Source organism: Streptomyces californicus, assembly GCF_000717645.1.
In the GTDB taxonomy this organism is placed as follows: Bacteria; Actinomycetota; Actinomycetes; order Streptomycetales; family Streptomycetaceae; genus Streptomyces; species Streptomyces californicus.
The window spans coordinates 56,270-112,040 of record NZ_JNZZ01000018.1 but is presented as its reverse complement, the minus strand read 5'-3'; the positions used below and the strand labels follow the sequence as shown (position 1 = coordinate 112,040).

Annotated in this window: 55 protein-coding genes and 1 riboswitch (2 of these 56 cut by a window edge); of the genes, 33 read left to right on the top strand and 22 right to left on the bottom strand. The window is 73.6% G+C overall.

From position 1 onward, the window contains the following. The 3 genes from moaA to IF19_RS0123805 all read right to left on the bottom strand — a co-directional run. On the bottom strand, positions 1-483 hold the start of the coding sequence (gene moaA / locus IF19_RS0123815; protein ID WP_030196405.1) for a GTP 3',8-cyclase MoaA. It extends 507 nt beyond the left edge of the window; only the first 483 of its 990 coding nucleotides appear in the window; the start codon lies at positions 481-483; the stop codon falls past the left edge of the window. A gap of 226 nt (positions 484-709) precedes the next feature. Beyond that, complete coding sequence (locus IF19_RS0123810; RefSeq protein ID WP_030117427.1) at positions 710-2,353, bottom strand: solute symporter family protein; 1,644 nt, start codon at positions 2,351-2,353, stop codon at positions 710-712. Beyond that, on the bottom strand, positions 2,350-2,715 hold the full coding sequence (locus tag IF19_RS0123805) for a DUF485 domain-containing protein (protein ID WP_030117426.1): 366 nt from the start codon (positions 2,713-2,715) through the stop codon (positions 2,350-2,352). The genes IF19_RS0123810 and IF19_RS0123805 overlap by 4 nt, the downstream gene beginning before the upstream one ends. Positions 2,716-3,068: 353 nt before the next feature. Between IF19_RS0123805 and IF19_RS0123800 the strand changes: the two genes are divergently transcribed. After that, a complete protein-coding gene (locus tag IF19_RS0123800; RefSeq protein WP_030196402.1) occupies positions 3,069-4,607 on the top strand; it encodes a S8 family peptidase in 1,539 nt (512 codons plus the stop codon). 86 nt (positions 4,608-4,693) lie between these two features. Here IF19_RS0123800 and IF19_RS0123795 read toward each other — a convergent pair whose 3' ends face one another. Both IF19_RS0123795 and IF19_RS0123790 read right to left on the bottom strand, forming a co-directional pair. Next, positions 4,694-5,407, bottom strand: a complete 714-nt coding sequence (locus tag IF19_RS0123795; protein WP_030117423.1) for a lysoplasmalogenase — start codon at positions 5,405-5,407, stop codon at positions 4,694-4,696. Continuing rightward, positions 5,404-6,453, bottom strand: coding sequence for a sterol desaturase family protein (locus tag IF19_RS0123790; RefSeq protein WP_030277482.1), 1,050 nt, complete (start codon positions 6,451-6,453; stop codon positions 5,404-5,406). Before IF19_RS0123790 ends, IF19_RS0123795 begins: the two co-directional genes overlap by 4 nt. 310 nt (positions 6,454-6,763) lie before the next feature. On the opposite strand from IF19_RS0123790, the gene IF19_RS0123785 reads away from it, so the two are divergent. From IF19_RS0123785 to IF19_RS0123765, 5 genes are all read left to right on the top strand, one after another. Then, on the top strand, positions 6,764-7,777 hold the full coding sequence (locus IF19_RS0123785) for a DEDDh family exonuclease (RefSeq protein WP_030196390.1): 1,014 nt from the start codon (positions 6,764-6,766) through the stop codon (positions 7,775-7,777). A gap of 63 nt (positions 7,778-7,840) precedes the next feature. Beyond that, positions 7,841-8,074 (top strand): hypothetical protein, encoded by a 234-nt coding sequence (locus IF19_RS0123780; RefSeq protein WP_032748269.1) that lies wholly within the window; start codon positions 7,841-7,843, stop codon positions 8,072-8,074. 78 nt (positions 8,075-8,152) lie between these two features. Continuing rightward, a complete protein-coding gene (locus IF19_RS0123775; RefSeq protein WP_030117418.1) occupies positions 8,153-8,965 on the top strand; it encodes an SURF1 family cytochrome oxidase biogenesis protein in 813 nt (270 codons plus the stop codon). Positions 8,966-9,023: 58 nt separating this feature from the next. After that, positions 9,024-10,832: a glycoside hydrolase family 15 protein gene (locus IF19_RS0123770; protein WP_030117417.1), complete on the top strand. Its 1,809-nt coding sequence runs from the start codon at positions 9,024-9,026 to the stop codon at positions 10,830-10,832. A 4-nt stretch (positions 10,833-10,836) separates the two neighbouring features. Further along, positions 10,837-11,592 (top strand): SDR family oxidoreductase, encoded by a 756-nt coding sequence (locus IF19_RS0123765; protein WP_030117416.1) that lies wholly within the window; start codon positions 10,837-10,839, stop codon positions 11,590-11,592. A gap of 144 nt (positions 11,593-11,736) precedes the next feature. Here IF19_RS0123765 and amaP read toward each other — a convergent pair whose 3' ends face one another. The 5 genes from amaP to IF19_RS0123740 are packed head-to-tail and all read right to left on the bottom strand — an operon-like array spanning position 11,737 to position 14,064. Further along, complete coding sequence (amaP, locus tag IF19_RS0123760) at positions 11,737-12,315, bottom strand: alkaline shock response membrane anchor protein AmaP (protein WP_030729704.1); 579 nt, start codon at positions 12,313-12,315, stop codon at positions 11,737-11,739. A 5-nt stretch (positions 12,316-12,320) separates the two neighbouring features. Continuing rightward, positions 12,321-12,998, bottom strand: a complete 678-nt coding sequence (locus tag IF19_RS0123755) for a DUF6286 domain-containing protein (RefSeq protein ID WP_030117414.1) — start codon at positions 12,996-12,998, stop codon at positions 12,321-12,323. Then, positions 12,995-13,345 (bottom strand): Asp23/Gls24 family envelope stress response protein, encoded by a 351-nt coding sequence (locus IF19_RS0123750; RefSeq protein WP_030117413.1) that lies wholly within the window; start codon positions 13,343-13,345, stop codon positions 12,995-12,997. Before IF19_RS0123750 ends, IF19_RS0123755 begins: the two co-directional genes overlap by 4 nt. Next, entirely contained in the window at positions 13,342-13,533 is a 192-nt protein-coding gene (locus IF19_RS0123745; RefSeq protein WP_030117412.1) for a hypothetical protein, read from the bottom strand. Before IF19_RS0123745 ends, IF19_RS0123750 begins: the two co-directional genes overlap by 4 nt. A 60-nt stretch (positions 13,534-13,593) precedes the next feature. Next, a complete protein-coding gene (locus IF19_RS0123740; protein WP_030117411.1) occupies positions 13,594-14,064 on the bottom strand; it encodes an Asp23/Gls24 family envelope stress response protein in 471 nt (156 codons plus the stop codon). Between the two features lie 108 nt (positions 14,065-14,172). Here IF19_RS0123740 and IF19_RS0123735 point away from each other — a divergent pair, with 108 nt between their 5' ends. Beyond that, the gene (locus tag IF19_RS0123735) at positions 14,173-14,946 is read left to right on the top strand and encodes a hypothetical protein (protein ID WP_030277480.1); all 774 of its coding nucleotides are present in this window, start codon (positions 14,173-14,175) and stop codon (positions 14,944-14,946) included. A gap of 239 nt (positions 14,947-15,185) precedes the next feature. On the opposite strand, the gene IF19_RS0123730 is transcribed toward IF19_RS0123735, so the two are convergent. From IF19_RS0123730 to IF19_RS0123720, 3 genes are all read right to left on the bottom strand, one after another. Next, positions 15,186-15,977, bottom strand: a complete 792-nt coding sequence (locus tag IF19_RS0123730) for an enoyl-CoA hydratase/isomerase family protein (protein ID WP_030117408.1) — start codon at positions 15,975-15,977, stop codon at positions 15,186-15,188. A 135-nt stretch (positions 15,978-16,112) separates the two neighbouring features. Next, positions 16,113-16,334: a helix-turn-helix domain-containing protein gene (locus IF19_RS0123725; protein ID WP_006123601.1), complete on the bottom strand. Its 222-nt coding sequence runs from the start codon at positions 16,332-16,334 to the stop codon at positions 16,113-16,115. A 387-nt stretch (positions 16,335-16,721) separates the two neighbouring features. Continuing rightward, complete coding sequence (locus IF19_RS0123720; protein ID WP_030117407.1) at positions 16,722-18,320, bottom strand: ABC-F family ATP-binding cassette domain-containing protein; 1,599 nt, start codon at positions 18,318-18,320, stop codon at positions 16,722-16,724. Between the two features lie 202 nt (positions 18,321-18,522). Between IF19_RS0123720 and ypfJ the strand changes: the two genes are divergently transcribed. Together ypfJ and IF19_RS0123710 are read left to right on the top strand one after the other, a co-directional pair. Beyond that, complete coding sequence (gene ypfJ, locus IF19_RS0123715) at positions 18,523-19,413, top strand: KPN_02809 family neutral zinc metallopeptidase (RefSeq protein WP_030117406.1); 891 nt, start codon at positions 18,523-18,525, stop codon at positions 19,411-19,413. Between the two features lie 117 nt (positions 19,414-19,530). After that, positions 19,531-19,944: a VOC family protein gene (locus tag IF19_RS0123710; protein ID WP_030117405.1), complete on the top strand. Its 414-nt coding sequence runs from the start codon at positions 19,531-19,533 to the stop codon at positions 19,942-19,944. A gap of 24 nt (positions 19,945-19,968) precedes the next feature. On the opposite strand, the gene IF19_RS0123705 is transcribed toward IF19_RS0123710, so the two are convergent. The 3 genes from IF19_RS0123705 to IF19_RS0123695 form a co-directional block, all read right to left on the bottom strand. Further along, positions 19,969-21,318 carry a hypothetical protein gene (locus IF19_RS0123705; RefSeq protein WP_030117404.1) on the bottom strand — a complete coding sequence of 450 codons (1,350 nt, stop codon included), beginning with the start codon at positions 21,316-21,318 and terminating at the stop codon, positions 19,969-19,971. A gap of 184 nt (positions 21,319-21,502) precedes the next feature. After that, positions 21,503-22,630, bottom strand: a complete 1,128-nt coding sequence (locus IF19_RS0123700) for an alpha/beta hydrolase family protein (RefSeq protein ID WP_030277478.1) — start codon at positions 22,628-22,630, stop codon at positions 21,503-21,505. Positions 22,631-22,808: 178 nt separating this feature from the next. Then, positions 22,809-23,474 carry a class II aldolase/adducin family protein gene (locus IF19_RS0123695; RefSeq protein ID WP_030117402.1) on the bottom strand — a complete coding sequence of 222 codons (666 nt, stop codon included), beginning with the start codon at positions 23,472-23,474 and terminating at the stop codon, positions 22,809-22,811. Positions 23,475-23,751: 277 nt separating this feature from the next. Between IF19_RS0123695 and IF19_RS0123690 the strand changes: the two genes are divergently transcribed. From IF19_RS0123690 to IF19_RS0123660, 7 genes are all read left to right on the top strand, one after another. After that, positions 23,752-25,017 (top strand): inorganic phosphate transporter, encoded by a 1,266-nt coding sequence (locus IF19_RS0123690; protein WP_030117401.1) that lies wholly within the window; start codon positions 23,752-23,754, stop codon positions 25,015-25,017. Between the two features lie 12 nt (positions 25,018-25,029). Continuing rightward, a complete protein-coding gene (locus tag IF19_RS0123685; RefSeq protein ID WP_030117400.1) occupies positions 25,030-25,260 on the top strand; it encodes a hypothetical protein in 231 nt (76 codons plus the stop codon). 210 nt (positions 25,261-25,470) lie between these two features. Next, positions 25,471-25,600: riboswitch (cobalamin riboswitch) on the top strand. 125 nt (positions 25,601-25,725) lie between these two features. After that, a complete protein-coding gene (locus tag IF19_RS0123680) occupies positions 25,726-26,691 on the top strand; it encodes a cobalamin biosynthesis protein (protein ID WP_030277476.1) in 966 nt (321 codons plus the stop codon). Further along, complete coding sequence (locus IF19_RS0123675) at positions 26,688-28,310, top strand: cobyric acid synthase (protein ID WP_050493884.1); 1,623 nt, start codon at positions 26,688-26,690, stop codon at positions 28,308-28,310. Before IF19_RS0123680 ends, IF19_RS0123675 begins: the two co-directional genes overlap by 4 nt. Further along, on the top strand, positions 28,307-30,349 hold the full coding sequence (locus IF19_RS0123670; protein WP_030277474.1) for a putative cobaltochelatase: 2,043 nt from the start codon (positions 28,307-28,309) through the stop codon (positions 30,347-30,349). The genes IF19_RS0123675 and IF19_RS0123670 overlap by 4 nt, the downstream gene beginning before the upstream one ends. Beyond that, positions 30,349-30,948: a cob(I)yrinic acid a,c-diamide adenosyltransferase gene (cobO, locus tag IF19_RS0123665; RefSeq protein WP_030117393.1), complete on the top strand. Its 600-nt coding sequence runs from the start codon at positions 30,349-30,351 to the stop codon at positions 30,946-30,948. The genes IF19_RS0123670 and cobO overlap by 1 nt, the downstream gene beginning before the upstream one ends. Beyond that, positions 30,942-32,315, top strand: coding sequence for a cobyrinic acid a,c-diamide synthase CobB (locus IF19_RS0123660; protein ID WP_030277472.1), 1,374 nt, complete (start codon positions 30,942-30,944; stop codon positions 32,313-32,315). The genes cobO and IF19_RS0123660 overlap by 7 nt, the downstream gene beginning before the upstream one ends. Positions 32,316-32,387: 72 nt before the next feature. On the opposite strand, the gene IF19_RS0123655 is transcribed toward IF19_RS0123660, so the two are convergent. Then, entirely contained in the window at positions 32,388-33,119 is a 732-nt protein-coding gene (locus IF19_RS0123655) for a ZIP family metal transporter (RefSeq protein ID WP_030117390.1), read from the bottom strand. Between the two features lie 311 nt (positions 33,120-33,430). Between IF19_RS0123655 and cobC the strand changes: the two genes are divergently transcribed. Next, on the top strand, positions 33,431-35,044 hold the full coding sequence (cobC, locus tag IF19_RS0123650; protein WP_078580608.1) for an Rv2231c family histidinol phosphate aminotransferase CobC: 1,614 nt from the start codon (positions 33,431-33,433) through the stop codon (positions 35,042-35,044). 212 nt (positions 35,045-35,256) lie between these two features. Here cobC and IF19_RS1000000137790 read toward each other — a convergent pair whose 3' ends face one another. Continuing rightward, entirely contained in the window at positions 35,257-36,297 is a 1,041-nt protein-coding gene (locus IF19_RS1000000137790) for an SCO1860 family LAETG-anchored protein (protein ID WP_030117387.1), read from the bottom strand. Positions 36,298-36,654: 357 nt separating this feature from the next. After that, positions 36,655-37,755 carry an amidohydrolase family protein gene (locus IF19_RS0123640; RefSeq protein WP_030117386.1) on the bottom strand — a complete coding sequence of 367 codons (1,101 nt, stop codon included), beginning with the start codon at positions 37,753-37,755 and terminating at the stop codon, positions 36,655-36,657. 104 nt (positions 37,756-37,859) lie between these two features. Between IF19_RS0123640 and IF19_RS0123635 the strand changes: the two genes are divergently transcribed. The 6 genes from IF19_RS0123635 to IF19_RS0123610 all read left to right on the top strand — a co-directional run bounded on the left by IF19_RS0123635 (position 37,860) and on the right by IF19_RS0123610 (position 43,855). Beyond that, on the top strand, positions 37,860-38,966 hold the full coding sequence (locus IF19_RS0123635; protein WP_030117385.1) for a pyridoxal-phosphate-dependent aminotransferase family protein: 1,107 nt from the start codon (positions 37,860-37,862) through the stop codon (positions 38,964-38,966). Positions 38,967-39,275: 309 nt separating this feature from the next. After that, positions 39,276-39,806 (top strand): diaminobutyrate acetyltransferase, encoded by a 531-nt coding sequence (gene ectA / locus IF19_RS0123630; protein ID WP_078580606.1) that lies wholly within the window; start codon positions 39,276-39,278, stop codon positions 39,804-39,806. A 216-nt stretch (positions 39,807-40,022) separates the two neighbouring features. Continuing rightward, the gene (gene ectB, locus IF19_RS0123625) at positions 40,023-41,285 is read left to right on the top strand and encodes a diaminobutyrate--2-oxoglutarate transaminase (protein ID WP_030120055.1); all 1,263 of its coding nucleotides are present in this window, start codon (positions 40,023-40,025) and stop codon (positions 41,283-41,285) included. A gap of 89 nt (positions 41,286-41,374) precedes the next feature. Next, positions 41,375-41,773 (top strand): ectoine synthase, encoded by a 399-nt coding sequence (locus IF19_RS0123620; RefSeq protein ID WP_007450483.1) that lies wholly within the window; start codon positions 41,375-41,377, stop codon positions 41,771-41,773. Positions 41,774-41,779: 6 nt separating this feature from the next. Beyond that, the gene (gene thpD, locus IF19_RS0123615; RefSeq protein WP_030117381.1) at positions 41,780-42,673 is read left to right on the top strand and encodes an ectoine hydroxylase; all 894 of its coding nucleotides are present in this window, start codon (positions 41,780-41,782) and stop codon (positions 42,671-42,673) included. Between the two features lie 147 nt (positions 42,674-42,820). After that, a complete protein-coding gene (locus IF19_RS0123610) occupies positions 42,821-43,855 on the top strand; it encodes a VOC family protein (RefSeq protein ID WP_030117380.1) in 1,035 nt (344 codons plus the stop codon). Here IF19_RS0123610 and IF19_RS0123605 read toward each other — a convergent pair. Further along, entirely contained in the window at positions 43,831-44,901 is a 1,071-nt protein-coding gene (locus IF19_RS0123605; protein WP_030117379.1) for an alkene reductase, read from the bottom strand. The genes IF19_RS0123610 and IF19_RS0123605 overlap by 25 nt on opposite strands. Before the next feature lie 164 nt (positions 44,902-45,065). On the opposite strand from IF19_RS0123605, the gene IF19_RS01000000134930 reads away from it, so the two are divergent. Further along, positions 45,066-45,641 (top strand): MarR family winged helix-turn-helix transcriptional regulator, encoded by a 576-nt coding sequence (locus IF19_RS01000000134930; RefSeq protein ID WP_030117378.1) that lies wholly within the window; start codon positions 45,066-45,068, stop codon positions 45,639-45,641. A gap of 38 nt (positions 45,642-45,679) precedes the next feature. Here IF19_RS01000000134930 and IF19_RS0123595 read toward each other — a convergent pair whose 3' ends face one another. After that, positions 45,680-46,738, bottom strand: coding sequence for an aminotransferase class V-fold PLP-dependent enzyme (locus IF19_RS0123595; RefSeq protein WP_030117377.1), 1,059 nt, complete (start codon positions 46,736-46,738; stop codon positions 45,680-45,682). Positions 46,739-47,165: 427 nt separating this feature from the next. Then, the gene (locus IF19_RS0123590) at positions 47,166-47,882 is read right to left on the bottom strand and encodes a DsbA family oxidoreductase (RefSeq protein ID WP_030117376.1); all 717 of its coding nucleotides are present in this window, start codon (positions 47,880-47,882) and stop codon (positions 47,166-47,168) included. 147 nt (positions 47,883-48,029) lie between these two features. Between IF19_RS0123590 and IF19_RS0123585 the strand changes: the two genes are divergently transcribed. The 9 genes from IF19_RS0123585 to IF19_RS0123545 all read left to right on the top strand — a co-directional run. Further along, on the top strand, positions 48,030-48,413 hold the full coding sequence (locus IF19_RS0123585; RefSeq protein WP_030117375.1) for a VOC family protein: 384 nt from the start codon (positions 48,030-48,032) through the stop codon (positions 48,411-48,413). Positions 48,414-48,504: 91 nt separating this feature from the next. Beyond that, on the top strand, positions 48,505-48,981 hold the full coding sequence (locus tag IF19_RS0123580) for a GNAT family N-acetyltransferase (protein ID WP_030117374.1): 477 nt from the start codon (positions 48,505-48,507) through the stop codon (positions 48,979-48,981). 126 nt (positions 48,982-49,107) lie between these two features. Continuing rightward, positions 49,108-50,106 carry an ArsR/SmtB family transcription factor gene (locus IF19_RS0123575; RefSeq protein WP_030729741.1) on the top strand — a complete coding sequence of 333 codons (999 nt, stop codon included), beginning with the start codon at positions 49,108-49,110 and terminating at the stop codon, positions 50,104-50,106. A 204-nt stretch (positions 50,107-50,310) separates the two neighbouring features. Next, entirely contained in the window at positions 50,311-50,643 is a 333-nt protein-coding gene (locus IF19_RS1000000137460; RefSeq protein ID WP_030117372.1) for a hypothetical protein, read from the top strand. 13 nt (positions 50,644-50,656) lie between these two features. Further along, positions 50,657-51,040 (top strand): peptidase inhibitor family I36 protein, encoded by a 384-nt coding sequence (locus tag IF19_RS1000000135485; RefSeq protein WP_050490932.1) that lies wholly within the window; start codon positions 50,657-50,659, stop codon positions 51,038-51,040. A gap of 163 nt (positions 51,041-51,203) precedes the next feature. Then, positions 51,204-52,403: a hypothetical protein gene (locus IF19_RS0123560; protein ID WP_234313216.1), complete on the top strand. Its 1,200-nt coding sequence runs from the start codon at positions 51,204-51,206 to the stop codon at positions 52,401-52,403. Next, positions 52,400-53,752 (top strand): sensor histidine kinase, encoded by a 1,353-nt coding sequence (locus tag IF19_RS0123555; protein ID WP_050493882.1) that lies wholly within the window; start codon positions 52,400-52,402, stop codon positions 53,750-53,752. Before IF19_RS0123560 ends, IF19_RS0123555 begins: the two co-directional genes overlap by 4 nt. Beyond that, positions 53,749-54,411, top strand: coding sequence for a response regulator transcription factor (locus IF19_RS0123550; protein WP_030117366.1), 663 nt, complete (start codon positions 53,749-53,751; stop codon positions 54,409-54,411). The genes IF19_RS0123555 and IF19_RS0123550 overlap by 4 nt, the downstream gene beginning before the upstream one ends. Before the next feature lie 174 nt (positions 54,412-54,585). Next, a protein-coding gene (locus tag IF19_RS0123545) for a peptidoglycan D,D-transpeptidase FtsI family protein (RefSeq protein ID WP_030277468.1) crosses the window boundary here: on the top strand, positions 54,586-55,771 show its 5' portion. 266 nt of this gene lie beyond the right edge of the window; only the first 1,186 of its 1,452 coding nucleotides appear in the window; its start codon is at positions 54,586-54,588; its stop codon lies off the right edge, out of view.

Below are 55,771 nucleotides of genomic sequence, written 5' to 3'. Positions count from 1 at the left end.
GACGGAGTTGACCTTCACCGGGGTGAGTCCGGCCTCGTGGGCGGCCCGGAGACCGTCCAGTACGTCCTGGTGGCGGTCCCGGCGGGTAAGGGTCTTGAAGACGTCGGGGCGCAGGGTGTCCAGCGAGACGTTGACCCGGTCGAGTCCGGCCGCCTTGAGGGCGGTGGCGGTCCGCTTGAGGCCGATGCCGTTGGTCGTGAGCGACATGCGGGGGCGCGGGGTGAGCGCGGCGCACTGCTCGACGATGGAGACGAGGCCGGGGCGGAGCAGAGGCTCGCCGCCGGTGAAGCGGACCTCGGTGATGCCGAGCGAGGTGACGGCGATGCGGATGAGGCGCACGATCTCGTCGTCGGAGAGCAGCTCGCTCTTGCCGAGCCACTGCAGGCCCTCTTCCGGCATGCAGTAGGTGCAGCGCAGATTGCACTTGTCGGTGAGTGACACGCGCAGGTCGGTGGCGACCCGGTCGTAGGTGTCGATGAGCACGGTGGGTCCCTCCCCCGGTGGTGCTGTCGCTTTTCCGGTTTCTTCCCTCACCCCCGAGCCTACGTGAGACGTGTGACATCGGCGTGGCCCGTTTGCCACGAGGTGCGGCCGGGCCGCGTCGTAGGGTCCTACGACGCGGCCCGGCCGCGGGTGGTGGGCGATGCGCCGAGACGTCGCCGGCGTCGCCCCAAAAAGCGCCCCGGTGCCGGGGTCGCCGTCGGGTCCGTCAGTGGGCCCCGATGCCGGTGAGGGACTTGACCTCCAGCTCGGCGTACTTGTCGGCGTCGGGCTTCTCCTTGGAGAGCAGCGATCCGATCCAGCCGAGCAGGAAGCCGAGCGGGATCGAGATCAGGCCGGGGTTCTCCAGCGGGAACCAGGCGAAGTCGACGTCGGGGAACATCGAGGTCGGCTTGGAGGAGACGACCGGCGAGAACAGCACCAGCAGGACGGAGGAGGCGAGACCTCCGTAGATGGACCAGAGGGCCCCGGTGGTGGTGAACCGCTTCCAGAAGAGGCTGTAGAGGATCGTCGGCAGGTTGGCGGAGGCGGCGACCGCGAAGGCCAGGGCGACGAGTCCGGCGACATTGAGGTCGCGGGCGAGGGCGCCCAGCGCGATGGAGACGATGCCGATGGCGACGGTGGCCCAGCGCGCGGCGCGGACCTCCTCCTTCTCGGTGGCCTGTCCCTTGCGGATGACGTTGGCGTAGATGTCGTGGGCGAAGGACGAGGAGGAGGCGAGGGTGAGTCCGGCGACGACGGCCAGGATGGTGGCGAAGGCGACGGCGGAGATCACCGCGAGGAGGATGGCGCCGCCGGTGGATCCGGAGCCGCCGCCGATCTCCAGTGCGGCGAGCGGCGCCGCGGTGTTGCCCGCCTTGTTGGAGGCGATGATGTCGCCGGGCTTGAGGATCGCGGCGGCGCCGAAGCCGAGCACGATCGTCATCAGGTAGAAGGCGCCGATGATGCCGATCGCCCAGTTCACGGACTTACGGGCGGCCTTGGCGGTGGGCACCGTGTAGAAGCGGATCAGGATGTGCGGCAGTCCGGCGGTGCCGAGGACCAGGGCGATGCCGAGCGAGATGAAGTCCAGCTTGGAGACGCCGGTGGCGCCGTACTTCAGACCGGGCTCCAGGAAGGCCGCGCCCTTGCCGCTGTTGCTGGCGGCGGTGCCGAGCAGGTCGGAGATGTTGAAGTTGAACTTCAGCAGGATCAGGAAGGTGATGAGCAGGGTGCCCGCGATGAGCAGGACGGCCTTGACCATCTGCACCCAGGTGGTGCCCTTCATGCCGCCGATGGTGACGTAGAGGATCATGAGCACGCCGACCAGGGCGACGATCAGGATCTTCCCGGCGTCGCTGGTGATGCCGAGCAGCAGCGAGACGAGGACGCCCGCGCCGGCCATCTGAGCCAGCAGGTAGAAGATCGAGACGACGATCGTGGAGGTGCCGGCGGCGGTGCGGACGGGGCGCTGGCGCATCCGGTAGGCGAGGACGTCGCCCATGGTGTAGCGGCCGGAGTTGCGCAGCGGTTCGGCGACCAGGAGCAGGGCGACGAGCCAGGCGACCAGGAAGCCGATGGAGTAGAGGAAGCCGTCGTAGCCGAAGAGGGCGATGGCTCCGGCGATGCCGAGGAAGGACGCGGCGGACATGTAGTCGCCGGAGACCGCGAGTCCGTTCTGGAATCCGGTGAACTGGCGGCCTCCCGCGTAGAAGTCGGAGGCGCTCTTGGTCTGGCGGCCGGCCCAGACGGTGATGAAGAGGGTCGCCACGACGAAGGCGGCGAACAGGGTGATGATCAGCGGCCGGTGCTCGCTCGCCCCCTCGGTGGCGGCGAGCTGGACGGCGGGGTGGAGGGTGTGGGCGGCGCTCATACGTCGGCCTCCATACGGGACTTGATCGCTTCGGCCTTCGGGTCGAGCTTGGTGGCGGCGTGCCGCGAGTAGAGCCAGGCGATGAGGAAGGTGGTGGCGAACTGGGCGAGGCCGAGGACGAGCGCCATGTTGATGTTGCCGACGACCTTGGTGGCCATGAACCCGCCCGCGTAGTTGCAGAGCAGGACGTACAGCAGGTACCAGGTCACGAACGCGATGGTCAGCGGGAAGGCGAAGGACCGGTGGGAGCGGCGGAGGTCGGCGAATTCCGGGCTCGCCTGCATCGCGACGAACGCCTCGGTGGTGGGCTGGGCGGGTCCGCCGGGCGATGTGCCCTCGGGCGGCGGTGCATCGGTAGCCACGGATTCTCCTCGCGACGCGGGTGCGGTGGGCTGGGGTGCGGTGGGTGTCAAGGAAGCCTCGTTACCGGGGGACGGTGATGTGCCTCCTGGACAACGGCACGGAGGGCGTGACGAAGCGGTTCACCGCGTCTTTCGCCTTCTCGCCGCGGGGTGTTTCGCCTTCTCGGGGGCGTCGCGGCCCGTCCGGTCGCCTCGGCGTCACCCGTTCGCGTTCGGCCGCATCAGTCACTCTTCGAACTCACTTGCCCGGAAACGTTGATGCGCCGGGATGATCGGCGATAGCTTCACTCGTCATGTACGCGACCGAACACGCCAGGTGTCCGGTCGTTCGGCACGGATGATGTGGAGAACCCATGGCTCATCTGTCATCGAGACGGACCCGCGCACTCGCGGTTCCCGTCGGACTCGCGCTGACGGCCTCGCTCGGCTTCCTGCCGACGGCGACGGCCACGGCGGCGCCCACCGGCGAGCCGGCTTCCGCGAGCGTGCGGACCGACGGTCCGAAGCTGTCCTACGTGGTCAACACGCGGGGCGGCCACAGCACCGTCAAGGACGTCGAGAAGGCGATCGCCAAGGCCGGTGGCACAGTCGTCATCGCCTACGAGCAGATCGGCGTCATCGTCGTCCACTCGCAGAACCCGGCGTTCGGCGAAACGATCCGCCGCGTCCGCGGCGTGGAGTCGGCGGGCGCGACCCGGACGAACCCGATCGTGCCGCAGGCCACCAAGGACGTCGGCTCGATAGCGGAGCCGCTCACCGCCGAGCAGGCGGCGGCCGCCGCCGCGGACGCGAAGGCCGACGAGGACCCGCTGGAGCCGCTCCAGTGGTCGCTGCCCGCGATCAAGGCGGACCAGGCGCACAAGAAGTCGCTGGGGTCGAAGAAGGTGACGGTCGCCGTCATCGACACGGGCGTCGACGACACCCACCCGGACCTGGCCCCCAACTTCGACAGCCGCGCCTCGGCCAACTGCGTGTCGGGCGCTCCGGACACCACCGCCGGCTCCTGGCGCCCGGCGGCGGGCGAGAGCGACCACGGCACCCATGTGGCGGGCACCATCGCCGCCGCGAAGAACGGCGTCGGCGTCACCGGCGTCGCCCCGGGCGTCAAGGTGTCGGGCATCAAGGTGTCCAACCCGGACGGGTTCTTCTACACCGAGGCCGTCGTCTGCGGGTTCCTCTGGGCCGCCGAGCACGGCGTCGAGGTGACCAACAACAGCTACTACACCGACCCGTGGCTGTTCAACTGCAAGAACGACCCGGACCAGGGCGCGCTGGTCGACGCCCTCACCCGCGCCGTGAAGTACGCGGAGCGCAAGGGCACGGTCAACGTCGCGGCGGCGGGGAACTCCCGCCAGGACCTGGCGTCCGACGCGATCGAGGACACCACCAGCCCGAACGACTCCGAGACGGTCACGCGGACGGTCGACCCGAGCGCGTGCCCGGACATCCCGACCATGCTGCCGGGCGTCGTGACGGTCTCCGCCACGGGCGCGAAGGGCCTCAAGTCCTCGTACTCGAACTACGGCAGGGGCGTCATCGACGTGGCGGCCCCGGGCGGTGACTCGACGATCTACCAGACGCCCGAGCCGCCCGCCGTCAACGGCCTGATCCTCTCCACGCTGCCCGGCGGCAGGTACGGCTACAAGGCCGGTACGTCGATGGCGTCCCCGCACGTCGCGGGCGTCGTCGCGCTGATCAAGTCGAAGCACCCCTACGCCCCGCCGGCCGCGGTGAAGGCGCTGCTGACGGTGGAGGCGGACGCCAAGGCGTGCGGTGAGCCGTACGACATCAACGGGGACGGCGTCATCGACGCGGTCTGCGAGGGCGGCAAGAGCTACAACGGCTTCTACGGGGCCGGAGTGGTCGACGCGCTGGACGCGGTGCGCTGGTAACGGCACGTCACGGTACGGCCGAGGGGCCCGGGGAGATCACTCTCCCCGGGCCCCTCGGGCGTTCCCCGTACGGTCGCGGGGCGAGGTCAGACGGTCTCGGGGCCGGGACGCGGCGGAGGCGTCCGTCCGGCGCCGGTGAGCACCCCGTGGGCCAGCAGGGCCTGGGCGGCGATGTAGGTGAGCATCACCCAGAAGTCGGGGGCGGGCGCCTGCGGCCACTCGGCGATGCCGGTGGCGATGAGGGCGTCGGAGAGCAGGAAGAGCGCCCCGCCCGCCGCCGCGTACGCCCCGAACACGCCGGCCCGCCAGGCCACCGCGGTGAGCAGCAGGCTGTAGCCGGTGAGCGGGGCACGCAGGTCCGCCGGGAGGTCCGGCCAGATCAGCACCAGGAAGACGGCGAGGACGACGGCGTACCCGGCCCTCGTGGCGAGGGCCGCCGGGGCCCGGCCGCGGCCCTCGCCCCGCGCGAACAGCGTCAGGTAGCAGACGTGGCCGACGGCGAAGGAGCCCATGCCGACGAGGAAGGCCAGGTCGTCGTCGACGAGCAGGAACACATCGCCGCCCCACCCGAACAGCAGCGCCGCCACGAGCAGGCGCGGACCGCCGCGCAGAGCCGCGTACAGGGCGAGCAGCGGCATCAGCAGCGGCTTGGCGACCAGGTGGACGGTCCCGGCCCCGGCGAGCAGCCCGGCCAGGTCGGCGGCCGCGGCGAGCAGGAAGGCGAGGAGCGCGGGACGGGCGAAGCGTTCGGCGCGCCCGCCGGCCCGGGTGGGGCCGGGGCGCGCGGAGGTGGCGGTCACGGGGCGGGCTCCGGCGCGGGAGCCTTGGCCTGTACGGGTGCCGGTGCGGCTGGTACGGACGCCGGCGCGGGAGCCTTGGCCTGTACGGGTGCCGGTGCGGCTGGTACGGACGCCGGGGCGGGTGCCGCCGCGCCGGGCGTGACGGGCACCGCCGGGGCATGCGTCGCGGGCGCCGCCACGACCGGCGCGGCCGCCACCTTCGCGGCCGCCTTCGCCGCCGGCTGCCAGCCCGGCCCCCGGAAGACGCGTCCGGCCCGCTCGCTCCAGGTGTCGGCGGCGCGGATGTCCCGGGCGATGGCGGCGTACTCGTGGGTGGCGACGCGCAGCGGGTTGTAGGTGGAGATGTTCTTCGTGAGCCCGTAGACGGGCCGCTCGACCTCCGCCGCGAAGGACCCGAACATCCGGTCCCAGACGATCAGGATGCCGCCGTAGTTGCGGTCCAGGTAGCCGCCCTGCGAGGCGTGGTGGACGCGGTGGTGGGAAGGCGTGTTGAGGACGTACTCGAAGGGGCGCGGCAGCTTGCCGACCCGCTCGGTGTGCACCCAGAACTGGTAGACGAGGTTGGCCGACTGGCAGAACGCGAGCGCCGCCGGGTGCACGCCGCAGGCGATCAGCGGCAGGTAGAACGGCCAGACGGTCGCGGAGGTCCAGGGCTGGCGCAGCGCGGTGGTGAGGTTGAACTTCTCGCTGGAGTGGTGGACCACGTGGCAGGCCCACAGGATCCGGATCACGTGGTGGCCGCGGTGCGACCAGTAGTAGAAGAAGTCCTGGGCGAGGAGCATCAGCGGCACGGTCCACCACAGCACGGGCACCCGCAGGGGCGTCAGTTCGTAGACCGCCATGTAGATGGCCAGGATGGGGATCTTCCACAGCAGGTCGAACCCGAGGCTGCCGAGCCCCATGGTGACGCTGGTGGCGGCGTCCTTCGTCTCGTACCCGGCGGCGTCCTCGTCCGGATGGAGGCGGTAGCTGACCATCTCGATCACGGTGAGCAGCACGAAGGCCGGTATTGACCACAGCACGACATCGGGCAGGTTCGGCTCCATGCGAGCACCGTAGGGCCGTGGGTCGGTGAGGGCTAGGGGTTGTTACCGACAAGTATGCGAGACCTGCTGTCAGCAGTCTTTGGCACCTTCTGCCAACCGGTCGGACGGCGGGAGCTGCCGGACGGGCTCGCGGAAGGAGAGCAACGCGCCTTTCCCGTACGGGCGTTCTTCCTCCCGCCCCCTCCCCGGGCCGGACGCGGGCGTGGCCACGGCCCCGGTCCGTCCGCCTCCCCCGGCCCGTGGAGCCGGGCCGCGCGGCCCGGGCGCCGACCACCGAATAGGGCCCTGTCAGTCGCGGCCCGTATTCTCTGTGACCATGCTCGACGACCGCCAGACAGCCGCGCCGTGGCCGACCGCCTACCCCCAGGGGTACGCGGTCGTCGACGTGGAGACCACCGGGCTCGCCCGGGACGACCGGATCGTGTCCGCCGCCGTCTACCGGCTGGACGCCCTGGGTGACGTCGAGGACCACTGGTACACGCTGGTCAACCCGGAGCGCGATCCCGGGCCCGTCTGGATACACGGGCTGACGAGCGAGGTGCTGGAGGGCGCCCCGCTCTTCCCGGAGGTGGCCGCCGAGTTGTCGGAGCGGCTCGCCGACCGGGTGCTCGTCGCGCACAACGCGGCGTTCGACTGGTCGATGATCGCCCGGGAGTACGCGCGGGCCTCGGTCGTCGCCCCGGTCCAGCAGCGGCTGTGCACCATCGCGCTGGCCAAGGAGTTGCGGCTGCCGCTGCCCAACCACAAGCTGGCCTCCCTCGCCGCGCACTTCGGCGTCGTCCAGCAGCAGGCCCACCACGCACTCGACGACGCCCGGGTGCTGGCCGAGGCGTTCCGGCCGAGTCTGCACGCGGCGGCCCGGGGCGGCGTGCGGCTGCCGCTGCTGGAGTGCCGGCCGCTGACCGAGTGGTCCGACTCCCCCGTCACCCCGCGCGTGGGGTATCAGCCCTCGCGGCGGCCGAACACCTGGCGGCCCTCGCGCAAGCGGCCGGCCTGCCCGTATCCCAACCCGGGGCGGTACGAGAAGGAGAAGCCGCTGCGGCAGGGGATGCGCGTGGCGTTCTCCGGGGACACCTCCGTGGACCGGGAGCTGCTGGAGGACCGGGCCGTGGAGGCCGGCCTGCACGTGGCGACCAGCGTGTCCCGGCTGACCAGTCTGCTGGTGACCAACGACCCGGACGCGGCCACCTCCAAGACGCAGAAGGCGAAGGCGTTCGGGACGCCGATCCTGGAGGAGAGCGCCTTCACCCACCTGTTGCGCGACGTGGCCCCCGCCGAGGGCGCCGTGCTCCCCCGCCAGACGCCCCCGCCGTCATCGGAGTGAACCGGGCACGACTCGCCCCTCAGCCGCTCGCCCGCCGCCGCCGGGCGTCCCACCCTGTGGCGCATGGCACGTTGTGAGGTTTGCGGAAACGACTACGGCATGTCCTTCGAGGTCCACGCGCAGGGCGGGGTGCACGTCTTCGACTGCTTCGCCTGCGCCATCCACCGCATGGCGCCGATCTGCGAACACTGCCGGGTCCAGGTGATCGGGCAGGGCGTCGAGGCCGACGGGCAGTGGTACTGCGGCGCCCACTGCGCCCGCGCCGAGGGAAAGGCGGGCATCGTGGACAAAGTCTGACGCACCGCCGCATTGCCGGATGGCTCCGGCAGGCCCCCTGAGTGCCGCACCCCATGGCCCCGGCTGTACGGTCATGGGGTGTACCGCTTCCTGTTGACCCGGCAGTGGGTGATTCTCACCCTGCTCGGACTCGTGCTGATCCCGACGATGATCGAGCTGGGTTTCTGGCAGTTCCACCGGCACGAGCACCGGGTCGAGCAGAACGAGCTGATCTCGCGGAACCTCGACGCGCCGCCGGTCCCGGTCGCCGAGCTGACCTCTCCCGGGCACACCGTCCCCCGCTCGGACTACTGGCGGACGGTCACCGCGACGGGCACGTTCGACACCGAGCACGAGGTCGTCGTGCGCCGCCGGACCTCGGACGACGACCGCATCGGCGTGCACGTCCTGACCCCGCTGGACCTCAAGGACGGCGGCACGGTCCTGGTCAACCGGGGCTGGGTCCCGGCCGCGCCCAACCAGACCGCCTACCCCGACGTGCCGCCCGCGCCCCGGGGCGAGGTGACCGTCACCGGCCGGCTCAAGGCGGACGAGACGACGGGCAGCAGCGGCATCAAGGACCTGGCGGGGCTGCCGGACCGGCAGGTGATGCTGATCAACAGCGAGCAGCAGTCCCAGCTGCTGTCCCGGACGGTCCTCGGCGGATACGTCGAGCAGACCGAGCCCGCTCCCTCGGGCGACCTGCCCGAGCAGATCGCCCGCCCCGACGACAGCTCGATCGGCCCGCACATGGCCTACGCCGTGCAGTGGTGGCTGTTCGTCGCCGCCGTCCCGGCCGGCTGGATCATCCTCGTACGCCGCGAGAAGCGCGACCGCGAGCAGGCCGCCGCCGAGGCCACGGCGGCCGGGACCGCCGAGACCGCCGAGGAGCCCGCGCCGGCGAGCGCGTGAGGTCAGCGGCACACCATCGGGCTGGTTGACATCGGCCCGGTTCGGGAAAGCGCCTGGCGTGACCCCACGTATCGAGGACTACGCCCTGATCGGCGATCTCCAGACCGCCGCGCTCGTCGGCAGGAACGGTTCCGTCGACTGGCTCTGCCTGCCGCGCTTCGACTCCGGAGCCTGTTTCGCCGCCCTGCTCGGCACCGAGGAGAACGGCCACTGGCGCATCGCGCCCCAGGGGACGGGGCCGTCGGACGTCTGCACCCGGCGCGCGTACGTGAAGGACTCGCTGGTCCTGGAGACGTACTGGGAGACCCGGACCGGCACGGTGAAGGTCGTCGACTTCATGCCGCAGCGCGACAAGGCCCCCGATCTGATGCGGATCGTCGAGGGCGTCAGCGGCACCGTCGACATGAGCTCGGTGCTGCGGCTGCGCTTCGACTTCGGCTCGGTGGTGCCGTGGGTGCGCAAGTCGCACGGCCACCGGGTGGCGGTCGCCGGTCCCGATTCCGTGTGGCTGCGCAGCGAACCGCCGGTCAAGACGTGGGGCCAGCAGTTCAGCACCTGCTCCTCGTTCACCGTCTCCGAGGGCGAGAGCGTGGCGTTCGTGCTGACCTGGCACCCCTCGCACTCGCCGCGCCCGAAGCTGATCGACCCGCACAAGGCGCTCCAGCACACGCTGCACGACTGGGCGAAGTGGACGGACCGCTGCACCTACGACGGGCCCTACCGCGAGGCCGTGCTGCGTTCGCTGATCACGCTGAAGGCCCTGACGTACGCCCCGACCGGCGGGATCGTGGCGGCCCCGACGACCTCGCTGCCGGAGGAGATCGGCGGCGTACGGAACTGGGACTACCGCTTCTGCTGGCTGCGGGACGCCACCCTGACCCTCGGCGCGATGGTCTCCGCCGGCTATCTGGAGGAGGCGGAGGCGTGGCGGGACTGGCTGCTGCGGGCCGTCGCCGGGGACCCGGCGGACCTCCAGATCATGTACGGGCTGGCGGGCGAGCGCCGGCTGCCCGAGACGGAGCTGCCCTGGCTCGCCGGGTTCGAGCAGTCCCGCCCGGTCCGCACCGGCAACGCGGCCGTCCGCCAGCGCCAGCTCGACGTGTACGGCGAGGTCATCGACGCGCTCCGGCTCGCCCGCGTGGCCGGGCTCGACGACAAGTCGCACGCCTGGAACCTCCAGCTCAGCCTGCTCGGCTTCCTGGAGTCGAGCTGGCGCGAACCGGACGAGGGGCTCTGGGAGATCCGCGGCGCCCGGCGGCACTTCGTCCACTCCAAGGTGATGGCCTGGGTCGCCGCCGACCGGGCCGTGCGCACCCTGGAGGAGAACCCGGAACTGCCCGGCGACGCGGACCGCTGGCGGGCGATGCGGGACGCCGTGCACGCCGAGGTCTGCGAGAAGGGGTACGACCCCGAGCGGAACACCTTCACCCAGTCGTACGGGTCGCGGGAGCTGGACGCGGCGACGCTGCTCATCGTGCGGACCGGGTTCCTGCCGCCGGACGACCCGCGGGTGGTCGGCACGGTCGACGCGGTCCGCGCCGAGCTGGGCAGCGACGGCCTGGTCCGCCGCTACTCCACGGAGGGCGCCTCGGTGGACGGACTGCCGGGCGACGAGGGCGCGTTCATCGTCTGCTCGTTCTGGCTGGTCGACGCCCTGCACCGGACCGGCAGGACGGACGAGGCGCGGGAGCTGTTCGAGCACCTGCTGGAGCTGCGCAACGACCTGGGGCTGCTGGCCGAGGAGTACGACGTCCCGGCGGGCCGGCAGCTCGGCAACTTCCCCCAGGCGTTCAGCCACATCGGTCTGGTGAACTCCGCGGTCGACCTGGCAGGGGTCGACCCGGCCGGGAACGACCCGGCAGGATAGGGCCATGGATCTTGGACTGAAGGACCGCGTCTACGTCGTCACCGGAGCGTCCCGGGGCCTCGGCAACGCGACGGCCCGTGCGCTGGCCGCCGACGGCGCGAAACTGATCATCACCGGCCGCGACGAGAAGTCCGTGGTGGAGGCCGCGGCGGAACTGGGCCCGGACGTGGTCGGGGTCGCCGCCGACAACGCCGACCCGAGCGCCGCGCAGCGTCTGGTGGACACCGCGCGGGAACGTTTCGGGCGGTTCGACGGCGTGCTCGTCAGCGTCGGCGGGCCCGCCCCCGGCTTCCTCGCGGACAACACGGACGACCAGTGGCAGACGGCGTTCGAGACGGTGTTCCTCGGGGCGGTGCGACTGGCCCGGACGGCTGCGGCCGCGCTCGGCGAGGGCGGGGTGATCGGCTTCGTGCTCTCCGGGTCGGTCCACGAGCCGATCGCGGGGCTGACCATCTCCAACGGGCTGCGTCCCGGTCTCGCGGGCTTCGCCAAGTCGCTCGCCGACGAGCTGGGGCCGCGCGGCATCCGGGTGGTGGGCGTGCTGCCCGCCCGCATCGACACCGACCGGGTCCGTGAGCTGGACGCCCTGTCCGGCGACGCGGAGGCCGCCCGTACCGCGAACGAGGCGCGGATTCCGCTGCGGCGCTACGGGACGCCCGAGGAGTTCGGGAAGACCGCGGCCTTCCTGCTCTCCCCCGCCGCCTCGTACCTCACGGGCATCATGGTCCCGGTCGACGGCGGGGCCCGGCACGGCTTCTGAGCGGCCGGACGCGTTCCCGGGCTGCCCGAGGGTGTGCCGCGCCGGTTCCCGTACGGACCGGCGCGGCGCATCCGGCGCCCCGTCCGCCGCGCGGACGGGGCGGGGCCGTCAGGACACCCGTGCCGCGCGGACGAGGCAGGTGCGTCAGGACACCCGTGCCGCGCGGTGCTTGACGGCCTTGAGCCGTACCTCGGCGGGGAGTTCGGACAGGCCGGCCGATTCCCTGGCGTGCCGCAGCGCTCCGTCCGCGACCGCGTTCAGGGTGTCCCGGGGCGCGGCGTGCGGTTCCGTCAGCAGCCGGACGCGGGCCCGGGGCGCGGTGCGTCGGCCGGTCAGCATCGTCCGGGCGCGGGCCACGCCGTCCAGTTCGCCGGACTCGTCGGAGACGGCGTCCTCCAGGGCGCGCCCCCGCAGCCGGGCCCCCTCGCCGTCGCCGCTGTCCACCAGCACCTCCGCGAGCCGGCCGCGGCGGAACTGGGCCAGGAACCACCACAGGGCGAGGACCACGAGGACGGCGAGGATCGCGATCACGGTCGGCCACCACCAGCCCTCGTCGCGCCAGCGTTGGCGGGCGGCCGTGCTGAGGAGCACGTCGCCCTTGCCGTCCCAGGGCCACCAGCCGGGCACGGACGCGCCGAGGCCCGCGGCGAGCACGGCCCCGCCGACCACGACCAGCACCAGCCCGGCCAGGGCCAGCAGGACCCGGTTGACGGTGGAGCGCATGCGGCTCATCCCTTCTTCGGCGGTCGGTGCACATGGACGGAGAGGGCGGGGGCCCTGGCCAGGCCCAGTTCCCGTACGGCCTTCTCCAGGACGGAGTTCAGGTCCTCGCGTACGTCGTCGAGTTCCCGGAAGTGCGAGAGGGCGCGCACCTTCGCCTTCCGGCGCCCCACCCCGACTCGGACGGACTGCACCCCGGGCACCTCCACGGCCCGGTCCCGCAGGACCAGGGCGGCGGCGGTGCGGTCGAGCCCGGCGCGGACGCCCGCGCGGTCGCGGCGCATCGGCAGCAGGGCGCGCAGTCCGGGGGTGAGGGCCAGCAGGAGCAGCCAGAGGCCGATCGCCGCGGCGATCCCCGCCCCGACCAGCACCGCGACGTCGTCGAGGTGCCGTTCGGCGAGGCCGTCCGCGAGGGAGCGCCGCCACCGCATGGCGGGGTGGTCGGCCCGGACGGCTGCGATGTCGTAGAGCAGCAGCCCGGCCGCGCCCAGGAGTACGAGGGCCAGCAGGGCGGCCGGGACGCGGCGTGCGGACCAGAAGCGGCCGGCCCGGCCTCCGTCGCCCTGTTCGAGGGTCGGGACCGGATCGCGGTCGCCGCCGGGCGCGGTCGCGGTCGGGTCGTCCTCGCGCTGCTCGGCGGTGGGCGTCCGCCGGGTGGAGCCGGTCGGCTCGGCGGGCTCGGTCATCGGATCCTCCCCTGTGCGGCGCCCGTTCCGGTCGGGTGCAGCCGTTCGACCTGCACGGCCACTTCGGGCACCTCCATGCCGGCGAGCGTCCGCACCCGGTGGGCGACGCGGCGGCGGACGGCGCCGCACTGGCTGCCGACGTCGCTGGGGTAGCCGAGTTCCAGACTGATCCGGACCCGGGCGGCGTCCCGGTGAACGGTGACCGTCGCGCGTGGCGAGGACCCGTCCGCCGGGGGGTCGTCGACGGCCTCCTTCGCCGCCTGGGCGGCGATCTTGGCGACGACGCGGTCGGCGATCCGGGTCTCGCCCCGCTCGGCGGCGGCGACCCGGCCGGTCACCGCCGTCACCGTCGCCGGTCGGCGCGCTCGCGACTCCGGAAGAAGTCGCCGGGCTCCAGGTCACCGTCCAGGAAGCGACCGGCGACGAAGCCGACCGCACCCAGGGCGGCTACCAGTACGAAGGCTCCGAATCCGCCGAAATATCCGGCGAATCCGAGCGCCATGCCGGCCAGCAGACCGGCGACAGCCATGCTCATCGTGTCTCTCTCCTCGATTGCCGTGCGCCTCGGCCGCCGTGCGACGGAGATGCGGAAGGACTACTGGACGCGCTGTTCGGACTGGTCATCGTCGTCGTCCTCGTCGGGCAGCTTGACGTCGCTGACCGCGATGTTGACCTCGACGACTTCGAGGCCGGTCATGCGCTCCACGGCGGCCACGACGTTCTCACGGACGTCGCGGGCCACCTCGGAGATGGCCACGCCGTACTCGACGACGATCTCCAGGTCGAGGGCGGCCTGGGACTCGCCGACCTCCGCCTTCACCCCGCGGGTGACGGACTTCCCGCCGCCGGGGACCTTGTCGCGGACCGCGCCGAACGTCCGCGAGAGGCCGCTGCCCATCGCGTGGACACCGGAGACGTCGCGGGCCGCCATGCCGGCGATCTTCTCGACGACGCCGTCGGCGATGGTCGTGCGGCCCCGGGTGCCCGGGTCGCCGCCGCCGCGCTTGCCGAGGGCCTTGCCGCCCGAGCCGCTGTCGGGGTTGGTGCGCTGGGAGCTTTCAGTCATCGCCGCTCTTCCCTTCGGGACATTCGGGATCATCGGGACAGGGGACTTCGTTGCCCACGTTAAGTGCGCTTTCGCGATCTCGCGCCGTGGATACGGCAGGCTGGGGCGATGACTACGGCGCGGGGCCCGGAGAGGGCCGACGGATGGACCGCTGCGGTACGGGAACGGCTCGGCCTGGGCAGACTGCTGCCCCTGGGCGCTCCGGCGGAGGGGTCCTGGATCGCGGAGACGGCTGCCGCATCGGTGCTGCGCGGGGCGGCGGCCCACCCCGGAACGGTGCTGGGGAAGCTGCGGATCGGTCCGGCGGAGGAGGCGATGGCGGGCGGCGCGCCGCCCGCGTCCCCGCCCGGCGCCCCGGCGGCCGCACCGGCTCCGCCGGGCGCGCTGCCGCCGGTGCCGCTGCGGATCGAGGCGGAGTTCTCGGCCGCGCTGGACCGGCCGCTGCCCGACGTGGCGGCGGCCCTGCGCACGGCGCTCCTCACCGCCGCCGCGGCCCGGCTGGGGCTGGAGATCACCGAGGTGGACCTGACGGTGACGGCATTGCTGACGGACGGTGCGCCCGATCAGGTGACGGGGCGGGCCGGGCCGGCGGTCCCGGTCGCGGAGGCGGACGGTCCGGTGGCGTTGGCGGCCGCCGGGGTGCCGGGCGTCGTCTCGCTCACCCGGGTCCTGGGCGCGCCCGTGCACACGGCCGCGGACCACGTACGGGTCGAGGTGGCGACGGACGGGAACCGCGGCGCGCGGGAGGTCGCCCGGTCGGTGCACTCGGCGGTGACCGCCGCCCTGGACCGGCGACTGCCGGTGTCGGTGCTGGTCACGGACGTGGTGGGGCCACCGGGGGACGCCGGCACCAGCGGCGACCGGGACGGCCGCCGCGGCTGAGACGCGTCGGCCAGCGGTGCGCGCGGGGCGGGCGGTACGGATGCCGGGTTCAGCGGCACGCACCAGGTCGGCGGCACGTACTCCGGGTTCAGCGGTACGTACGCCGGGTTCAGCGGCACGCGCGGGGTCGACGGCACGTACGCCAGGCTCAGCGGTACGCCCGCGCTACCGGCCGCCGGACCGTGCGTCCGGCGGCCGGGGCGGAGGATCGTCCGGCGCCGAACGGCCGGACGACCGCGCTAGTCGGTGATGCCCGCCAGATCGCGCAGGCGGCGGCCCTGGGCGGCCCGCTCCGCGACGCGCTGCTGCTCGTAGTCGCGCGAGAGCGCCCCGGCCAGCAGGGCCTTCGTCTCGACGACGGCGTCGCGGGGGGCCGCCACCAGCGCGGCGGCCAGGTCGCGGGCCGCCGCGTCGAGCTGGTCGCCGGCCACGACGAGGTTGGCGAGACCGGTGCGCTCGGCCTCCTCCGCGTGCACGAAGCGGCCGGTGGCGCAGATCTCCAGCGCGCGGGCGTACCCCACGAGATGCACCAGGGGGTGGGTGCCCGTGAGGTCGGGAACGAGGCCGAGGCTGGTCTCGCGCATGGCGAACTGCACGTCCTCGGCGACGATGCGCAGGTCACAGGCGAGGGCGAGCTGGAAGCCGGCGCCGATGGCATGGCCCTGGACCGTCGCGATCGACACCAGGTCGTTGCGGCGCCACCAGGTGAACGCCTCCTGGTACTCGGCGATGGTGGCGTCCAGGTCGGCCTCGGGGCCGCGCGCCATGTCGAGGAACGACGGCTCGCCGTCGAAGCCCTCGGGCGTGAACGCCTGCCGGTCGAGGCCGGCGGAGAAGGACTTGCCCTCGCCGCGCAGCACCACGACCCGCACCGTGCCGGGCAGCGCCCGTCCGGCTTCCGTCAACGCCCGCCACAGAGCGGGAGACTGGGCGTTGCGCTTGGCCGGGTTGGTGAGCGTCACCGTGGCGACGGCGTCGTCGACGGTGAGCCGTACGCCGTCCTTGTCGAGCACAGTGTCGAGCGAGGTCATGGGGCGCCTCCGGATGGGGTGCGGTCAGCACGAAGGATCTAAGTGACTGAACAGTAACCACCCGGTCGACCGTGCGGCCGACCGGGTGGCCACCCCGAATTCCGTTGGGCCCGAAGACGTCGGAGACCCGTGGCCTCAGGCCGAAGCGGCCTTCTTGCCCCGTGTCGCGCCGCCGCGTCCTCGCAGCGTGACTCCGGACTCGCTGAGCATCCGGTGGACGAACCCGTAGGACCGGCCGGTTTCCTCGGCCAGCGCCCTGATGCTCGCACCGGAGTCGTACTTCTTCTTCAGGTCTGCCGCGAGCTTGTCACGCGCGGCGCCGGTCACCCGGCTGCCCTTCTTCAGAGTCTCGGCCACCCGTGCCTCCTCATGGGAAGTGCGCTCTGGACTCTCATGATCACCCCTCCCGCGCTTCCTGGCCACCCATTCGGCAAGGTCGGTGCGCGCGGTTTCCCGGACGGGAAGGGCGTCGACACGATCGGAATCCCCGATTCCAGAGGGCCCGCACGAAGGTACGGCCCTGCCTCGCCGGAGAACCGGCAGGTCAGGGCCGTACGGGGAAAAGCCGTCCCGGAGGGGGCGCGCGGCGGGTGAGCGCCGGGCGCACCACCGGAGTACGAGAGGTTCTCACGCAGATGACGGACCACTCGTAGGCCGAATGATCCATCTCCGGAGATCGGACGCTCCGTCCGGGCGGTCAGACCGGCCCGCGCCCCGGGGCGGGGGGCGGTCGGTTTCCGTGGATCAGGCCAGGGCGACGAGGTCGCGGTAGTCCGCTCCCCAGAGGTCCTCGACGCCGTCCGGGAGCAGGATGATCCGCTCCGGCTGGAGCGCCTCGACCGCGCCCTCGTCGTGGGTGACGAGGACGACCGCGCCCTTGTAGGTGCGCAGCGCGCCGAGGATCTCCTCGCGGCTGGCGGGGTCGAGGTTGTTCGTCGGCTCGTCGAGGAGGAGCACGTTGGCGGAGGAGACGACCAGGGTCGCGAGGGCGAGCCGGGTCTTCTCGCCGCCGGAGAGCACGCCCGCGGGCTTGTCGACGTCGTCGCCGGAGAAGAGGAAGGAGCCGAGCGTCTTGCGGACCTCGACGAGGTCGAGGTCGGGGGCTGCGGAGCGCATGTTCTCCAGGACCGTGCGCTCCGGGTCGAGGGTCTCGTGCTCCTGGGCGTAGTAGCCGAGCTTGAGGCCGTGGCCCTGGATGATCTCGCCGGTGTCGGGCTTCTCCGCGCCGCCGAGCAGACGCAGCAGCGTGGTCTTGCCGGCGCCGTTGAGGCCGAGGATGACGACGCGGGAGCCCTTGTCGATGGCGAGGTCGACGTCGGTGAAGATCTCCAGCGAGCCGTAGGACTTGGAGAGCCCCTCCGCCATCAGCGGGGTCTTGCCGCAGGGCGCGGGCTCGGGGAAGCGGAGCTTGGCGACCTTGTCGGAGACCCGGACGGCCTCCAGTCCGGCCAGCAGCCGGTCGGCCCGCTTGGCCATGTTCTGCGCGGCGACGGTCTTGGTGGCCTTGGCGCGCATCTTGTCGGCCTGCGAGTTGAGGGCGGCGGCCTTCTTCTCGGCGTTCTGGCGCTCGCGCTTGCGGCGCTTCTCGTCGGCCTCGCGCTGCTGCTGGTAGAGCTTCCAGCCCATGTTGTAGATGTCGATCTGGGAGCGGTTGGCGTCGAGGTAGAAGACCTTGTTGACGACCGTCTCGACCAGGTCGACGTCGTGGGAGATCACGACGAAGCCGCCCCGGTAGGACTTGAGGTAGTCGCGCAGCCAGACGATGGAGTCGGCGTCGAGGTGGTTGGTCGGCTCGTCGAGGAGGAGGGTGTCGGCGTCCGAGAAGAGGATGCGGGCCAGCTCGACGCGGCGGCGCTGACCACCGGAGAGGGTGTGCAGGGGCTGTCCGAGGACCCGGTCGGGGAGGTTGAGCGCGGCGGCGATGGTGGCGGCCTCGGCCTCGGCGGCGTATCCGCCCTTGGTGAGGAACTCGGTCTCCAGGCGCTCGTACTTCTTCATCGCCTTCTCGCGGGTGGCGCCCTTGCCGTTCGCCATCCGGTCCTCGTTCTCGTGCATCTTGCGCAGGATCTCGTCGAGACCGCGGGCGGAGAGGATGCGGTCCCGGGCGAGGACGTCGAGGTCGCCGGTGCGCGGGTCCTGCGGGAGGTAGCCCACCTCGCCGGACTTGGTAATGGTTCCGGCGGCGGGGGCGCCCTCGCCCGCGAGGCACTTGGTGAGGGTGGTCTTGCCCGCTCCGTTGCGGCCGACGAGGCCGATGCGGTCGCCCTTGGCGATACGGAAGGAGGCGGACTCGATGAGGATGCGGGCGCCGGCGCGCAGCTCGATGCCGGAAGCGGTGATCACGGAAAAACTCCAGGGCAGTATGGACGGCGGAGGGACGAGGGCGGAGGTCTCTCGACGCCGCTAATGCACAAGGAGAAAGGCCATACGGCCCATTCTACTGGCGGCGCGCAACTGCTTTTCCGCGTGCCCGGAGGGACGAACCGTCCGATACTCGGCGCAGGGCGGCACGCCGTCGCCCGCCCGAGCCCGAGGGTGGTGCGACGTGCAGTTCGACGACGACGCCGATCTGGACACCTCCGAGGTCCAGGACGTGCGCGGCAGCCGGATCCCGGGCGGGCGGGCCACCGTGGGCGGCGGGATCGCCGGGGTGATCGCCCTGGTCCTGGGCCTGCTCTTCGGTGTCGGCCCCGACCAGCTCGGCCTCACCTCGGACGGGCCGGACCCGGCGGCGACGGCCTCCTCGGCGGGGCAGGTGCAGGAGAGCTGTCTGAAGGGGCAGGACGCGAACAGCCGGGAGGACTGCCGGACGGTGGCCGTCGTCAACAGCGTGCAGGACTTCTGGCGGCAGGAGTTCCGGCGGCGGAGCGCGAAGTACGAGGGGGCGCGGACGGTCCTGTTCAGCGGGCGGGTGGGCACGGCCTGCGGGTCGGCGACCTCGGCGGTCGGGCCGTTCTACTGCCCCGGAGACCGCCGGGTCTATCTGGACCTCGGGTTCTTCGACGACCTGCGGACGAAGTTCGGCTCCAGCGGCGGCCCGTTCGCGCAGGCGTACGTGGTGGCGCACGAGTACGGCCACCACGTCCAGAACCTGATGGGCACGCTCGCCCGGTCACAGGACGGGCGGCAGGGCGAGGACAGCAACGCGGTGAAGGTGGAGCTGCAGGCCGACTGCTACGCCGGGGTCTGGGCGCACCACGCGACGACGACGCCGGACGAGTCGACGGGCCGGCCGCTGATCACGGAGCTGACCCGGGCGGACATCAGGGACGGCCTGGACGCGGCGGCGGCGGTCGGCGACGACCGGATCCAGGAGCGGTACCAGGGCCGGGTCACGCCGGAGTCCTGGACGCACGGCTCGGCGGCGCAGCGGCAGCGGTGGTTCTCCACCGGGTTCCGTACGGGCGACATGGCGCGGTGCGACACCTTCGGCTGACCGGGCGCGCCCGCCGCCCTGCTTCTGCCGGCTCTTGCCGCTGCCGTTGTCAGTGGCCGGTGGAAGACTGAGACGCAGGTCACATCATGACGGCGGTCGACGGGAGAGGTGAGTGCGATGGCGGGCGCGGAGAACCCGGTTGCGACGGTCTGCCCGACGCTTCTGTACGAGGACGCGCGGGCGGCCATCAGGACGCTGACGGAAGGTCTCGGCTTCACCGAGGAGGCGGTCTACACGGGCGAGGACGGCAGCGTTCTGCACGCCGAGCTGTCCCAGGGCAACGGCAGGGTGATGCTCGGGTCCAAGGGGCGCGAGGGCGTGTTCGCGCGGGCGATGGCCGGCGCCGGCCCGGCGGGGGTGTACGTGGTGGTGGACGAGGTGGACGAGCACTGCGCCCGCGCCAGGGCGTTCGGCGTGGAGATCCTCATGGACCCCACCGACCAGGACTACGGCTCCCGGGACTACATGGCGCGGGACGCCGAGGGCAACGTGTGGAGCTTCGGGACGTACGCCCCGGGGTCCGCCGGTTGAGCGGAGGCCCCGGGAGCGTACGGCTCAGGCTCCCCCGGTGTGGACCTGGAAGGCGGCCCGGCGGACCGCCTTGGCGAGGGCCGGGTCCGGGTGGGCCGCGGCGAGGGCCACCAGCACCTGGACGGTGCGGGGGTGGCCGACGGCCCTGACCTCGTCGAGGAGCGCGGGGACGGTGCCCTGCACGGCGGTGTCGAGATGGCGCACGAGCAGCCCGGTCTCGCCGTGGTCGGCGACGGCGGCGGCGGTGTCGACCCAGAGCCAGGTGGCCTCCTCGCGGCTGAGGACGTCCTGGGCGTCGTCGGGGTCGTTGCCCTCGTACTCGGCGAGCCAGAGGAGCGCGTAGGGGCGCAGCGAGGGTTCGGCGAGGACGGCGCGGACCTCGGGTTCGGCGGGGGCGCCGACGACGCGCAGCGCCTCGAAGGCCAGTCCGCGCAGCAGGGCGTCCTGGCCCCGGGCGACGGTGAGCAGTTCGGCGACGGCGCTGCCGACCGTGCGGGCGGCGAGCCAGGCGCGGTATTCGTCGCGGGCCGGGCCGGGGGTGAGGCGGGCGCAGCCGAGGAGCATGTCGGCGGCGGACTGCTCGATGTTGCCGGCCGGGCTCTGGGCGGCGACGCAGATCTGTTCCAGCTTGACCCAGACCGCCCAGTTGCCGAGGGGGGTGAGGGTGGCGTGGCCGTGGCCGAGGGTGAGCGCCCCGACGGCGGCGAGGCCCTCCAGGGCCCAGTCGAGCAGCAGGGCGTTGAGGTCGGCGTCGGTGCCGCCGGTCGTTGCGGCGGGGTCGGGCCGGTCGGCGGTCGTCCCCGCCGCGGTCGTGGCGGTGGCGGGTCTGCCGGGCCCCAGGGGGACTTCGCAGCGCTCCTCGTGGAGTTCCGCGACGCGCTGGCCGAGGAGGTCCAGCAGCGCGGGGACGGTGACGGGGCCCGCGGAGAGCTGGAGGAGCGAGAGCACCTGGGGCACGGCCTCGACGGCTTCGGCGACCGCGCCCGCCTCGATGCCGGCGGGGGCGGCGTGGACGAGCGACCAGGCGTCGAAGAGCGCCACCCAGCCGCGCAGGACGGCGGAGTCGTCGCGGTCCCAGGCGCGCAGCCGCCAGCCGGGGCGCGCGGTGTCGCCGTGCAGTTCGATCAGTCCGGCCAGCCGGGCCCGGTCCCAGCCCGCCCGGACCTGGGCCGGGGAGAGCTCCAGGGCGGTGGCCGCCCGTTCGAGGGCGTGGGCCGCGAGCGGGGCGGTGGTGCCCGGGCCGGGGGCGCCGGCCGCCCAGTGGGCGATGCGTACGGCGTCGGCGAGGACCGTCCTGGCCTGGCGGGCCAGTTCCGCCCGGGGCGGGGTGCCCTCGGGGGGCCGGGGCGCCGGCCTGGTACGCCGGGTGGTCACCGCTTTGCGGGCGGTGGCGAGGGGTCGCGGGCGGACAAGTCGCAGCCTGGAGTCGCGCGGAGTACGGGACGTCACGGGAGCAGTCTTGCCCCTGACGGCCCGAAAGCCCAAACGGAAGGCGTTTCGCCGGTACGGGAAAGGTTCCCGCGACGCGACGACAAGGGGGAGAGTTCACCCCATCGGCTCACATCAGGGGTGTGAGGAAGCGCCGCAGGGTCTCCTCGTAGCGGGCCGGGTCCGCGTTCCACATCGATGCGTGCGGAGCCTGCGGCACGGCGTGGAGGGCGACCAGTTCCGGCCTGCGGGCGGCGAGTTCGCGGGAGGGCTCCCAGGGGGCGATCGTGTCGTCGGGCCCGTGCAGGATCAGAGTCGGGGTGTCCAGGGTGACCGGTGCGGAGGTCTCCAGCACCGGTGCGGCTTTCAGGCCGGTCCGGCCCTGGGCGGCGCGGACGGCGAGCGGCAGCAGGGCGGCCGGTACGCCCCGGGCGGCGCCCAGGGCGCGCAGGGTGGCCTGCCAGTCCAGTACCGGGGAGTCGAGGACGATGCCGCTGATCCGGTCGCGGAGCGGGGACTCGACGGCGGCGTACAGGGCCATGGTGGCTCCGGTGGACCAGCCGTGGACGATCACGTTCCGGGCGCCGTGGCGCAGGGCGAAGCGGATGGCTGCGTCGACGTCGCGCCATTCGGAGGCGCCGAAGTGGCCGACGCCGTCGGCGGGGCGCGGGGCTCCCGCGTCGCCCCGGTAGGCGAGGTCGAGGACGGGGAGGCTCTGCCGGTGCAGGAACGGCATCACGTTCATGGGGTGCGCCCGGGTGGTGCCGAGGCCGTGCACGGCGATCACCCAGGTGTCGCGCCCGCCGGGGACGTACCAGGCGGGCAGGGGCCCCAGTTCGCCGGGGATCTCGACGTCCTGGTGGTCCAGGGCGAGGTCGGCGCGCGGGTCGCCGCCGTACAGCTCGGGGGTGAGCCGGACCTTCGCGCCCGGTTCGAGGAGTCCCTGGCCGACGCTCTCCAGCCTGCGCACGACGGTGTCGGCGGCCGGGGAGGCGCCCTCGATCACCGGTCCGACGACCGCGTGGACGCCGGGGCCCGCGAGGCCCCAGGTGCCGGGGCGGAGCGCCGAGAAGGACCGGGTCAGAGTGGTCCGGCCGGCCGCCGTGGCGTGCACGGTGAGCCGCCGGTCGGCGGGGAGGGGGCGGCCGGGCGTCGACCTGAGGGCGACGTCGCCCGCGTACCGGCCGGCCGCGACCGCTGCCGCGCCGACGCCGAGGACTGTGGTGACGGCCGTTGCCGTCGCGGTTACCGGGCGCACCGCTCCAGTGTCGTCGGGCGGACGGCGCACGGCCAGTGGACACGGCCGTACGGGTCGTGCGCGGGTCCCGGCCAGGCGTACGCCCCGGAACCGCCGCGCGCCCCGCAGTCCCGTACGCCCCGGAACCGCCGCGCGCCCCCGAGTGCCCGACGCGCACCGGAGCCGCCCCCGGCGCGGGTCAGCCGGACTGGCCGTACCCCTTGAGCGCCTGTGTCACCTCGGCCAGCTGCCCCTCGTCGAGCAGCGCCGGGGTGCGGCCGGGGACCGAGCTGGCCGTGAGCCAGAGCCGGCAGAGCCACTCCAGCTGCGCGGTCCGCTCGTACGCCTGGTCGAGGGTGTCGCCGTAGGTGACGGTGCCGTGGTTGGCCAGCAGGCAGCCGGTGCGGTCCCGGAGGGCTTCGAGCATGGCCTCGGCCAACTCCGGAGTGCCGTACCGGGCGTAGGCGGCGGTGCGGACGGGGCCGCCGAGGAGGGCGGCCGCGTAGTGGACGAGCGGCACCTCGGTGACGAGGGTGGAGACGGCGGTGGCGTGCACGGCGTGGGTGTGCACCACGGCGGCGGCGCCGGTGGAGCGGTAGACCGCGAGGTGGAGGGGGAGTTCGCTGGTCGGTTTCAGCACCCCGAGGACCTGGCGCCCCGCCAGGTCGACGCCGACCGCGTCCTCGGGTCCGAGCCGGTCGTACGGCACCCCGCTGGGGGTCACCAGGACCAGTTCGCCGACGCGGGCGGACACGTTGCCCGAGGTGCCGACGACCAGGCCATCCGCCGCGCTGCGTCGCGCCGTCCCGACGAGGTCGCGCCATGCCTGGTCCACGTCCACGGATTCCGGGTGCTGGTGAGTCATGGAGCGAGCCTAGAAGGCAACCCGCGCAACCGGAACGTCACGCGGGACGTGACGGGGATCTCCATCGGGTGCCGAACGGCCGTCCAAAATGTTCGCCAACACGCGGCAAAGAGCAGTCCACGCCGCACCCCACGGGCCTCCCGGAACCCCTCCCGCGCACAACCGGAAGCGGCTCACTCCGCTTGGGGTCACCGCAACGCCCTGCCCAGTTCATCTTCCGTTCATCCAGGTTGCCTACGTTCCACGAGCCACTGACGTCGAACGATTGCCTGGGTAAATGGAACACATCACGCTGCTGCTTGCGATTGTGGTCGTAACAGCTCTCGTGTTCGATTTCACGAACGGTTTCCACGACACCGCCAACGCGATGGCGACGACCATCTCGACCGGCGCACTGAAGCCCAAGACAGCGGTGGCCATGTCCGCCGTTCTCAACCTGATCGGCGCGTTCCTGTCGGTGGAGGTCGCCAAGACGATCTCCGGCGGGATTGTCAACGAGGACGGCCTCAGAACAGAGGTCATCTTCGCGGCGCTCGTCGGCGCCATCCTGTGGAATCTGCTGACCTGGCTGCTGGGACTGCCGTCCAGCTCCTCGCACGCCCTGTTCGGCGGTCTGATCGGCGCCGCGGTCATGTCGGCCGGCTGGTCCTCGATCAACGGCGGCACCGTCGTCACCAAGGTGCTGCTCCCGGCGATCGCCGCCCCCCTGGTCGCCGGCGTCGCGGCGATGCTGGCCACGCGGCTGACGTACCGGATCAACCGGAACGTCACCGACCCGAACCAGGTCAAGTCCACCGCCAAGGGCTACCGGGCCGGGCAGATCGCCTCCGCCGGTCTCGTCTCGCTCGCCCACGGCACCAACGACGCCCAGAAGACGATGGGCATCATCACGCTCGCCCTGGTCACCAGCGGTGTCCTGGCCCCCGGCTCGAACCCGCCCATGTGGGTCATCGTCTCCGCCGGCGTCGCCATCGCGCTCGGCACCTACCTGGGCGGCTGGCGCATCATCCGCACCATGGGCAAGGGCCTGACCGACCTCCAGCCGCCGCAGGGCTTCGCCGCCCAGACCAGCGCGGCCACCGTCATCCTGGCCTCCTCGCACCTCGGCTTCTCGCTCTCCACCACCCAGTCCTGCTCGGGTGCCGTGATGGGCGCCGGCCTCGGCCGCAAGGGGGGCGTGGTCCGCTGGTCCACCGCCACCCGGATGTTCGTCGCCTGGGGTCTGACGCTGCCGGCCGCGGGGCTGGTCGGCGCCGCCGCCGAGTTCCTGACCAAGCAGGGCCCGTGGGGCATCACCGTCACCGCGATCCTGCTCGTCGGCGGCTCCTTCGCCATCTGGCTGGCCTCGCGCCGCCAGCCGGTCGACCACACCAACGTCAACGACGCGGACGCCGACGACGAGCCCCAGGGCGTCGTCACCACCGCCATGGCAGCGGTCCAGCCGCCGCCGGTCGGCGTCCCGGCCTCCGACCTCATGACCACCACCATCGCGGCCCCGGCAGCGGCGCCCGACGACCCGGCCCGGCCGACGGCCTCGGTGTAAGGACAGATCCGCATGAAAATCGACTGGGCAGCTCTCGCCTCCGTCTTCGGTGTCAGTCTCGTCGTCACCGTCGCTCTGGTGGGCCTCTTCACCCTGGGCATCGTCGCCCTGTCCAAGCTGTCGGCCACGTCCGGCGGCGCGGCCGGCGGCGGGTCGGCGGTCCTGGCCCGCACCAGCGCCTACGCCTGCTTCGCGGCTTGCACGGCGGCCGTCGCGTACGGGATCTACCTGATCGTCGCCTGACCCGTATCCCGTACGCCTCTCCGGTACGCCGCCGGGAGCCCCGCGAGGCTCCGCTCCGACGCGCCGGGCGGGACCCCATCGGGCCGGACACAGCACCCTGTGTCCGGCCCGATGTGCGTCTGCCCACAGTGGAGCCCCGCAGGTCAACAGCAAGTTGACGGCCGTTCGCGGGGCGTGGTGGACTGCCGGAGCCATTTACGGCGACAGCAGAGGAAGCCGGTGTGAATCCGGCGCGGTCCCGCCACTGTCACCGGGGAGCACTCCCCCACACCGGACGTCACGGCTCGCGGCACGCGGGCTGGAAGGCCGGGGGAACTGCGGATCCGGGAGCCAGGAGACTCTCGCCGCCGTCACGTCGAACCAGGGCGCGGACCCTGAGTGAGGACCTACGCCATGCCCGGCCGCCGTGTGCCGCTCCCTGTGCCCCTCCGTGCCGGAACGCCTCTCTCCGCGGCGGGCTGACCCGTGCGGGCCGATCGCGTCTTCGCGTACGGCGCCACGGCCGGGCTGATCGCCGACGCGCTGCTCGGCGACCCCCGGCGGGGCCACCCCGTCGCCGGTTTCGGCCGCGCCGCCGCACGGGTGGAGTCCGTGCTGTGGCGTGACGACCGGGGTCGGGGCGCGCTGCACACCCTCGTCTGCGCCGGAGGCGCCGTGGGAGCCGCCGCGCTGGCCGCGCGCGCCGTCCGCCACCGTCCCGCGCTCGCCGTCGCGCTGACCGCCGCCACCGCCTGGTCCGTCGTCGGCGGTACGTCGCTGGGCCGGGAGGCCCGGGCCGTCGGCGGTGCGCTGGGCGCCGGGGACCTGGAGGCGGCCCGGGAGCGGCTGCCGCACCTGTGCGGGCGCGACCCGCACGCCCTGGACGGTCCGGGCATCGCCCGCGCGGTCGTCGAGTCCGTCGCGGAGAACACCTCGGACGCCGTCGTCGGCGCGCTGGTCTGGGGCGCGATCGGCGGAGTGCCGGGGCTCGTCGGGTTCCGGGCCGTGAACACCCTCGACGCGATGGTCGGCCACAAGTCGCCCCGGCACCGCCGCTACGGCTGGGCCTCGGCCCGCCTGGACGACGTGGCGGGGTGGCCGGGCGCCCGGCTGACGGCGGCACTGGCCGCGGCGGCCGGCGAGCGGCCCCGGGAGGCCGTACGCGCCTGGAAGGCCGACGCGCACCGCCACCCCAGTCCGAACGCGGGACCGGTGGAGGCCGCGTTCGCCGGGGCGCTCGGCGTACGGCTGGGCGGGACGCTGGCGTACGCGGGGCGCGTCGAGCACCGCCCGGTGCTGAACGGGGCGGCCGGGCGGGACGTGCGCGGCGCGGACATCGAACGCGCGGTGCGCCTCTCGCACCGGGTGGGCGCGCTGGCCCTCGGGGTCTGCGTGGCGGGCCGACTGGCCGCGGGGCACCTCCTCGCGGGACGGAAGCGGGGACGGGCATGAGCGGTGGGCTGCTGGTCGCGGGGACCACATCGGACGCGGGCAAGAGCGTCGTCACGGCGGGGATCTGCCGCTGGCTGGTGCGCCGGGGGGTGAAGGTCGCGCCGTTCAAGGCGCAGAACATGTCGCTGAACTCCTTCGTGACCCGGGAGGGCGCGGAGATCGGCCGGGCCCAGGCGATGCAGGCGCAGGCGGCCCGGGTGGAGCCGACGGCCCTGATGAACCCGGTGCTGCTCAAGCCGGGCGGGGACCGCTCCAGCCAGGTGGTCCTGCTGGGGAGGCCGGTCGGCGAGATGAGCGCCCGGGGGTACCACGGGGGCCGCCAGGAGGCGCTGCTCGGCACGGTCACCGACTGCCTGGAGCAGCTCCGGTCGGCGTACGACGCGGTGATCTGCGAGGGGGCCGGTTCTCCGGCGGAGATCAATCTGCGGCGCACCGACATCGTGAACATGGGGATCGCCCGCGCCGCGGGCTTCCCGGTGCTGGTGGTCGGCGACATCGACCGGGGCGGGGTCTTCGCCTCGTTCTTCGGGACCACGGCGCTGCTGAGCCCCGAGGACCAGGCGCTGGTCGCGGGCTATCTGGTGAACAAGTTCCGGGGCGACGTCTCGCTGCTGGAGCCGGGACTGGACATGCTGTACGGGCTGACCGGGCGGAGGACCTACGGGGTGCTGCCGTACGCGCACGGGCTCGGCATCGACGAGGAGGACGGCCTGCGGGTGTCCCTGCGGGGTGCGGTGCGGGAGTCGGTCGTCGCTCCCCCGCACGGCGAGGACGTGCTGCGGGTCGCGGTCTGCGCGGTGCCGCTGATGTCGAACTTCACGGATGTGGACGCGCTGGCCGCCGAACCGGGCGTCGTCGTGCGGTTCGTGGACCGGGCGGAGGAGCTGGCCGACGCGGACCTGGTGGTCGTGCCGGGGACGCGCGGCACGGTGAAGGCGCTGGCCTGGCTGCGTGAGCGCGGCCTCGCGGACGCGCTGGCGCGGCGGGCGGCGGAGGGCCGGCCGGTGCTGGGGATCTGCGGCGGGTTCCAGGTGCTCGGGGAGCGGATCGAGGACGAGGTGGAGTCGCAGGCGGGCGTCGTGGACGGGCTCGGCCTGCTGCCGGTCCGCATCCGCTTCGACCGGGCCAAGACGCTGGCGCGGCCGGTGGGTTCGGCGCTGGGCGAACCGGTCGAGGGGTACGAGATCCACCACGGGGTGGCCGACGTGCGGGGCGGGGAACCGTTCCTGGACGGCTGCCGGGTCGGGGCGGTCTGGGGGACGCACTGGCACGGGTCGCTGGAGAGCGACGCGTTCCGGCGGCGGTTCCTGGAAGAGGTGGCGCGGGCGGCCGGGCGGCGGTTCGTGCCCGCGCCGGACACGAGCTTCGGGGTGTTGCGGGAGGAGCAGCTGGACCGGCTCGGGGACCTGATCGAGGAGCACGCGGACACGGACGCGTTGTGGCGGCTGATCGAGGGCGGTGCGCCGCGCGGGTTGCCGTTCGTGCCGCCGGGGGCGCCTGCCGCGGGCTCTCCGGAGAGCCGGGGCGCTGCCCCGGACCCCGCGCCTCGATCGCCGGAGGGGCTTGTAGTGACCGGTCACGTCGAAGCTGAAGAGCATGTCAACGAGGAGGCCTCGTGAGTACGCCGTATCCCTTCACCGCGATCGTCGGGCAGGACGATCTGCGGCTCGGCCTGTTGCTGAACGCCGTCAGTCCGGCGGTCGGCGGCGTCCTCGTGCGCGGGGAGAAGGGGACTGCCAAGTCCACCGCCGTGCGGGCGCTCGCCGCGCTGATGCCCGAGGTCTCCGTCGTCCCCGGGTGCCGGTTCTCCTGCGACCCGGCCTCCCCCGATCCGGCGTGTCCCGACGGGCCGCACGCGGACGCCGCCGGTGTGCCGCGCCCGGCGCGGACCGTGGAGCTGCCGGTCGGCGCGTCGGAGGACCGGCTCGTGGGGGCGCTCGACATCGAGCGCGCGCTCTCCGAGGGCGTGAAGGCGTTCGAGCCGGGTCTGCTGGCCGACGCGCACCGCGGGATCCTCTACGTGGACGAGGTCAACCTCCTCCACGACCACCTGGTGGACCTGCTGCTGGACGCGGCGGCCATGGGCGCTTCGTACGTCGAGCGCGAAGGCGTCTCCGTACGGCACGCGGCGCGGTTCCTGCTGGTCGGGACCATGAACCCGGAAGAGGGCGAGCTGCGGCCGCAGTTGCTGGACCGGTTCGGGCTGACCGTGGAGGTCTCCGCCTCCCGGGACACCGACGAGCGGGTGGAGGTCGTGCGGCGGCGGCTCGCGTACGACGACGACCCCGAGGGCTTCGCCGCGCGCTGGGCCGAGGAGGAGGGCGCGCTGCGCGAGCGGATCGCCGCCGCGCGCGCCCTGCTGCCCCGCGTCGTCCTGGGCGACGGCGTGTTGCGGCAGATCGCCGCGACCTGTGCCGCGTTCGAGGTCGACGGGATGCGGGCCGACATCGTGATGGCCCGGACCGCCACCGCGCTGGCCGCCTGGGCGGGGCGCGAGGAGGTCACCGCCGACGACGTGCGGCAGGCCGCGCTGCTGGCCCTCCCCCACCGGCGGCGGCGCAACCCGTTCGACGCGCCCGGTCTGGACGAGGACAAGCTCGACCAGACCCTGGACGAGGCCGGCGGGGACCGGGGGCAGGACGACGATGACCCTGATCCCGGCCCCGACGGCGGGGGCGACGGTGGCGGTGGGGGCGGCGGAGTGCCGCCGCAGGCGGACGGCGAGGACCGGACGCCGCCGAGGGCCGACGGCGGTGCGGACGACACGCCGTCGCAGGCCCCGGAGGGTGCTCCCGACGCGCCCGGCAGGCCCGCCGGGGGCGAGCAGCGGCCCGTGGCCGCCGCCGAACCGTTCCGGACGAAGACGCTCAGCGTGCCGGGGCTCGGCGAGGGCGCTGCGGGGCGGCGTTCCCGGGCCCGTACCGAGCACGGGCGCACGACCGGCTCGCGGCGGCCCGAGGGGGCGCTGACCAAGCTGCACCTGGCCGCGACCGTGCGGGCCGCCGCCCCGCACCAGCGTGTGCGCGGGCGCGTCGGGCGCGGGCTCGTGGTGCGCCGGGACGATCTGCGGCAGGCGACCCGGGAGGGGCGCGAGGGCAATCTCGTGCTGTTCGTCGTGGACGCCTCCGGGTCGATGGCGGCCCGGCAGCGGATGAGCGCGGTCAAGGGGGCCGTGCTGTCGCTGCTGCTCGACGCCTACCAGCGGCGGGACAAGGTCGGCCTGGTGACCTTCCGGGGCAGGGAGGCCGAGGTGGCGCTGCCGCCGACCTCGTCCGTGGACGCGGCGGCCGCCCGCCTGGAGTCGCTGCCGACCGGGGGCCGCACCCCGCTGGCCGCCGGGTTGCTGAAGGCCCATGACGTGCTGCGGGTGGAGCGGCTGCGCGATCCGTCGCGGCGGCCCCTGCTCGTCGTGGTCACGGACGGCCGGGCGACCGGCGGCCCGGAGCCGGTGGCGCTCGCGGGGCGGGCCGGCCGGCTGCACCGCTCGGAGGGGACGGCCTCGGTCGTCGTGGACTGCGAGACGGGGTACGTGCGCCTCGGTCTCGCCGGAGAGCTCGCCCGGGAACTGGGAGGCACCGCCGTCACGCTGGACGAGCTGCGGGCCGACGCGATCGCCGGGCTCGTCAAGGACGTCACCGCAGCCGGGAGGGCCGCTTGATGCCGCAGGGACAGCCGACCACCGTGCCGGACGACGGGCTCACGACCCGTCAGCGCCGCAACCGCCCCCTCCTGTTCGTCCACACGGGCGTGGGCAAGGGCAAGTCGACCGCCGCCTTCGGTCTCGCACTGCGCGCGTGGAACCAGGGGTGGCCGATCGGGGTGTTCCAGTTCGTGAAGTCGGCGAAGTGGAAGGTCGGCGAGGAGAACGCGCTCAAGGTGCTCGGCGCGAGCGGCGAGGGCGGCACGGTCGACTGGCACAAGATGGGCGAGGGCTGGTCCTGGGTCCAGCGCGACGGCCAGCTCGACAACGAGGAGAAGGCCCGCGAGGGCTGGGAGCAGGTCAAGCGCGACCTGGCGGCCGAGACGTACAAGCTGTACGTGCTGGACGAGTTCGCCTATCCGCTGCACTGGGGCTGGATCGACACCGACGAGGTCGTCGAGGTGATGCGGAACCGGCCCGGCGCCCAGCACGTGGTGATCACCGGCCGCAACGCGCCGGACGCCCTGATCGAGGCCGCCGACCTGGTGACCGACATGTCGAAGGTCAAGCACCCGATGGACGCGGGCCAGAAGGGCCAGAGGGGCATCGAGTGGTGAGTGCGCCCCGCCTGGTCATCGCCGCTCCGGCTTCCAACAGCGGCAAGACCACCGTCGCCACCGGTCTGATGGCCGCCTTCGCCGCGCGCGGGCTCGCCGTCTCGCCGCACAAGGTGGGCCCGGACTACATCGATCCGGGGTACCACGCGCTGGCGACGGGCCGTCCCGGCCGGAATCTCGACGCGTACATGTGCGGTCCGGAGCTGATCGCCCCGCTGTTCGCGCACGGGTCGGCGGGGTGCGACCTCGCCGTGGTCGAGGGCGTGATGGGGCTGTACGACGGCGCCTCGGGCCAGGGTGAGCTGGCGTCGACCGCGCAGGTGGCGAAGCTGCTCAAGGCGCCCGTGGTGCTGGTGGTGGACGCCTCCTCGCAGTCGCGGTCGGTGGCGGCCCTGGTGCACGGCTTCGCCTCCTGGGACCCGCAGGTGCGGATCGGCGGGGTGATCCTGAACAAGGTGGCGTCCGACCGGCACGAGGCGCTGCTGCGGGACGCGCTGGAGGAGTCGGGGCTGCCGGTGCTCGGCGTGATCCGGCGGGCCCCGCAGGTCGCGACGCCCTCGCGCCACCTGGGCCTGGTGCCGGTGGCCGAGCGCGGGGCGGAGGCGGTGGACGCCGTACGCGCCATGGGCGAGCGGGTGCGCGCCGGGTGCGACCTGGACGCGCTGATGGCGCTGGCGCGGACGGCTCCCGCGCTGCCGGACGCGCCGTGGGAGCCCGCGTACGCCCCGGCGTGGGAGGCGTCCGGCCCGGTGGCGGACGGTCCCCGCCCGGTCGTGGCCGTGGCGGGCGGAGCGGCGTTCACCTTCGCGTACGCGGAACACGCCGAACTGCTGGCCGCGGCGGGTGCTGAGGTCGTGACCTTCGATCCGCTGCGGGACGAGAAGCTGCCGGCGGGGACGGCGGGGATCGTCGTCGGCGGCGGGTTCCCGGAGGTGTACGCCCCCGAGCTGTCGGCCAACGAGCCGCTGCGGCGGGCGGTGACGGAGCTGGCCCGCGCCGGCGCCCCGGTGGCGGCCGAATGCGCGGGGCTGCTGTACCTGGCCCGTGAGCTGGACGGGAAGCCGATGTGCGGGGTGCTGGACGCCGAGGCCCGGATGTCCGGGCGGCTCACCCTCGGCTACCGGCAGGCGGTGGCCGTCTCCGACAGCGTGCTGGCGGTGGCGGGGACCCGGATGCGCGGGCACGAGTTCCACCGCACGGTGCTGGAGCCGGGGGCCGGGGCCACCCCCGCCTGGGGCATGCACCAGCCCGAGCGGCGGGTCGAGGGATACGTCGAACGGGGCGTGCACGCGAGCTATCTGCACACCCACTGGGCAGCGTCGCCCGAGGTGGCCCGGCGGTTCGTGGCGCACTGCCGGGCCCGGTAGAAGACCTCGCCAGGGCCCTTCCCCCAGGGGGCGTGACCGGGCGTACGAAGCGGACGGGGGCGTACGCGCGGCTCACTCGGCGATGCCGACGACCAGCCAGATGAAGCCCACGCCCCCGATGGTGCAGAGAAGGGTGGAACGGGCGGGATGGGTGTGGTGCGCCTCGGGAAGGATCTCGGCAGCGGCCAGGTAGAGCAGGGCTCCACCGAAGAAGCCGAGATAACCGCCGAGCAGTTCCTCCGGAAGGGTGAACAGCAGCGTCGTCGCCGCGCCCACGACCGGTGCCACCGCGGCCGCGAACAGCATCAGGAGCGCCTTGCGGCGGGCGTTCCCGTACAGACTGGTGAGGGTGTACGTGTTGAATCCGTCGGCGAAGTCATGACTGATCACCGCCAGTGCCACGGCCACGCCCATGGAGCCGCTGACCTGGAAGGCGGCGCCGAGCGCGACGCCGTCCATCAGGCTGTGGCCGACCATCGCGGCCGCCGCCGTCAGCCCCACCTGCGGTACGCGCTCGCTCTGGCGGCCCGCCGCCCCGTGCGCCACCTGGCGCACGGCGAGCAGCCGCTCGACCAGATGGGCCACCAGGAAGCCGCCCACGAACAGCAGGAGGGCGGCCGGCACCCCGAACACCGGCTCGCCCGCGGCCTCGATCGCCTCCGGCAGCAGGTCGAGGCCGACCACGCCGAGCATCAGTCCGCCCGCCAAGCCGAGCACCAGATGGCGGCGGTCGGTGATGCGTTGGGCGACCCAGCCGCCGGCCAGGGTCATCAGGAACGCGCCGAGCGCGACGAACACCGCCATGGGCCCTTGCTAGCGGATCGGGCCCGCACTCCGCATCCCAGGGTGTCCTTACCGGCGGGGCCGGCCGCACCCGTCCGGTACGCCGTCCGCCCCCCGTTCCGCACGACTCACCCCGCCCGCCGTACGGCCCCGGCCGCGTCCCGTGCGGCTCACCCGGCGTCCCGTGCGGCTCACCCCGTGTCCCGTACGGCCCCGGCCCCCGCGGCTCGCTCCGCGTTCCGTGCCGTCCGTCCCGTGTTCCGTATACGGCGATGGCTCGTCCCCTCCCCCGCACCACCGCGTCGTACGACCTGAAAGGCAGGACCCCGCCGATGAACGGAGCATCCGCCGGCCCCGGACCCTCGTCCGGCGCCCGCAGTCTCGTGGTGGGGGTCGGAGCGCGCAGGGGCGTTCCCGACGAGGTCGTGTTCGCCCTCATCGAGGCGGCGTTGAGCGCGGCGGGGCTGGACCCGGCGGACGTGGCGGAGGTCGCGACGGTCGACGCCAAGGGGGACGAGCCGGGGATCGTGGGGGCGGCGGCCCGGCTCGGGGTGCCGGTGCGGACCCATCCGGCCGGGGCGCTGGCCGCGGTCCGCGTCCCGCATCCGTCGGACGCGGTGGGCGCGGCGGTGGGGACCCCGTCGGTCGCCGAGGCGGCGGCGCTGATCGACGCGGACGAACTGGTGGTCCCGAAGACCCGTGCCCCGGGCGGGGCCGGCAACGGCGGGAAGGCGGCGGGCCGGGGGGCCGCGACCTGCGCGGTGGCCCGGCGGCACCCGGCCGCCGCCGGGGCGTGCGATGTTTCGGACAGGAAAAATTCCACCTCACCGGTGACGGCGGGCCCCCGTCCGTTCACCATGGCTGCCATGAATCCCCCCACGAACATCGAGAGCGCCGGGCCCGACCTGCGGCACCACGGCGACGCGGAGGTGCGCGGCGAGAATCTGACCGATCTCGCCGTGAACGTCCGCACCCACACGCCCCCGGAGTGGCTGCGCGAGCGGATAGCCGCTTCGCTCGCCTCCCTCGCCGCCTACCCCGACGGGTCCTCCGCCCGCGCGGCGGTCGCCGACCGGCACGGGCTGCCGGAGGACCGGGTGCTGCTGACGGCGGGCGCGGCCGAGGCGTTCGTCCTGATCGCGCGGGCCCTCCCGGCCCGCCGCCCGGTCGTGGTGCACCCGCAGTTCACCGAACCGGAGGCCGCGCTGCGGGCGGCCGGACACGAGGTGGGGCGGGTCCTGCTGCGCGCCGAGGACGGCTTCCGGCTCGATCCGGCGGCGGTCCCCGAGGAGGCGGACCTCGTGGTGGTCGGCAATCCGACGAACCCGACGTCCGTGCTGCATCCGGCGGCCCTGCTGGAGAAACTGGCGCGGCCGGGGCGGACGCTGGTGGTCGACGAGGCGTTCATGGACGTGGTTCCGGGCGAGCGCGAGGCGCTGTGCGGACGGACGGACATCCCCGGGCTGGTGGTGCTGCGCAGCCTCACCAAGACGTGGGGGCTGGCCGGGCTGCGGATCGGCTACGTGCTGGCCGGGCCGGAGACGGTGGCGCTGCTGGCCGACGCGCAGCCGCTGTGGCCCGTCTCGACCCCGGCGCTCGCGGCGGCCGAGGCGTGCATGGAGCCGCGGGCGCTGGTGGAGGCGGCCGGCGCGGCGGACCGGATCACGGTGGACCGGGCCCATCTGCTCGCCGGGCTGGCCGAGTTCAGTGAGGTCGAGGTGGTGGAGGAGGCCCGGGGGCCGTTCGTCCTGGTCCGTCTGGAGCGGGCGGCGGAGGTACGGGAGCGGCTGCGGCTGCTGGGCTTCGCGGCCCGGCGCGGGGACACGTTCCCGGGTCTGGGGCCGCAGTGGCTGCGGCTCGCGGTCCGGGACCGGATCACGACCAATCGTTTCCTCCAGGCGCTGGACCAGGCGGTGCAGGCGCTGCCCGCCCGATCGGGGCGCTGAGCCGGCTCCCGTACGGCCGAAGGGGGCCGGGCCGGACGCGGCGCTGAGGCGCCTTTGTGCGGCCGGGAAGGGGCCGGGCCGACGCGGTTCGCGTACGAGCGGCGGTGGACGGGGCGGCAGGGCGCCGAGGCCGTTCCCCTGACGGCCGGGGAGGGGCGGGGCCCGGTGTCGGGCCCCGCCCCGGACGCGCTACGGCGTCGTACCGGTCCTGGTCAGCTCCGGGCGGCGCCGCGCCTGCGCGCGAGCACCGTCGCGCCCGCGCCCACGGCCAACAGGAGGGCCGCGCCGCCCGCGATGTACGGGGTGGCGGAGCTGCCGCCCGTCTCCGCGAGGTTCTCGCCGGGGCCGGTCTGCGGCTTCACGTCGCCACCGCTCGTACCGCCCTGGTCGCCTCCGGCACCGCTATCGCCACCGGTGGAACCGTCCGTGGAACCGCCGGTGGAACCGCCGTCCGTGGAGCCGCCCGTCGAACCGCCGTCCGTGGAGCCGCCGTCGGTGGAACCGCCCGTCGCGCCGCCGTCCGTGGAGCCCGGCTTCCCGGGGGTCTTCGGGGTCTCGCAGGTGGCCTCGGCGAGGGTGACCTCGCCGTTCACCTCGGCCACGTTGAGGTTGAGCGGGTTGACCGCGACCTTGAGCTGGAGCGCCGTCGCGGCCGCCGTCCGCTCGGTGGTCACCGTCTTGGACAGATCGAGGGTGACCTCGCCGACGCCCGGCACCGCCACCCGCGTCGGGCCGGCCGCGCTGAGCGTCACCTTCTTGCCGAGGACCGCGACGTGGCCGAGGACGTTCGACTCGGCGACGGGCTTCTTCCCCGCCTCGCAGACCGCCTTGGAGGTGACCTTCTCGACCTCGACGAGCGAGAGCGCGGTGAGTCCGGGCACGTGGATCCTCGCCTTGACCAGGTTGGTGAGCCCCTCCGCCCGGTGCTCGTCGACCGTGGCGTTCGCGGTGGCCACGTCGGCGCGCAGGATGCTGACCGGGGCTCCGCCCTCCATGCCGTCCACGTTCACGCTGAGCGCGGTCTTCTCCGCGCTGGCCGGGGCCTGCACCTCGTTGAGCGTGGCCTTGAGTGGCACGTGGACGGACTTGTTGAGGAGCGAGACGTCGAGCCCGGTGCGGAGCACGACCGCGCTCGCCCGGCCCTCGCCCTTGCCGGGCGTCGCCTGGGCTGCGTGCGCGGGGACGGCGGCAAGCAGGACGACCGGAGCGGCGGCGACCGCGAGGGCGGCGAGACGGAAGGTGTTGCTGTTCAAGATGGTGGAACCCCCACAAGAGACATGGAGCCACCGGCGGCAGTCCAATGGGGGACATCGCCCGCGCCGGTGGCGTCGACTCCGTGAATCTTTACGCACTGTGGGTGAACTGGCGGACACCTGGCGTGAGTTCACCCCAAAGGGTGGTTTTAGCGCTCACATTCGAATCTTTCGGCACGGGCGTTCCCTGTCGTCACTCGATTCACCCCGCATCGGCCGTACAAGCCGCCCGGAGACCGCGCCTGGCGCGGCGCGCGGAGGAAGACCAACGAGCCGGAGGCGCGTCCGTCACCGCTCGTCAACACGGCTCCCCGCAGCGCGCCGCGTCCGCTCACCCGACGGCGCCGCCGTTCCGGGTCACCCGACCACCCGCCCTTCGAGCACGACGTGCCGCGGGGCCGCCAGCACCCGCACGTCCGCGCGCGGGTCCTCGTCGTACACGACCAGGTCCGCCGGAGCGCCCTCCTCCAGCGCCGGCCGCCCCAGCCAGCGCCTCGCCCCCCACGCGGTGGCGGACAGCGCCTCCAGCGGCGGGATGCCCGCCTTGACCAGCTCGGCCACCTCGCCGGCGACCAGGCCGTGCGCCAGGGAACCGCCCGCGTCGGTGCCGACGTAGACCGGGATGCCCGCGTCGTACGCGGCGCGCACGGTGTCGTAGCGGCGCTCGTACAGCCGCCGCATATGGGCCGACCAGCGGGGGAACTTCGCCTCGCCGCCCGCCGCCAGGTCAGGGAAGGTGGCGATGTTGACCAGCGTCGGGACGATCGCCACCCCGCGTTCGGCGAAGAGCGGGATGGTGTCCTCGGTGAGGCCCGTGGCGTGCTCGACGCAGTCGATGCCCGCCTCCACCAGATCGCGCAGCGACTCCTCGGCGAAGCAGTGCGCGGTGACCCGGGCGCCCAGCCGGTGCGCCTCGGCGATGGCCGCCTCCACCTCGCCGCGCGGCCAGCAGGCGGTCAGGTCCCCGACGGAGCGGTCGATCCAGTCCCCCACCAGCTTGACCCAGCCGTCGCCGCGCTTCGCCTCCCGCGCCACGTACGCGACGAGGTCGCCGGGCTCGATCTCGTGGGCGTAGTTGCGGATGTAGCGGCGGGTCCTGGCGATGTGGCGGCCGGCCCGGATGATCTTCGGCAGGTCCTCGCGGTCGTCGATCCACCGGGTGTCGGAGGGCGATCCGGCGTCCCGGACGAGCAGCGTGCCGGCCTCCCGGTCGGTCAGCGCCTGGCGTTCGGCGGTCGCGGCGTCGACGGGCCCGTGCCGGTCGAGGCCGACGTGGCAGTGCGCGTCGACCAGGCCGGGCAGCGCCCAGCCCCGTACCGTCTCGGCCCGGTCCGCGCCCGGTGGCCGCTCGTACGTGATCCGGCCGTCCACGGCCCACAGTTCGTCCCGCACCTCGTCCGGGCCGACCAGGACCCGGCCCTTCACCCGCAGCACCCGCTGCTCCTCCTGATCACTCATATGCCGCACTGTACGAGGCCGTCGGTAGGCTGCCAGGGCCCGGGAACATGTCGGCGGACCGCCCAGGCCCGCCCCCGACGAACGACACCGAAGAGAGCCCCGCCGTGACGCACCCCTTCCTCGACCTCCCCCCGCTGACCGCCGCGCGTTTCGCGGCCATCGAACGGCGGGTGGCCGCGCTCCTGGCCACCGAGCAGGACGTCGTCATCACCCAGGGCGAGGCCCTGCTGCCCCTGGAGGGCTGCATCCGCGGCGGCGCGCGCCCCGGGTCGACCGCGCTGAACGTGGTCACCGGACCGTACGGGCAGACCTTCGGCAACTGGCTGCGTGACTGCGGCGCGACCGTCGTCGACCTCGCCGTGCCCTTCCACACCGCCGTGACCGCCGACCAGGTCGCCGAGGCGCTCGCCGCGCACCCGGAGATCGACTTCGTCTCGCTGGTCCACGCGGAGGCGGCCACCGGCAACACCAACCCGGTCGCGGAGATCGGTGAGGCGGTCCGGGCGCACGGGGCGCTGTTCATGCTGGACGCGGTCGCCTCGGTGGGCGCCGAGCCGCTGCTGCCGGACGCCTGGGGCGTCGACCTGTGCGTGATCGGCGCGCAGAAGGCCATGGGCGGGCCCGCCGGGGTCTCCGCGGTCTCGGTGAGCGAGCGGGCCTGGGAGCGGATGGCCGCCAACCCGGCCGCGCCGCGCCGTTCCTACCTCTCCCTCCTGGACTGGAAGGAGCGCTGGATCGACGGCGGCCGGACCGCGCTTCCGCACGCGCCGGCGCAGCTGGAGATGCTGGGCCTGGAGGCGTGTGTGGCGCGGATCGAGGAGGAGGGCGCGGAGACCGTGATGGCCCGCCACGCCTCGGCGGCCGCGGCGACCCGGGCCGGGGCGCTGGCGCTGGGCGGCGGCCTGGAGCCGTACGTCCACGAGGCGCGGGACGCCGCGCCGGTGGCCACGACGCTGCGTGTCCCGGCCGGAACGGACGCGACCGCGCTGGTCGCGCACGCGGTGGCGGCGGACCCCGTGCTGCCGCTCGTCGCGGGCGGCGGGGCGCTGGCGAAGGAGATGATCCGGGTCAACCACTACGGCCCGGACGCGACGCGGGGCACGGTGCTCTCCTCGCTCGCGGCCGTGGGCGCGGCGCTGGCGGACGCGGGTGTTCGGGTCGATATCGAGGCTGCCCGTCGGGCCGTTTCGGAAACCTGGACGAGCCGCTGATATTCATAATGTGGGAAGCTGCTTTATAGAAAAGCAGCTTCCCACATTCTTCTGCCCGCTTTCCCGTCACCTAAACGGGTCAGTTTTTTCTGGCCGCGAACTTCGTGATTCGGACAGGTTCCACGAGAGTTACAACCCTGTGACCGACTCCACACGAGCGGCATTATGCCCGATTAATTCGGGACAAAGCGCAGGAAACCACCTCCGCATCGCGCGGGTTCTCACGCACGCCTGATAACACAGGCAGGCGCTCCGACCAACCCCTTGCGACGATGCAATTTCGAAATTTGCTGGGTAAATTCAATTCGCATGACCGCCGCACCAGCAGATTTTGCCCGTGCCCGAAGCGAATTCCTCAGTATCGATGCACCGCGAGTGGAGGACGGAGCCGCGATCTGGCGCATCGCCCGCGACTCCAAGGTCCTGGACCTGAACTCCTCGTACAGCTACCTGCTGTGGTGCCGTGACTTCGCCGCGACGTCCGCCGTCGCCCGGGGCGAGAACGGCGAGCCCATCGCCTTCGTGACGGGCTACCTCAGGCCCGACCGCCCCCAGACGCTCGTCGTATGGCAGGTGGCCGTTGACCAGGCCCACCGGGGCAAGGGACTGGCCGCCGCTCTGCTGGACGCGCTGACCTCCCGGGTCGCCGCCGACCAGGGACTGTCGTCGGTGGAGACGACGATCACCCCGGACAACACCGCCTCCGAGCGGCTGTTCACCTCCTACGCCCAGCGCCACGACGTCGGACTGGAGCGGGAGGTCCTCTTCGACGGCGACCTGTTCCCCGAGGAGACGCACCTGCCCGAGGTGCTCTACCGGATAGGCCCGTTCACCACCTGAGCCGTCCCGTTCCGGGCACCGGCGTACCCGACCCGTACGCCGTCCGATCCACCGATCCACCGATCCGCAGGCCCACCGGCCGGCGCACCCGACCCGTGCGCCCCGGTCCCACGACTTTTCGCGCCGGCCGACCACCCGGCGCGGTCCCGGCCGCATCCGTGCGGCGGGGAGCACCAGACCACCGCCCGTCACACCCCCTCACGCAGGAGATCCGCTGTGACCATCACCCCGCCCGCACTGAGCGTCTTCGAGACCCTGGAGTCCGAGGTCCGGAGCTACTGCCGCGGCTGGCCCGCCGTCTTCGACCGCGCGCAGGGAGCCCGGCTGACCGACGAGGACGGCCACTCCTACCTGGACTTCTTCGCCGGGGCCGGCTCGCTCAACTACGGCCACAACAACCCGGTGCTGAAACGAGCGCTGATCGACTACATCGAGCGCGACGGCATCACCCACGGCCTGGACATGGCGACCACCGCCAAGCGCGCGTTCCTGGAGACCTTCCAGAACGTGATCCTGCGCCCGCGCGACCTTCCGTACAAGGTGATGTTCCCCGGCCCGACCGGCACCAACGCAGTCGAGTCGGCGCTGAAGCTGGCCCGGAAGGTCAAGGGCCGCGAGTCCGTCGTCTCGTTCACCAACGCCTTCCACGGCATGTCGCTGGGCTCGCTCGCCGTCACCGGCAACGCGTTCAAGCGCGCCGGGGCCGGCATCCCGCTGGTGCACGGCACCCCGATGCCGTTCGACAACTACTTCGACGGCCAGGTCCCGGACTTCCTCTGGTTCGAGCGGCTGCTGGAGGACCAGGGCTCCGGGCTGAACAAGCCCGCGGCCGTGATCGTGGAGACGGTCCAGGGCGAGGGCGGCATCAACGTGGCCCGCGCCGAGTGGCTGCGCGCGCTCCAGGACCTGTGCCACCGCCAGGACATGCTGCTGATCGTCGACGACATCCAGATGGGCTGCGGCCGCACCGGCGGCTTCTTCTCCTTCGAGGAGGCCGGGATCACCCCGGACATCGTCACCCTGTCGAAGTCCATCAGCGGCTACGGCCTGCCGATGTCGCTCTGCCTGTTCAAGCCGGAGCTGGACATCTGGGAGCCGGGCGAGCACAACGGCACCTTCCGCGGCAACAACCCCGCCTTCGTCACGGCCGCCGCCGCGCTGCAGGCGTACTGGGCGGACGGCCAGATGGAGAAGCAGACCCTGGCCCGGGGCGAGCAGATCGAGCAGACGCTGCTGGCCATCTGCGCCGAGGAGCCGACCGCGCACTTCCGCGGCCGCGGCCTGGTGTGGGGCATGGAGTTCGAGGACCCGGCGCGCGCCTCCGCGGTCTGCGCCCGCGCCTTCCGGCTGGGGCTCCTGCTGGAGACCTCCGGCCCGCAGAGCGAGGTCGTCAAGCTGCTCCCGCCGCTGACCATCACCCCCGAGGAACTGGACGAGGGCCTGCGCACGCTGGCCCGTTCCGTCCGCGAGACGGCCTGACCCGGCGCTGCCGGGGCAGGCGAAGAAGGAGGGGCCCCGGACCGCGAGGTCCGGGGCCCGCGCAGAGAAGAGAAAGGCGACAGCTCACCGTGATCGTCCGATCGTTCAGTGACATCGAGAACACCGACCGGCATGTGAAGGCCGCGTCCGGCACCTGGGAGAGCAAGCGCATCGTGCTCGCCAAGGAGAAGGTGGGCTTCTCGCTCCACGAGACCGTGCTCTACGCGGGTACGGAGACCTCCATGTGGTACGCGAACCACATCGAGGCCGTGCTGTGCACCGAGGGCGAGGCCGAGCTCACCAACGACGAGACCGGCGAGACGCACTGGATCACGCCCGGGACCATGTACCTGCTGGACGGGCACGAGCGGCACACCATGCGGCCCAAGACGGACTTCCGCTGCGTGTGTGTCTTCAACCCCCCCGTGACCGGACGGGAGGATCATGACGAGAACGGCGTCTACCCCCTGCTGACCGAGGAGGCCTGAACCACCATGACCACCGAAGTACGCGCCGATCTGTACCCCTCGCGCGGCGCCGCCGAGATGACCACTCCCCGCCAGGACCCGGTCATCTGGTCCGCGCCGGGCGCACCGGGTCCGATCAGCGCCAAGGACCTCCAGGGCTACGAGCACGACGGATTCCTCACCGTCGACCAGCTCATCACCCCGGACGAGGTCTCCGTCTACCGGGCCGAGCTCGACCGGCTCGTCTCGGACCCGGCGGTCCGCGCCGACGAGCGCTCGATCGTCGAGAAGCAGACCCAGAACGTACGGTCCGTCTTCGAGGTCCACAAGCTCAGCGAGGTCTTCGCCGGGCTGGTCCGCGACGAGCGGGTGGTGGGCCGCGCCCGCCAGATCCTCGGCTCGGACGTCTACGTCCACCAGTCGCGGATCAACGTGAAGCCGGGCTTCGGGGCCACGGGCTTCTACTGGCACTCGGACTTCGAGACCTGGCACGCGGAGGACGGTCTGCCGAACATGCGGACGGTGTCCGTGTCGATCGCGCTGACCGAGAACTTCGACACCAACGGCGGGCTGATGATCATGCCCGGTTCGCACAAGTCGTTCCTCGGCTGCGCGGGCGAGACGCCGAAGGACAACTACAAGAAGTCGCTCCAGATGCAGGACGCCGGCACCCCGTCCGACGAGGCGCTGACGAAGATGGCCGACCGCCACGGCATCAAGCTCTTCACGGGCAAGGCCGGCTCGGCGACGTGGTTCGACTGCAACGCCATGCACGGCTCGGGCGACAACATCACGCCGTACGCGCGCAGCAACGTCTTCATCGTCTTCAACAGCGTGGAGAACGAGGCGCAGGAGCCCTTCGCGGCTCCGATCCGCCGCCCCGAGTTCATCGGGGCGCGCGACTTCACCCCGGTGAGGTAGCGGCACGCACAGGCGGGTGAGGCCCGGGACGGTACGCCGTCCCGGGCCTTCGCGCGTACGCCGCCGCGGGGGCGCGTGTACGGCCCGGCGGCCCCCCGTGCGTAACTCGGTGGACCGGGACGGGAGTCGGCGGGGAGGGTGTGCGCCATGACTTCTCGCGTACGCCACATCACGATCGACTGCGCCGACGCCTACGCGCTCGCCGGCTTCTGGGCCGAGGTGCTCGGCGCGCCGCTCTCCGACGACGACCTGCCCGGTGACCCGGAGGCGCTGGTCGAGGCCCCCGGCGCGGCCGTGCTCTTCGTCCAGGTGCCCGACGGGAAACGGACCAAGAACCGCGTCCATCTCGACGTCCAGCCGCAGGACCGCTCCCGGGACGAGGAGGTGGAGCGGCTGCTCGCGCTCGGCGCGACCCTGGTGGCCGACCACCGCAAGCCGAACGGGCGCGGCTGGGCGACGCTGGCCGACCCCGAGGGCAACGAGTTCTGCGTGGAGTGCTCCGCCGCCGAGCGGGCGGCGCTGACCGGGACCCGGCTGCCGGTGACCGCCGACGACGTGACGTCCGCCGTGCGGCTCGCGGTGGACGTGCTGGCCGGGGCCCCGGCGGACCGCTGGGAGGAGCCGGCCGGCAGCCTGACCTGGACCTGCTGGGAGACGGCGGAGCACCTGAGCGACGATCTGTTCGCGTACGCCGTGCAGTTGGGCCCCCGTACGCCGTCGCTGGAGCGGGACGTGCCCTACCGGTGGGCTCCCGAGCGGCAGGGCGGACCGTCCAACGCGGTCTTCGCCGACCGGGAGGCCGGGCCCGCCGGGCTGCTCGCCACGCTGGAGGCGAGCGGGGCGCTGCTGGCCTCGATGGCCCGGACGACGCCGCCGGGAGTGCGCTCGTACCACGGGTACGGGGTCTCCGACCCGGAGGGCTTCGCCGCGATGGGGGTGGTGGAGACCCTGGTGCACACCCACGACCTGGCGCGGGGGCTGGGTCTGGAGTGGTCCCCGCCCCGGGATCTGTGCGGCCGGGCGCTGGCCCGGCTCTTCCCGGACGCGCCGGAGGGCGGCGACCGGTGGGCCGTCCTGCTGTGGGCCACCGGCCGCGCCGAGCTGCCGGACCACCCGCGCCGCACCGCGTGGCGGTGGGACGGGCGGCCCCTGGCGGATCAGACGGCGTCGAGCGCCGGGTAGTCGGTGTAGCCCTTGGCGTCGCCGCCGAAGAAGGTGGCCGGGTCGGGGGTGTTGAACGGGCCGCCCGCCTTGAGCCGGGCGGGCAGGTCCGGGTTGGCGAGGAAGAGCGCCCCGTAGGAGATCAGGTCGGCGATGCCGTCGTCGATCACCGTGTGGTCGCCGGGGCCCGTGGGGCCCTCGGTGTGCGCGTTGAGGACGACGGCCCCGGAGAACGCCTTGCGCAGCGCGAGGGTCAGCTCGCGGATCGGGACGGCCTCCAGGATGTGCAGGTAGGCGATGCCGATCGGCTCGATCTCCCGGACCAGCGCGGTGTACGTGGCCTCCGGGGCGGGCTCGTCGATGCCGTTGTACGGGTTGCCCGGCGAGATGCGCAGTCCGGTGCGCTCGGGGCCGATCGCGGCGGCGACGGCCTTGACGACCTCGACGGCGAAGCGGGTGCGGGCCTCGTCGGAGCCGCCCCAGGCGTCGGTGCGCAGGTTGGTGTTGGGCGCCAGGAACTGGTGGATGAGGTAGCCGTTGGCGCCGTGCAGTTCGACCCCGTCGAAGCCGGCCTCCACGGCGTTGCGGGCGGCGGTGACGAAGTCGTCGACGGTCGCGCGGACCTCAGCGTCGGTCAGCTCGCGCGGCTCGACGAAGTCCTTCGGTCCGGCGTGGGTGTAGACCTGCCCCTCGGCCGTGACCGGGGAGGCGCCGACGGGGACGAGACCGTCCGGCAGCAGGACGGGGTGGCCGATGCGGCCCGTGTGCATGATCTGGGCGAAGATCCGGCCGCCCGCGGCGTGCACGGCGTCGGTGACCGCGCGCCAGGAGGCGACCTGCTCGGCGCTGTGCAGGCCGGGCGTGGAGGGGTAGCCCTGGCCGACGACGGAGGGCTGGATGCCCTCGGTGATCACGAGTCCGGCCGAGGCGCGCTGGGCGTAGTACGTGGCGGTCAGCTCGGTGGCGGTGCCGCCCTCGCCGGCCCGGCTGCGGGTCATCGGGGCCAGGGCGATGCGGTTGGCGAGCGGGGTGCCGGCCAGGTCGATCGGGTCGAAAGCGGTGGTCATGAGGGCTCCTGAGAAAGTATGTGGTCGGCCAACGATCGCCGCCGGGAGTCACTGTAGCCCATTCATTGGCCGACCAAGGTAAAGTCGTGGGAAACCGTCGGGCATCATCGGAAGCCGCCGCCCGAGAGCCGCCGCTCTCCGCCCGAGGACCTCAGGAGCCCGCCATGACCACCGGCCGCGCCACCCCCGCGGAAGCCGCCTGTACCGACGCGCCGAACGCGCAGCGCGCCCCCGCGCCGGACACGGCGTGCGCCGACGCGCCGAACGCCTGCGCCGTGGCGCCTCCGGCGGCGGCGCTCGGCGGGCCCGTCAGCCATGCCGTCTCCCGGGTCGCCCGGCTGCACCGGATCGCGGCGGGCAAGGTGCTCAAGGGGGTGGGCCTCTACCCGGGGCAGGAGCTGCTGATGACGCACCTGTGGGACCGGGGGGCGGTCCGCCAGACGGAGCTGATCAGGGCGCTGGAGCTGGATCCGTCCACCGTCACGAAGATGCTCCAGCGACTGGAGCAGACCGGGCACGTGCGCCGCCGCCCCGACCCGGCCGACCGGCGGGCGGTCCTGGTCGAGGCGACCGACGACAGCTGCGCGCTGCACACCGCCGTCGAGACGGCCTGGGGCCGGCTGGAGGAGCAGACGCTCGCGGGTCTGGAGACGGCGGAGCGGGACGAACTGGTCCGGCTGCTGGCGAAGGTCGAGGAGAACCTCTGCCAGGAGACGGCGGACTGCCCCGACCGCGCCTGACGCGCGCCCCCGGGGCCTTCCGTACGGATCCGTACGGATCAGGCCAGGAACTCCAGCACCCGGTCGATATCGGCCTCCGTGTTGTAGAGGTGGCAGGAGATCCGGAGGTTGCCGACCGGGGCCGAGACCGCGATCCCCGCCTCCGCCAGGGCGGGCTCACGGCCTGCCAGCCCGGGTACGGAGACGATGGCCGACTCCCCCGGGACCACCGCGCGCCCCAGCCCGGTGAGCCCGGCGCGCAGCCGGGCGGCGAGGCCCGTGGCGTGGGCGTGCAGCGTGTCGGCGCCGACCTCGGCGAGCAGGGCGAGGGAGTGCTCGGCCCCGTGGTACGAGAGGAAGGCGGGCGGCTCGTCGAACCCCCGGGCGGTCGGGGCGAGGTGCTCCAGCGGACCGTAGTTGCCCGCCCAGGGCGGACCGGCGGAGACCCAGCCCGCGAAGAGGCGCGGCAGGGTCTCCTGCGCCTCCTCCGTGACGGTGAGGAACGACGTGCCGCGCGGGCAGAGCAGGAACTTGAAGCCGCCGGTGACGGTGTAGTCGTACGCGCCGGCGTCCACCGGGAGCCAGCCCGCCGCCTGGGTGGCGTCCAGCAGCGTCCGGGCCCCGTGGGCGGCGGCGGCCGCGCGGACGGCGGCGAGGTCGGCCACCCGGCCGTCCGCCGACTGCACGGCGGAGAAGGCGACCAGCGCGGTCGTGGGACGTACGGCGGCGGCGAGGCCGTCGAGCGGGGCGTACCGCATCCGCAGATCGCCGCGGAGCGCGAACGGGCTGACCACGGAGGAGAACTCGCCCTCGGGGCACAGGACTTCGGCGCCGGGCGGCAGTGAAGCGGCGATCAGGCCGACGTGCACGGTGACGGAGGCACCGGTGGCGACCCGGTCCGGATGGACCCTGACGAGCCGGGCGAAGCCGGTCCGCGCCGCCTCCACCGCGTCGAAGCTGCCCGCGCCGATCCGGCGGCCCGCCGCGTTCTCGTCGGCCAGGGCCTTGACGGCGGCGATGGTCCGGCGGGGCAGCAGCCCCCAGCTGGAGGTGTTGAGGTAGGTGGTCTCCGGCGCGAACTCGGCGGCTGCCGCAGGGATGGGCGCGAGGCTCGTCATACGACCAGCCTGTGTCCCCCGTGCGGCACCGTCAATCACGCGGAGTCGGGCAGTGCGCCGAAGCGGGGCTCGCGGGCGGGGTGTCCGGCGCCACGCGCGGCGCACGTGCGGCGTGCGGCCTTCACGCGCGGCGCGAGCCCCGGCGTGCATGGGGTGAGGCGCCCCACGCGCGGCGCGACCACGGCACGCGTGGAGTGTGCGCCCCGATGCACGGCGCGATCACGGTGTGCGTGGGGTGTCCGGCCCGATGCACGGCGCGAGCCCGGCACAGGCGAGGTGTGCGCCCCGAGCGCGGCGCGAGCCCGGCACAGGCGAGGTGTACGCCCCGAGCGCGGCGCGACCACGGCACGCGTGGGATGTCCGGCCCCACGCGCGGCACGAGCCCGGCGTACGCCGTACCGGCCGTGGGCGGCGTGCGCCCGGCCGGTCAGCTCCGCGGGACCTCGCAGGCGCCGTCCGGGCCGCATGCCTCCGCGTCCCCGCCGACGGGGGTGAGCGCGGTGGCGGGGCGGTCCTTCCACGCCTGCTCCAGCGCCTGGACGAAGACCTCGGAGGGCTGGCCGCCGGAGATCCCGTACCGCCGGTCGAGGACGAAGAACGGTACGGCGCTCGCGCCCAGTTCGGCCGCCTCGCGCTCGTCGGCGCGGACGTCGTCGGCGTACGCATCGGGGTCGGCGAGCACCGACCGCGCCTCGCCGGCGTCGAGCCCGGCCTCCACGGCGAGGGCGAGCAGCACCTCGTCGTCGTAGACGGAGCGCTCCTCGGCGAAGTTCGCCCGGTAGGCGAGGGTCAGCAGTTCGTCCTGGCGGCCCCGCGCCTTGGCCAGGTGCAGCAGCCGGTGGATGTCGAAGGTGTTGCCGTGGTCCCGGCCCTCGACGCGGTAGCCGAGCCCCTCGGCCTGGGCATTGGCGGCGACGTCGGCCTCCATGGAGGCCGCCTCCTCGCGGCTGCGCCCGTACTTCCGGGCCAGCATGTCGATCACGGGGGCGGTGTCGTCCTTGGCGCGGGAGGGGTCGAGCTCGAAGGACCGGTGCACCACCTCGACCTGGTCCCGGTGGGCGAACTCGGCGAGGCCCTTCTCGAAGCGGGCCTTGCCGATGTAGCACCAGGGGCAGGCGATGTCCGACCAGATCTCGACGCGCATCTCTTCTTCTCTCCAGGACTGACGGGGCGCGCGAAGGGGTCGTCCGCGCGCCGGTACTCCGGGGCAACACCGGAGCTGACCTGGTGATTCCCCCACCGGCCGGGAAGCGCTGGCGCACCGGGTCGGTGATGGGGGAAACTCGCGCCCATGATCTCGGTGGTGCAGAACGTGGCGATCGACTGTGCGGACCCCTACGAGCTGGCCCGCTTCTGGAGCGAGGTGACCGGCTGCCCGCTGCACCCGGACGACGTGCCGGGCGTCACGGAGGCGCAGGTGCAGCTCACGGAGGGCCCGGCGCTGTACTTCAACCAGGTCCCCGAGGCCAAGGCCGGCAAGAACCGGATCCACCTGTGCCTGCGCCCGGACACCTCGCGCGAGCCGGAGGTGGAGCGGCTGCTCGCCCTCGGCGCCGCCCTCGTCTCCGACCGGCGGAACGAGGACGGCTCCGGCTGGGCGGTCCTCGCCGATCCCGAGGGCAATGAGTTCTGCGTCCTGCGCAGCGCGTCGGACCGGGCCGCGACGGATGGCTGACGCGAACCGCCCCGGGGTGGTCGGTCCCGACGCCGCGGGACGGCCCGCTCGCCCCCCGATGACCGCTCGCTCCCGCCCTCAGGAGGCTGACGTGACCCGGATCAGCCTGCGCGCGGTCCAGGACGGGGACCTGCCGCTGTTCTTCGCGTGGATGAGCGACCCCGAGGCGACCCGCGTCGCCGCGTTCACCGCGCGGGACCCCGCCGACCGGGCCGCGTTCGACGCGCACTGGGCGCGCATCCGCTCCGATGAGGGCGTGGTCATGCGCACGGTGGTGGCCGACGGGGCGGTCGTGGGCCATGTCGGGGAGTACGGGGAGGCGGGCGACCGCCAGGTGACGTACTGGATCGACCGCGCGCACTGGGGCCGCGGCCTGGCGACGGCCGCCCTGCGCGCCTACCTCGACGAGACGCCCACGCGTCCGCTGCACGCACGGGCCGCCGCCGACAACGCGGGCTCGCGCCGGGTGCTGGAGAAGTGCGGCTTCGTCGTGACCGGGGCGGACCGGGGCCCCGCGCGGGCGCGCGGGGAGGAGATCGACGAGGTCCTGGTCACGCTGTACGCCTGACCGCCCGCCCTCCCGCTGGAACGACGGATGCCCGGTAGCCGTGGCCAGATACAGCCGTTGCGCGGCTTATGTCCGGGGCGGAAGAATCGCCGGGTCCGGATGGTGACGCACGGAACGGGACGCTCGGTGAAACGCATCCACTTCACGGCGGAGGACCTGGCGCGGACCCGCGTGGCCCCCACGATCGGCGTCGCGGCGGAGACGTTCGACAGCGTACGGATGCTGAGGGACCGGGATGCCGGGCCCGCGTTCCGCGGCTGGCAGGCGTCGGTCCGCGGGCGGCTCGGCGAACAGGCGGGCCCGCTCGCGGCGTTGATGCCCGCGCGGGGCCCCCTGATCGACGCGATGAGCCTGATGGGCGCCGCCCCGTCGATCGACGAGGCGGTGGACACCTGGATGGGGGCTCCCCGGGCCCTGCTGCGGGCCGAGTTGGAGCACATCGGCTTCCACCCCGCGCACCGCACGTGGGCCCGCGGTCTGCTCGACGGCACCCGGGAGGCCCGCCTCCAGGTGGCCGCGGCGCTCCGGTCCTGCCACCGGGTGACCGTCGCCCCCTACTGGGGCAGGGTCCGCTCCCATCTGGGCGAGGTACGGGCCGGGTACGTGCGCGCCCTGGCGGACGGCGGGGTCGACCGGCTCCTCGCCACGCTCGGCGGACCGGCGGCCCGCTGGCGTCCCCCCGTGCTGGAAGTGGACCACGTACGCGACGCGGACGTCCATCTGAACGGGCGCGGTCTGGTCATCGCCCCGACGATGTTCTCCATCCACCAGATCGAACTGCTCTTCCCGCCGCTCGATCCGTCCCGGCCGCCCACGCTGGCCGTGCCCGCGCCGAGCGACGCCGCGCCCTGTTCCGCGCTGTGGGAGAGCGCGGGCGAGTCCGGCGTCCCCGCGCTCGACGAGTTGCTGGGGCGCACCAGGGCCGCTGTCCTGAGAGCGGCGGTCCCCGGGTGCCGCACCACGGAGCTGGCCCGCCGCCTGGGCATCTCCCCGGCGACCGCGACCCACCACACCGCGGCGTTGCGCAACGCTCGTCTGCTCGCCACCCGCCGGGAGGGCAAAGCCGCCGTGCACACCGTCACCACGCTGGGCCTGTCCCTGCTGAGCGGGGGCCCCGTCGTCTGACGGGACGTCCGGTCAGGGCCGGCCCCGGACTCCTCCAGCCGGTTGCCGGACTCCTTTCGACTCTCCTCGAATCGTTGGCGCCCCCGCTCCCGCTCCTCCTACGTTCGGACACGAAGCGACCACCCGCCGCCGAGCCCGAACCGGCGACGGAACACCGCCTCGTACGCATCTCGTGAACGGGGCGCCGACCACTGGGGGACGTACATGATCAGAACGCGTATCGCGGGGACGCTGGCATCGGCCGCGCTCGTCCTGGCGGGGGTCACGGCCCTCGCACCGGGGGCCGCCGCGAGCGGCGCCTCCCCCGCCGCCGGCGCATCCATCCAGCAGGCGTGCTGGGGTCAGCCGGAGCACGGTGGCGAGGGCCACTACGGGAACAGCGGCTGGTGCGACTCGGGCCGCTACCGCCAGGCGATCAGGTGCGAAACCCTGGGCGGCTACCGCTATGTGCACTACGGCCCGTACGTCTGGGCCCCCGCGAAGAGCACCGCATGGTGCGCCCTCGGCGACAGGGTCGTCGCCAACTGGCTCGAGTAGACGGAGCGGACACATGCGCAAGGCATTCCTCGAACCGGCCCTGGCGGCCGCCGTCGTCCTGTCGGCGGTCACCGTCTCGGCTCCGGCGGCGACCGCCGCCCCGGCAGCCGGCTGGAGCCGCTGCCCCGCCGGTTCCTTCTGCGTCTTCGACGGCGCGAACGGCACCGGAACGATCGCCTGGTTCCGGTCCGGTTCGCCGGACCTGCGGGGGCAGTCCATGGACAACCGGACCTCCTCCTACTGGAACCGCACCGGCACGGTGTTCGCCCTGCACGACTGGTACGGCTACGGCGGCAACTGCTGGCCGGTCTGGAGCCAGAGCCAGACCAACCTGGAGTCGGTCAACCGGGAGTGGAACGACATCGCCAGCTCGGTGAGCAGGGGCTCCTGCGGCTGAGCCGCGGGCAACGGGGGACGGGGCCGCCGCTCCGGTGGACATCACACCGGAGCGGCGGCCCCGCACTGCCGCGCCCGGCGACGATCCGTCTCCCCCGTGCGGCGGAGGCGGATCGTCGGCGGGCAGGAGTCGCCGGGGCGGGCCGCGCGGAAGCCTGGGGCCCATGACAGCGAACCGGCGAACCGACCACGGCGCGCTCCCCCGGCCCCCCGCGCCGTCCCCGCACGGCCGCACGACTTCCCCGTACGGCCCCGAGCGGTCCGCCGACCGCGGCTCATCGCCCCCGCTCCGCACGGAGCCCGCGCTGCGCACGGAGCCCCCGCTGCGTACGGAGTCCCCGTTCCGCACAGGTCGTGCGCGGGCCGTGCTCCGGGCCGTCGCCATCGCGTCCTGCGTCCCCTACATCACCCTCAAGGCGGCCTGGGCGGCGGGCAGCGGGGTCGGCATCCCCGAGGGGAGCCCCCTGCTGGACGGCGGCACGCCGCTGGCCGTCGGCAACGCGGCGACGGTCCTGATGGACGGCGCGGTCGTCGTCCTCGCGCTGCTGCTGACCCGGCCGTGGGGCAGGCGGGTGCCCGCCTGGCTGCTGGTGCTGCCGATGTGGGTGGCGAGCGGTCTGCTGCTCCCGATCATGACGGCCTATCCGCTGCAACTGGCCGTACGGCTGCTCGGCGGTGACGGCGGCCGTCCGGCGGGCGGGGGCGCCGAGCCGTTCCTCGAACCGTGGGTCTTCGGCGTGGTCTACGGCGGCTTCATCCTCCAGGGCCTCACGCTCGGGGCCCTGTTCACGCTGTACGCCGGGGAGCGCTGGGGAGCGTTGTGGCGGGGGCGGCTGCGGGATCTGCCGGAGAGCCCGACCGCCCCGGCCCTGCGGGCGACCGCCGTCGCCGCCGCCGTGTTCGCACAGGTCCCTCTCGCCGCGCACCTGCTGTGGGCCGCGGGATCGACCGCCGGTCTCGACGCGGGCACGGCGGCCGCCCGTACGAGCGATTTCCACGTCCTCGAAGCGGTCAACGCGGTCTTCGCCGTCTGCGCGGTCACGGGGGTCCTGCTCCTCGCCTTCCGGCGCGGTGGCCGACTGCCGTCGCGGGTGCCGCTCGCCCTGGCCTGGGCCGGTTCGGCCCAGACGGCGTGCTGGGGCGGCTGGCTCACGCTCGCGGTGCTGGCGGGCGCGGGCGATGCCACGGAGCGGACACCGCAGGCGACGGTGGTGATCTACGCTGTCCAGATGCTGGCCGGGGCGCTCGTCGTGACACTGGGCGCGCACTTCTTCGCGGAGCGCTCGGCGGCCCTCGCCTCCTCCTCCGTCCCGGTCCGGCGTGCGGTCGAGGCCCCCGCGCCCCGCGAGAGCCGGGTGCCATGAGAACGGTCCGCGCACTGTTCGGCCGGCGGGCCCGGCTGCGCTGGCTGCATCTGATCATGGGCGGCGCGCTGCTGATGCCGTACTTCCTGGTCGGCACGGTCCTGGTGGGCATGACGAGCGGCGGGCAGCAGTTGTTCTCCTCGGTGCCCGCCCAGCTCGGCGCGTTCGGGCTCGCGCTGCCGATGGCGGCGTTCACCGGCCTCTTCGCCCTCGTCCGGCCGCTGTGCGTGGCCGCGGCGCGCGCCCTGTGCGGGGTGCCGACCGCCGTGCTGGCCGACGGGCCGGCCCGGACCCGGCAGGCCCGGGTGCGTACCGCCGGCTGGTACACGCTGCACCTGGCGCTCGGCGGGATCGTCAGCGGGGCGACGCTGGCGCTGCCGCCGTTCGCGGTGGCGGTGGCCGCCCTGCCCCTCTCCCCGGGGCTGCGGAGCACCTGGCTGCTCGACGGCCCCGAGCCGCTGCGGGAGCCGTGGGCCCTGGCCCTCGCGCCGTTCGCCGGGATCGCGATGCTGGTGGCGCTGGCCGCGGTCGCCGCCGCGGCCGGGGAGGTGCTGGCCCGGCGGGCCCCGGTGCTGCTCGGGCCGACGCCGGAGGACCGGCTGGCCGCCGCCGAGCGCCGGGCGGCGGATCTCGCGGTACGCAACCGCCTCGCCCGGGAGCTGCACGACTCGGTGGGCCACGCGCTGAGCGCGGTGACCCTCCAGGCGGGGGCGGCCCGCCGGGTCCTGGACCGCGATCCGGAGTTCGTCCGGGAGGCGCTGACGGCCATCGAGGAGACGACGCGGCGGACGGTCGGCGAGCTGGACGCGGTCCTCGGGCTGCTGCGGCAGGACGGGGAGCCCGACGGGGAGCAGGCGGCGTACGGCCCGGGGCTGGACGCGCTGGGCGGGTTGCTGGCGTACTGCGGGGTGCCGGTGGCGTACGAGAGCGACGGCGACCCGGAGGCCCCGGGCGCGGTACGGCCGGACGTCTCACGGGAGGCCTACCGGATCGTCCAGGAGGGGCTGAGCAACGCCCTGCGGCACGGCGGGGTCGCGGCGCAGGGCGCGGGGGCGGCGCCCGTGCGGCTGCTGGTCGCGGTGCGCGCGGAGGAGTTGGAGATCGTGATGGAGAATCCGCTGGGCGATCGCGCCGCCGTGGCGCGCCCCGGGGGCGGCCGGGGGCTCCGGGGCATCGCAGAGCGCGCCGTCCTGCTGGGCGGCCGCGCCGGGGCGGGCCCGGACGGGGACGTCTGGCGGCTGACGGCCCGGCTGCCGCTGGCGGCCCCGGGCACGGCGGCGGGGACGGGGCCGGGGACACGGGCAGCCGGAGCGGAACGGTCCGGAACGGAGGCGGAGGGGCGGCGATGAGCGGGATTCCGGTGCGGGTGGTGCTGGCGGACGACGAGCGGATGGTGCGTACGGCGCTTCGCGTGATCCTGGACGCCGAGGAGGGCATCGAGGTCGTCGGGGAGGCCGCCACCGGCGCGGAGGCCGTCTCCGTGGTGCGGGAGCTGCGGCCCGACGTGGTGCTGATGGACGTACGGATGCCGGAGATCGACGGCATCCGGGCCACCGAGCAGATCCTCGCCACCCTGGCGGACCCGCCGAGGATCGTCGTGGTGACGACCTTCGAGAACGACGCGTACGTGTACGAGGCGTTGCGCGCCGGGGCGGCGGGGTTCCTGCTGAAACGGGCCGCGGCCGAGGAACTGGTGCAGGCGGTGCGCCTGGTGGCGTGCGGCGACTCGCTCCTGTATCCGGCGGCGGTGCGCACGCTGGCGGCCGAGCACGCCGCGCGCCGCCCGGCCCCCGCCCCGCCGTGGGCGGCCCGGCTGACCGGCCGCGAGGCGGACGTCCTGCGGCTGATGGCGGCGGGGCTGACCAACGCGGAGATCGCGGGGCGGCTCTCGGTCGGGCCGGCGACGGCGAAGACGCATGTGGCGGCGGTCCTCGCGAAGACCGGGGCCCGGGACCGCACGCAGGCCGTCATCGCCGCGTACACGTCGGGCTTCATCAGCCCGGCCTGAGCCGCCGGGGCCCACCCGCCCGCGCCCGAGCCGCCCGGGGGGCGGCTGAGCGCCCGGCCCGCCCGGCCGACCGGTGGGGCGGGAAACGGCCTGATCCGCCCGGCAGGTGAGAAACGGGTGAGAAGCGGCACGGTCAGGAACGCTCGGAGGCGTCCCGCTCGTCCCTCCAGCGGGATGAACAAGACAATCAGGCGCGCTTCGGTCTTCTGCCTGCTCATGGTGCTCGCCCTGCTGGTGCGGGCGACGTGGGTGCAGGGCTACGAGGCCAAGGCGCTCGCAGACGACGAGCACAACCGGCGGAAGACGATCGCGCAGTACGCGCAGCCGCTCGGGGACATCATCGTGGCCGGTTCGCCGGTCACCGGATCGAAGGGGACCACGGGTGGCGACCTCCGGTACAAGCGCACGTACACCCAGGGCGAGCTGTACGCGGCCGTCACCGGCTACAGCTCGCAGGCGTACGGGGCGACCCAGCTCGAAGGCGTCTACGGCGACGTCCTGGACGGCACGGACGACCGGCTGAAGAACCCGAAGGACCTGCTCACCGGCGAGCAGGCGACCCCGGGGAACGTCCTCACCACCATCGACCCCGGCGTGCAGAAGGCGGCCTACGAGGCGCTCGGCGACGACAAGGGCGCGGCCGTGGCGATGGACCCGAAGACCGGGCGCATCCTCGGCATGGTCTCCACCCCCTCGTACGACCCCTCGAAGATCAGCGGGACCTCGGACGGCGACGCCTGGAAGGCGCTGCTGGACGACAAGGACAAGCCTCTGGTCAACCGGGCGCTGCGGCAGCCGCTGGCGCCGGGCTCCACGTTCAAGCTGGTGGTCGCGGCCGCCGCGCTGGAGAACGGGCTGTACGGCTCGGTCGACGAGCGCACCGACAGCCCCGACCCGTACACCCTGCCGAACACGAGCACCGTCCTGCGCAACGAGAACGCCTCCGCCCCGTGCGCGAACGCGACCCTGCGGACGGCGCTCCAGTACTCGTGCAACAACGTCTTCGCCAAGGCCGCCGTCGATCTCGGCCAGGACAAGGTGAAGAAGATGGCGGACGCGTTCGGGTTCGACACGGAGAAGCTGGACGTCCCGGTGCGGGCGGCGCCGAGCGTGTACCCCACCGGGATGGACGAGGCGCAGACGGCGCTGTCGGGGATCGGCCAGTTCGAGGTCACCGCGACCCCGCTCCAGATGGCGATGGTCACCTCGGCGCTGGCCAACGGCGGCGAGCTGGCCGCGCCGCACATGGTGTCCCGGGTGACGGACGGGGACGGCACGACCCTGGAGGAGAGTGGCGACGACGACCGCGAGCGGGTGGTCGAGGAGTCGACGGCGAAGCAGTTGCGGAGCGCGATGGTGA

Excerpts from the sequence above, each read along its gene's own strand:
- IF19_RS0123810 (WP_030117427.1), bottom strand. The coding sequence starts at position 2,353 with ATGAGCGCCGCCCACACCCTCCACCCCGCCGTCCAGCTCGCCGCCACC.
- IF19_RS0123800 (WP_030196402.1), top strand. The coding sequence starts at position 3,069 with ATGGCTCATCTGTCATCGAGACGGACCCGCGCACTCGCGGTTCCCGTC.
- IF19_RS0123790 (WP_030277482.1), bottom strand. The coding sequence starts at position 6,453 with ATGGAGCCGAACCTGCCCGATGTCGTGCTGTGGTCAATACCGGCCTTC.
- IF19_RS0123780 (WP_032748269.1), top strand. The coding sequence starts at position 7,841 with ATGGCACGTTGTGAGGTTTGCGGAAACGACTACGGCATGTCCTTCGAG.
- IF19_RS0123765 (WP_030117416.1), top strand. The coding sequence starts at position 10,837 with ATGGATCTTGGACTGAAGGACCGCGTCTACGTCGTCACCGGAGCGTCC.
- amaP (WP_030729704.1), bottom strand. The coding sequence starts at position 12,315 with ATGCGCTCCACCGTCAACCGGGTCCTGCTGGCCCTGGCCGGGCTGGTG.
- IF19_RS0123755 (WP_030117414.1), bottom strand. The coding sequence starts at position 12,998 with ATGACCGAGCCCGCCGAGCCGACCGGCTCCACCCGGCGGACGCCCACC.
- IF19_RS0123745 (WP_030117412.1), bottom strand. The coding sequence starts at position 13,533 with ATGAGCATGGCTGTCGCCGGTCTGCTGGCCGGCATGGCGCTCGGATTC.
- IF19_RS0123740 (WP_030117411.1), bottom strand. The coding sequence starts at position 14,064 with ATGACTGAAAGCTCCCAGCGCACCAACCCCGACAGCGGCTCGGGCGGC.
- IF19_RS0123735 (WP_030277480.1), top strand. The coding sequence starts at position 14,173 with ATGACTACGGCGCGGGGCCCGGAGAGGGCCGACGGATGGACCGCTGCG.
- IF19_RS0123730 (WP_030117408.1), bottom strand. The coding sequence starts at position 15,977 with ATGACCTCGCTCGACACTGTGCTCGACAAGGACGGCGTACGGCTCACC.
- IF19_RS0123710 (WP_030117405.1), top strand. The coding sequence starts at position 19,531 with ATGGCGGGCGCGGAGAACCCGGTTGCGACGGTCTGCCCGACGCTTCTG.
- IF19_RS0123695 (WP_030117402.1), bottom strand. The coding sequence starts at position 23,474 with ATGACTCACCAGCACCCGGAATCCGTGGACGTGGACCAGGCATGGCGC.
- IF19_RS0123690 (WP_030117401.1), top strand. The coding sequence starts at position 23,752 with ATGGAACACATCACGCTGCTGCTTGCGATTGTGGTCGTAACAGCTCTC.
- IF19_RS0123685 (WP_030117400.1), top strand. The coding sequence starts at position 25,030 with ATGAAAATCGACTGGGCAGCTCTCGCCTCCGTCTTCGGTGTCAGTCTC.
- IF19_RS0123675 (WP_050493884.1), top strand. The coding sequence starts at position 26,688 with ATGAGCGGTGGGCTGCTGGTCGCGGGGACCACATCGGACGCGGGCAAG.
- cobO (WP_030117393.1), top strand. The coding sequence starts at position 30,349 with ATGCCGCAGGGACAGCCGACCACCGTGCCGGACGACGGGCTCACGACC.
- IF19_RS0123655 (WP_030117390.1), bottom strand. The coding sequence starts at position 33,119 with ATGGCGGTGTTCGTCGCGCTCGGCGCGTTCCTGATGACCCTGGCCGGC.
- cobC (WP_078580608.1), top strand. The coding sequence starts at position 33,431 with ATGAACGGAGCATCCGCCGGCCCCGGACCCTCGTCCGGCGCCCGCAGT.
- IF19_RS0123640 (WP_030117386.1), bottom strand. The coding sequence starts at position 37,755 with ATGAGTGATCAGGAGGAGCAGCGGGTGCTGCGGGTGAAGGGCCGGGTC.
- ectA (WP_078580606.1), top strand. The coding sequence starts at position 39,276 with ATGACCGCCGCACCAGCAGATTTTGCCCGTGCCCGAAGCGAATTCCTC.
- thpD (WP_030117381.1), top strand. The coding sequence starts at position 41,780 with ATGACCACCGAAGTACGCGCCGATCTGTACCCCTCGCGCGGCGCCGCC.
- IF19_RS0123610 (WP_030117380.1), top strand. The coding sequence starts at position 42,821 with ATGACTTCTCGCGTACGCCACATCACGATCGACTGCGCCGACGCCTAC.
- IF19_RS0123605 (WP_030117379.1), bottom strand. The coding sequence starts at position 44,901 with ATGACCACCGCTTTCGACCCGATCGACCTGGCCGGCACCCCGCTCGCC.
- IF19_RS01000000134930 (WP_030117378.1), top strand. The coding sequence starts at position 45,066 with ATGACCACCGGCCGCGCCACCCCCGCGGAAGCCGCCTGTACCGACGCG.
- IF19_RS0123595 (WP_030117377.1), bottom strand. The coding sequence starts at position 46,738 with ATGACGAGCCTCGCGCCCATCCCTGCGGCAGCCGCCGAGTTCGCGCCG.
- IF19_RS0123590 (WP_030117376.1), bottom strand. The coding sequence starts at position 47,882 with ATGCGCGTCGAGATCTGGTCGGACATCGCCTGCCCCTGGTGCTACATC.
- IF19_RS0123585 (WP_030117375.1), top strand. The coding sequence starts at position 48,030 with ATGATCTCGGTGGTGCAGAACGTGGCGATCGACTGTGCGGACCCCTAC.
- IF19_RS1000000137460 (WP_030117372.1), top strand. The coding sequence starts at position 50,311 with ATGATCAGAACGCGTATCGCGGGGACGCTGGCATCGGCCGCGCTCGTC.
- IF19_RS1000000135485 (WP_050490932.1), top strand. The coding sequence starts at position 50,657 with ATGCGCAAGGCATTCCTCGAACCGGCCCTGGCGGCCGCCGTCGTCCTG.
- IF19_RS0123560 (WP_234313216.1), top strand. The coding sequence starts at position 51,204 with ATGACAGCGAACCGGCGAACCGACCACGGCGCGCTCCCCCGGCCCCCC.
- IF19_RS0123555 (WP_050493882.1), top strand. The coding sequence starts at position 52,400 with ATGAGAACGGTCCGCGCACTGTTCGGCCGGCGGGCCCGGCTGCGCTGG.
- IF19_RS0123550 (WP_030117366.1), top strand. The coding sequence starts at position 53,749 with ATGAGCGGGATTCCGGTGCGGGTGGTGCTGGCGGACGACGAGCGGATG.